Consider the following 57671-nt stretch of genomic DNA (forward strand, 5'->3'; position numbering starts at 1 on the left):
GTACGAGGCCAGCTGCTCCGCCTGCGCACCCAGCGCATCGGCAGACTTCGCCGACACCACCAACGGCACCGCACCATCGGACACCACGCGCTCAGGAGCGTCGTCCTCGACGGACTCGAGAATCACATGCGCGTTCGTGCCGCCGATGCCGAAGGCCGACACACCTGCGCGCCTCGGCCGATCCGCCTCCGGCCACTCGCGCGCCTCCGTCAGCAACTCCACCGCACCCGCCGACCAATCCACCGCCGACGTCGGCTCATCTACGTGCAGCGTCTTCGGCAGCACACCCCGCCGCATCGCCTCCACCATCTTGATCACACCAGCCACGCCCGCCGTGGCCCCGGTGTGGCCGATGTTGGACTTCAGGGCTCCCAGCCACAGCGGACGGTCTTCGGCCCGCTCCTGCCCGTACGTGGCGATCAGCGCCTGCGCCTCGATCGGGTCGCCCAGCGACGTACCGGTCCCGTGCGCCTCCACCGCATCCACATCGGCGGCCGACACACCCGCGTTCGCCAGGGCCTGCCGGATCACGCGCTGCTGCGACGGGCCGTTCGGCGCGGTCAGGCCGTTCGAGGCACCGTCCTGGTTGACCGCGCTGCCCCGTACCACCGCCAGCACCTGGTGCCCGTTCGCCCGGGCGTCCGACAACCGCTCCAGCAGCAACAGTCCGACGCCCTCGGCCCAGCCCGTACCGTCCGCGCCGTCGGCGAACGCCTTGCAGCGGCCGTCCGGGGCGAGGCCGCGCTGGCGCGAGAACTCCACGAACACGCCCGGGGAAGACATCACGGCGACGCCTCCGGCCAAGGCCATCGAGCACTCGCCGGTCCGCAGGGCCTGGGCCGCGGAATGCAACGCCACCAACGACGACGAGCACGCCGTGTCGATGGTGAGCGCGGGCCCTTCGAGCCCCAGCGCGTAGGAGATACGCCCGGAGGCGACGCTGCCCGCGCTGCCGGTCAGCGCGTATCCCTCCGTACCCTCGGCGCCGCCGCCGAGGCGTGGGGTGTAGTCCTGCGATCCCATGCCGGTGAACACGCCGACGTCCTTGCCCCGCATGGACGTGGGGTCGATTCCGGCCCGTTCGAAGACCTCCCACGAGGTTTCCAGCAGCAGCCGCTGCTGCGGGTCCATGGCGAGTGCCTCGCGGGGGTTGATGCCGAAGAATCCGGCGTCGAAGGCCGCGACGTCGTGCAGGAAGCCGCCACGCCGCACATAGGACGTGCCTGCGGCGTCCGGGTCGTCGGAGAAGAGGTGCTCCAGGTCCCAGCCTCGGTCGGTCGGGAAGTCGCGGCCCCCTTCGCGCCCCTCGGCCAGCAGTGTCCACAGCTCCTCGGGGGTTCGTACGCCACCGGGCAGTCGGCAGCTCATCGCCACGATCGCGATGGGCTCGTCGGCAGCTGAGCGCATCTCACCCGGAGATACCACAGCAGTGGCCGAAGCGGCCGAGGCTGCCTCGCCGAGGAGTTCCGTACGCAGATACTCGGCCAGCGCCACCGGGTTCGGGTAGTCGAAGACCAAGGTGGCGGGCAGCCGCAGCCGGGTGGCGGCGGCCAGGCGGTTGCGCAGCTCCACCGCCGTGACCGAGTCGAACCCGATCTCCTTGAACGCCCGCTCGGCCGCCACGGTGTCGCGGTCCACGTGTCCCAGTACCGAACCCGCCTCCCCGCGCACCAGGTCGGTCAGCGTCCGCCGCTGCTCGGCCTCGGACACTTCCAGCAGCTGGGCGCGGAGTGCGGAGGCGACGGCGTCCGGCTCGTCCTCGCCGGTGGCCGCCAGCAGTTCGGTGACCTCCGGAAGGCCGCGCAGCAGCGGTCGCGGCCGCGCCAGGCTGAACGTCGGGGCGAAGCGGCTCCAGTCGATTCCGGCGACGACCAGATGTGTCCGGTCGTGCTCGACCCCCTGCACCAGGGCGGAGACGGCGAGCTGGGGGTCCATGAGGATGACGCCGAGCCGGGTCATCTCGGCGGCCATCGCCTCGTCCACCATGCCACCGCCCGCCCAGGCGCCCCAGGCGATCGACGTGGCGGTGAGGCCTCGGGCGCGACGGCGGTGGGACAGGGCGTCGAGGTAGGCGTTGGCACCGGCGTACGAGGTGAGGCCGGAGCTGCCCCAGGCGGTGGCGCCGGAGGAGAACAGCACGAACGCGTCCAGCTCGCGATCGGCCAGCAGCTCATCGAGGTGCCGGGCCCCGGCGATCTTGGCGCGGCCCATCTCGACGAACCGCTCCACGTCGAGTTCGGACAATGGCGCTTCGGTCTGGTTCGCCCCGGCGAGGTGCAGTACGGCGGTCAGGGGGTGCTGGTCGGGGACGAGGTCGAGCATCGCGGCCACAGCCTCGCGGTCGGCGACGTCGCAGGCGGCGATGGTCACCTGTGCGCCCCGTTCCTCCAGCTCGGCGCGGAGGTCGGCGGCGCCCGGCGCCTCGGCGCCACGGCGGCTGGTCAGGATCAGATGTCCGGCGCCCTGCTCGGCCACCCACCGGGCCACATGCGCTCCGGTGCCACCCGTGCCACCCGTGATCAGTACGGTCCCGCGTGGTGTCCAGGGGGTGGCGGGCGTGCCGTCCAGGGGCGCGCGCAGCATGCGACGGGCGTACAGACCGCCGGTACGAACGGCGAGCTGGTCTTCGCCGTCGGCCCCCGCCAGCGCCGCGCAGAGCAGGTCGATCGCCCGGCGATCGGCGTCGGCGGGCAGGTCGACCAGCCCGCCCCAGGTGTCCGGGTGGTCCAGTGCCAGTACCGTGCCGACACCCCACATCATGTGCTGGAGTTCGCTGGTCAGCTCGGCGGAGTCGGCCACCGCGACACCACCGGAGGTCACCGCCCACAGGGGTGCGGCGATCCCCGCGTCGCCGAGTGCCTGCACCAGGGTGACCGTGTTGATCGTGCCCTGTGACCAGGTGGAATGGACGGAGTGGGGGCGGTCGTCAAGCGCGAGGAGCGAGAGGACACCGGCCACCGGCTCGTCCGGCAGCAGCGCGGCGAGTTGCTCGCGGTCGTGGCCGTCGACCTCGATGCGGAGGATGTGCAGGCCGCGTTCGGCGAGGCCGTCGAGGATGGTGTCGGCGAGGGTGCTTCGATCGGCGCCGAGCGCCACCAGCCAGGTGCCGGAAGCCGTGTGGGAGCCGGGGTTCACCCGCTCCCAGTCGAGACGGTAGCGCCATCCGTCGACAACGGACTGGTCCTGGCGTCGCCGCCGCCAAGACGACAGCGCGGGCACCACCTGATCCAGCACGGAGGCGTCCAGGTGCAGGTCATCGGCGAGCGAGCCGGTGTTTCCGGCGTCGATGGCGGCCCAGAAGGCGGCGTCGACCGGGTCGGCCTGCGTGGGCCTTTCCCCCGCGTCGAGCCAGTAGCGCTGGTGCTGGAAGGGGTACGTGGGCAGGGTGACGTGGCGGGTGTCGGCCTGGTCGAACGCGGCCGTCCAGTCCACGTCCACGCCCGCTACGTACGCCTCGCCGACCGACCGCAGGAAGCGGTCCAGGCCGCCTTCGTCACGCCGCAGCGACCCGATCGCGGCACCGTCCACACCGGCCGCCTCCATCGACTCACCCAGCACGAATCCGAGCACGGGGTGCGGGCTCATCTCCACGAACACCCGCTGACCACCAGCCAGCAGCTGATCGGTGACCTCACCGAGCAGGACCGTCTGGCGCAGGTTGCGGTACCAGTACGCCGCGTCCAGGCCAGCGGTGTCGATCACCTCGCCGGTCACCGTCGAGTGGAACGGAATCGGCGAGGACACCGGACGCACCGAGCCCAGCACCTCCAGCAACTCCGCCTCGATCTCCTCCACCTGGACCGAATGCGAGGCGTAATCCACCGGCACCCGCCGAACCCGCACCCCCTCCGACTCCAGCACCTCCGTCAGCGCGTCCAACGCACCGACCTCACCAGCCACCACCGTGGACGACGGACCATTGACCGCCGCCACCGACAGCCCCTCACCCAGTCGACCCGCCACCGCGTCCGCCGACAGCGCCACCGACGCCATCCCGCCACCACCGGCCAGCCGCGACGCGATCACCTGACTGCGCCGCGCCACCACCAACGCGCCATCCCCCAACGACAACCCACCCGCCACACACGCCGCCGCGATCTCCCCCTGCGAATGCCCCACCACCCCGACGGGCTCCACACCGAACGAACGCCACAACCCCGCCAACGACACCATCACCGCCCACAACACCGGCTGCACCACATCCACCCGCGCCAACATGGCCTCATCGCCCAGCGCGTCGCGGAGCGACCAGTCCACGAAGGGCGCCAGCGCCTCTTCACACGCGGTCATGTGCTCCGCGAACACCGGGGACGACGCGATCAGTTCGCTGGCCATCCCCACCCACTGCGCCCCCTGACCCGGGAACACGAACACCACATCACCGGCGCCCACACCACCCGAGCCCGCACGCGACAACCCCGCCAGCCCAGACACGGCGTCACCACGCGAACCCGCCACCACCACACCCCGGTGGTCGAATTCCGATCGCGCGGCCAACGAAGCTGCTACATCGGCGAGTTCAGCGGTGGGCTGATCGTTCAGGAAGGTGGCCAGACGCCCGGCCTGGGCGGTCAGCGCCTCCGGCGACTTCGCGGACAGCACCAGCGGCACCACACCTCCCGATGCCGGAACGCGCTCGACGACCTCGTTCTCCAGCGCTTCGAGAATCACATGGGCGTTGGTGCCGCTGAGTCCGAAGGAGGAGACACCGGCGCGGCGCGGCTCATCGCGCCGGGGCCACTCGCGGGCCTCGGTCAGCAGTTCCACGGCGCCAGCCGACCAGTCCACTTCCGGAGTCGGGGCGTCGACATGGAGGGTCTTCGGCAGCACACCGTGCCGCATCGCCTCCACCATCTTGATGACCCCGGCCACACCGGCCGCCGACTGGGCGTGGCCGATGTTGGACTTCAGCGAACCCAGCCACAGCGGACGGTCCTCGGCACGCTCCTGCCCGTACGTGGCGATCAGCGCCTGCGCCTCGATCGGGTCACCCAGCGACGTACCCGTCCCATGCGCCTCGACCACATCAACATCCACCGCCGACAACCGCGCATTCGCCAACGCCGCACGAATCACCCGCTGCTGCGCAGGACCATTCGGCGCCGTCAAACCATTCGACGCACCATCCTGATTCACCGCCGAACCACGCACCACAGCCAACACCTCGTGGCCGTGCCGCCGAGCGTCCGACAACCGCTCCAACAACACCAGCCCCACACCCTCGGAGAAGCCGGTTCCGTTGGCGCCCGCCGCGAACGCCCTGCACCGGCCGTCCGGGGAGAGCCCGCGCTGGCGGGAGAACTCCACGAACATCTGGCTGTCGGACATGACGGCGGCGCCACCCGCCAGCGCCATCTCCGATTCGCCGGAGCGCAGCGACTGCACGGCGAGGTGAATGGCCACCAGCGACGACGAACACGCGGTGTCCACCGTCACCGACGGGCCCTCCAGGCCCAGGGTGTACGAGACGCGGCCCGAGGCGAAGCTGCCCGCGCTGCCGCGCCCCAGGTAGGCCTCCAGGTCCTCGGGGACCTCATGCACCCGGGGGGCGTAGTCGTGGTGCATCACCCCGGTGTAGAAGCCGATGTTCTGGCCGCGCAGGGCGGTCGGAGCGATTCCGGCCCGTTCGAAGACCTCCCACGAGGTCTCCAGCAGCAGCCGCTGCTGCGGGTCCATCGCCAGCGCCTCACGCGGGGAGAGCCCGAAGAACCCGGCGTCGAATCCCGTGGCGTCCTCGATGAACCCGCCCTCGCGGACATAGGACTTCCCGGGCACGTCGGGGTCGGGGTCGTACAGCCCCGCCACGTCCCAGCCACGGTCCGTGGGGAATTCGGTGATGCCGTCGACGCCCTCGGACACCAGTCGCCACAGGTCTTCCGGCGAGGCCACTCCGCCCGGCAGACGGCAGGCCATGCCGACGATGGCGATCGGCTCCCACGCCTTCTCCTCGACCTCGCGCAGTCGCCGCGTGGCCTGACGTGCGGTGGCGACAGCCTTGTTGAGGTAGTCGCGGTACTTCGTGTTGTCCACCATGGAAGGTCAAGCTCCTCGCGGGAATCCAGCGGGCCGGGGCGTCAGGAATCACTGAATTCGTCAGGAAATGCTGAATTCGTTGTCGATGATGTCGAAGACCTCGTCGTCGCTCACCGACGCGAGATCGTCGTCGCTCTCGCCCGTGGTGGTGAGGGAGTCCGGGCTCCACTTGGCCGCAAGGGCCTGCAGGATGGCCGTCACCCGGTTGCGCACGGCGGGGTCCTCGGCCACCGAGGCGAGCGCGGCGGCCAGCTTCTCGGCCTCGGTCACCGCGTGGTGGACGGCGGGGCCGCTGTCCGGGACCAGTCCCTCGCGCAGATGGCGCACCAGGACTTCCGGTGTCGGGTGGTCGAAGAGCAGGGTGGCGGGCAGGCGCATGCCGGTGGCGGCGGACAGCTTGTTCCGCAGTTCGACGGCCGTGAGCGAGTCGAGCCCCAGTTCCTGGAAGGCCCGGCCTGGTGCGATGGCCCGCACATCGGTGTGACCGAGCACCACCGCCGCCTCCGCGCGCACCAGCTCCAGGAGGATGTCCGTCTGCTCGTCCTCGGTGAGTCCGGCCAGCCGCCGGTGCAGTGAACCGGCCGTGGCGAGGTCGGTACGCCGCGCCCTGGCCTCGGCGGCGACGATGCGGCGGACCTCGGGCACACCCTGCAACAGGGCGCTCGGCCGGGCAGAGGTGAAGGCGGGGACGAACTTCTTCCAGTCGATGCTCGCGATGGTCATCGTGGTCTCGCCGCCGGTCAGCAGCTGTTCCAGCGCGGAGAGCATCAGCTCGGGCGGTACGGGGCCGATGCCCTGGCGGCGCAGCTGTGGCGCCGAGGTGGCGTCGACCATGCCACCGCCCGCCCAGGCTCCCCAGGCCACCGAGGTGGCGGGCTTGCCGAGGCTCCGCCGGTGCTGGGCGAGGGCGTCCAGGAAGGCGTTTCCGGAGGAGTAGGCGCTCTGGTTGCCACTCCCCCACACCCCGGCGATGGAGGAGAACAGCACGAACGCGTCGAGGGAGGTGCCGTCGAGCAGTTCGTCGAGGTGTGCGGCTCCGGCGGTCTTCGCGGACACGATGTCGGCGAATTCCGCCACGGTGGTGTCGGCGAGGGCACCGAAGCCGTTGACTCCGGCGGCGTGCACCACGGCCCGCACCTGGTCACCGTCGGTCTCCAGCTGCCGCAGGAGGTCTGCGAGCCCCTGCCGGTCCGCCACATCACACGCGCTGAGGGTCACGCGGACGCCCGCCGCGGTGAGTTCCGCCTCCAGTGCGGTGGCGCCGGGGCTGTCCGCTCCACGGCGGCTGACGAGGACGAGGTGTTCCGCGCCCTTTCCGGCGAGCCACCTCGCGACATGGGCGCCGAGCGCGCCCGTACCGCCGGTGATGAGGACCGTGCCCGAGGGCTGCCACGAGGGCTCCCCCGTGGTGTGGTCCAGCTGCGCCCGCTCCAGACGGCGTACGAACACACCGTCCTCGCGCAGCGCGAACTGGTCCTCGCCCTCGCACCCCCCGCCCAGCACGGTGGCCCAGCGCGCGAGGGCTTCGGCGGGGAGCTTCTCGGGGAGATCGACCAGTCCGCCCCAGCGCGCGGGGTGTTCCAGCGCGGCCACCTGGCCGAGCCCCCAGAGCGCGGCTTGGGCCGGGCCCCGTACCGGGTCGGTGTCGCCCGTGGTCACCGCGGCCTGGGTGACCGGCCACAGCGGTGCGTCGACTCCGGCGTCGCCGAGCGCCTGGACCAGGCCGAGCGTGGCCGCGAGCCCCTGGGAGACGCCCGGCTGTCCGGGAAGCGCGGTCTCGTCCAGCGCGAGCAGCGACAGTACGCCGGTGATGTCGTGCTCGTCGGCGTGTTCACGGATCCGCTGGGTGAGCGCGGCCCGGTCGGTGTCGGTCACCGACAGCAGGAGGGGGTGTGCGCCGTGCTCGCTGAGCGCCGCGATACCCGCCTGGGTCACATCGCCGTCCGCGTGCGCAGCGGGGGCCACCACCAGCCACGTGCCGGTGGTCGAGGGCGCGTCGGGCAGTTCGACGGGCGCCCAGCCGGTCCGGTAGACCCAGCGGTCGAGGCGGGATGCCCGGTTGTGCCGTGCCAGCCGCGCTTCGGCGAGCTGTTCCGGTGTGACCTGGCGCCCGATGAGGGCGTCGATCCGTGCGACGGGCATGCCGCTGTGGTCGGTGACGGTCACCTGCCACACGTCGTCGCCCTGGGGTACGAAGTGTGCGCGCAGCCGTGAGGTGCCGTGCGCCCACAGGGCGACACCGTTCCAGGAGAAGGGCAGCCGGGGAAGCCCGGTGCCGTAGATCAGCGGGGCATGCAGCGACGCGTCCAGGAGCGCGGGGTGAAGGGCGAACCGGGCCGCGTCCTCCCGCTGCTGCTCCGGCAGCGCCACCTCGGCGAAGATCTCCTCGCCACGGGTCCACACCGCGCGCAGCCCCTGGAACGCGGGCCCGTACTCGTATCCCCGCTCCGCCAGGCGCTCGTACATCGTGTCGACGTCCAGCGGTACGGCGGTGGCCCCAGCCGGGGGCCAAGCCAGCAGGGGCTCGGCGGGTTCCGGGCTCTCGGCCACCAAGGTTCCTGCGGCGTGGCAGGTCCATTCTGCGGGAGCGCCCTCGGTGTCCCTCTCGGACTCAGGCTCGGGCCGGGAGTACACCGATACGGCCCGGCGGCCAGTCTCGTCCGGCCCGCCGACCTCGACGCGCACCTGGATGTCGCCGTCCTGGGGCAGGATCAGGGGCGCCTCGATCACCAGTTCCTCGATGACGCCGCAGTCGACCTCGTGGCCCGCGCGGAGGACCAGGTCCACGAAGCCGGTGCCGGGCAGGAGAGCCGTGCCCCACACCGCGTGGTCGGCCAGCCAGGAGTGTGTACGGGTGGACCAACGGCCGGTGAGAACAAGGCCGTTGGTACCGGGCAGCTCAACTTCCGCGCCCAGCAGCGGGTGGTCCGGGGTGGACAGCCCCGCCGTCGACACATCGCCCGCCGGGCGCTCGGCGCGCAGCCAGTAGCGCTGGTGCTGGAAGGGGTACGTGGGCAGGGTGACGTGGCGGGTGTCGGCCTGGTCGAACGCGGCCGTCCAGTCCACGTCCACGCCCGCTACGTACGCCTCACCCACCGACCGCAGGAAGCGGTCCAGACCGCCTTCGTCACGCCGCAGCGACCCGATCGCGGCACCGTCCACACCGGCCGCCTCCATCGACTCACCCAGCACGAACCCCAGCACGGGGTGCGGGCTCATCTCCACGAACACCCGCTGACCACCAGCAAGCAGCTGGTCGGTCACCCCGCCCAGCAGGACCGTCTGGCGCAGGTTGCGGTACCAGTACGTGGCGTCCAGGCCAGCGGTGTCGATCACCTCGCCGGTCACCGTCGAGTGGAACGGAATCGGCGAGGACACCGGACGCACCGAGCCCAGCACCTCCAGCAACTCCGCCTCGATCTCCTCCACCTGGACCGAATGCGAGGCGTAATCCACCGGCACCCGCCGAACCCGCACCCCCTCCGACTCCAGCACCTCCGTCAGGGCGTCCAGGGCGGCGACCTCACCGGCCACCACCGTGGAGGACGGGCCATTGACCGCCGCCACCGACAGCCCCTCACCCAACCGCGATGCCACCGCGTCCGCCGACAGCGCCACCGACGCCATCCCGCCACCACCGGCCAGCCGCGACGCGATCACCTGACTGCGCCGCGCCACCACCAACGCGCCATCCTCCAACGACAACCCACCCGCCACACACGCCGCCGCGATCTCGCCCTGCGAATGGCCCACCACCGCGACGGGCTCCACCCCGTACGAACGCCACAACCCCGCCAACGACACCATCACCGCCCACAACACCGGCTGCACCACATCCACCCGCTCCAGGGCGAACTCATCCCCCAACACATCGAACAGAGACCAGCCCACATGAGGCGCCAATGCCTCAGCGCACCGCTCCATCCACCCCGCGAAGACCTCGGACTCCGCCAACAGCTCCACCGCCATACCCACCCACTGCGCCCCCTGCCCCGGGAACACGAACACCACATCACCGGCGCCCACACCACCTGAACCCGAGCCCGCACTCGACAACCCCGCCAACCCGGACACGGCGTCGCCACGCGAACCCGCCACCACCACACCCCGGTGGTCGAATTCCGATCGGGCGACCAACGAAGCGGCCACATCGGCGAGTTCAGCGGTGGGCTGATAGTTCAGGAAGGACGCCAGACGCCCGGCCTGGGCGGTCAGCGCCTCCGGCGACTTCGCGGACAGCACCAGCGGCACCACACCGCCAACCACACCATTCGGCGCCGAAGCCCGCTCCACGGACTCGCTCTCGACCGCTTCGAGGATCACATGTGCGTTGGTGCCGCTGATTCCGAACGAGGACACCCCCGCCCGACGCGGACGGCCCGTCTCCGGCCACTCACGCGCCTCGGTCAGCAGCTCCACCGCACCCGCCGACCAGTCCACCGCCGACGTCGGCTCATCCACATGCAGGGTCTTCGGCAGCACACCGTGCCGCATCGCCTCCACCATCTTGATGACCCCGGCCACACCCGCCGCCGCCTGCGCATGCCCGATGTTCGACTTCAGCGAACCCAGCCACAGCGGACGATCCTCGGCCCGCTCCTGCCCGTACGTCGCCAGCAGCGCCTGCGCCTCGATCGGGTCGCCCAGCGACGTACCCGTCCCATGCGCCTCCACGGTGTCCACATCCACCGCCGACAGCCGCGCATTCGCCAACGCCGCACGAATCACCCGCTGCTGCGCAGGCCCATTCGGCGCCGTCAGACCATTCGACGCACCGTCTTGGTTGACCGCGCTGCCTCGTACCACCGCCAGTACCTGGTGCCCGTTCGCCCGAGCGTCCGACAACCGCTCCAACAACACCAGCCCCACGCCCTCGGCCCAGCCCGTGCCATCGGCGGTCTCCGCGAACGCCTTGCACCGGCCGTCCATCGACAGGCCCCGCTGCCGCGAGAACTCGATGAAGCTCCCCGGCGTCGACATCACACACACGCCGCCCGCCAGCGCCATTCCGCACTCGCCCGAACGCAGCGCCTGCGCCGCCAGGTGTATCGCGACCAGCGACGACGAACACGCGGTGTCCACCGTCACCGCAGGGCCCTCGAAGCCGAAGGTGTACGACACCCGGCCGGACACCACACTGCCCGCGCCACCGGTCAGCACATAGCCTTCGATCTCCTCGGAGCCCGTCCCCATGCGCGGCGCGTACTCCTGACCGGCGACACCGGCGAACACTCCGACGTGCCGGTCGGGCAGTTCCGCGGGGTTCATCCCGGCCCGCTCGAACACCTCCCACGAGGTCTCCAGCAGCAGCCGCTGCTGCGGATCCATCGCCAGCGCCTCACGCGGGCTGATCCCGAAGAAGTCCGCGTCGAACCCGGCGACATCGGACAGGAAGCCACCGTCCCGTACGTACGAGGTGCCCGGGGCGTCCGGGTCCGGGTCGTACAGCCCCGCCAGGTCCCAGCCACGGTCCGCCGGAAACCCCGAGATGCCGTCCACGCCCTCGGACGCCAGCCGCCACAGGTCCTCCGGCGAGGCCACCCCGCCGGGCAGGCGGCAGGCCATGCCGACGATGGCGATCGGTTCGGTCTGCGCACCCTCGGCCTCACGCAGCCGCTCACGGGTCTTCTGCAGCTCAGCCGAGACCCGCTTGAGGTAAGCGAGGGACTTGTCGTCGTTCGTCATGGTTCCTCGTCTCGTGTCCGGAGAGCGGCGGGTCACGCGAGCCCCAGCTCGTTGTCGATGAAGGCGTAGACGTCGTCCGCCGTGGCCGACGCGAGCTGGTCCACGGCGGCGCCGTCCGTCTCGCCCGCGGCCTCGCTGAGCCTCGCGCCCAGGACGCGCAGCCGGGTGCCGATCCTGGTGTCGGTGATGTCCTCGGTGAGCAGAGCGGACACCGCGGCCTCCAGCGAGTCCAGCGTGGACAGGGTGGAGAGGACCGGGTCGGTGTCCTGGGCCAGCTCCTGGTGGAGATAGCCCGCCAGCAGGGTGGGCGCCGGGTAGTCGAAAACGGCGGTCGCGGGCAGGCGCAGACCGGAGGCCCGGCCGAGGCGGTTGCGCAATTCGACCGCCGTCAGCGAGTCGAATCCGGCGTCCTTGAAGGCGCGGTCGGGCACGATCAGCTCCGGGTCCCGGTGGCCGAGTACGGTGGCGGCCTCCTTCCGCACCACGTCCAGCACCTGGTCCGCCCACTCGTCGGCGGGGAGCGTGGCCAGCCGTTCGGCCAGCGTCCGGCCGGTGGGTGTGTCCGTGCGCGCCGTGCGCCGTGGGGGCCGTACGAGGCCGCGCAGCAGCGGATGCAGTTCGCCGTGTTCCGCCTGGCCACGGAGTACGGTCAGGTCGAGCCTGGCGGGCACCACGGCCGCGTCGCCGCCTCGGAGCGCCGTGTCGAACAGGGCCGTTCCCTCGTCGGCGGCCAGGCCCACCATGCCGTCGCGCTTGGTGCGCTGGAGGTCGGCTTCGGCGAGCCCGCTGGTCATCTCGCTGGCCAGCGACCAGAAGCCCCAGGCGAGGGAGACGGCGGGCAGGCCCTGGGCGCGGCGCTGGTGTGCGAGGCCGTCGAGGAAGGCGTTGGCCGAGGCGTAGTTGGCCTGGCCGGGGTTGCCGAGGACGCCCGCCGCCGAGGAGAAGAGGACGAAGGCGGCGAGGTCCAGATCGCGGGTCAGCTCGTGCAGGTGGAGCGCGGCGTCGGCCTTCGGCCGGAACACTCCGGCGATGCGCTCGGGTGAGAGCGCGGGGACCACTCCGTCGTCGACCACGCCCGCGGTGTGCACCACGCAGGTGAGCGGGGAGTTCGCGGGGACGGACGCCAGCAGGTGTGCCAGGGCGTCGCGGTCGGCGGCGTCGCAGGCCTCGATCCGGACCGTGGCGCCGAGGCGGGTCAGTTCGGCTTCGAGTTCCGCCGCGCCGGGTGCGCCGGGGCCGCGCCTGCTGGTGAGCAGCAGGTTGCGGACGCCGTACGCGGTGACCAGGTGGCGGGCGAACAGGGTGCCGAGGGTGCCGGTGCCGCCGGTGATCAGCGCGGTGCCACGGGGGTCGGGTCGGCGGGGCACGGTGAGGACCGCCTTGCCGATGTGGCGGGCCTGGCTGAGGTGGCGGAAGGCGTCGGGGGCGTGCCGTACGTCCCACGCCGTGAGGGGCAGCGGGGTGAGCGAGCCGTTCTCGAAGAGTTCCACCAGGTCGGCGAGCAGCTGCCGGGTGCGCTCGGGTCCGGCTTCTACGAGGTCGAAGGCGCGGTAGGTGACGTCGGGGTGGCGCCGGGCGATGTCGGTGGCGTCGCGGATATCGGTCTTGCCCATTTCCAGGAACCGGCCGCCGCGCGGCAGCAGACGCAGCGAGGCGTCGACATATTCACCGGCCAGGGCGTCGAGTACCACGTCCACGCCACGGCCCTGGGTGGCGTCGAGGAATTCCTGCTCGAAGGCGAGAGTGCGGGAGTTGGCGATGTGATGGTCGTCCAGCCCGTTCGCCCGGAGGGTCGGCCACTTGCCGGGGCTCGCCGTGCCGTACACCTCGGCGCCGAGGTGGCGGGCCACCTGGACGGCGGCCATGCCGACGCCTCCGGCGGCGGCGTGGATGAGCACCGTCTCCCCGGGCTGGACGGCGGCCAGGTCGTGGAGGCCGTAGTACGCGGTGAGGAAGGCGATGGGGGTGGCCGCGGCCTGCGCGAAGGTCCAGCCCTCGGGGACGCGGACGAGGGTGCGGTGGTCGGTGACCGCCTCGGGTCCGAAGGCGCCGCCGGGGAAGAGGCCCATCACACGGTCGCCGGGGGCCAGTCCCGTGACACCGGGCCCGGTTTCCAGGACGACACCGGCGCCTTCGCCACCGATGGCGGCGTTGCCGGGATACATGTCGAGCGCGATGAGGACGTCGCGGAAGTTCATGCCCGCGGCGCGGATCGCCACCCGGACGTGGCCTTCCGGGAGCTTTTCCACCGGGTCGGAGGGCACCAGGGCCAAGTGGTCGAGGGTGCCCGCCTCGGTGGTGTCCAGGTGCCAGGTGCGGGTGTCCGTGGGGATGGTGAGGCCTTCGGCGGTGGCCCTGACCAGCCGGGGCGCGGAGGCCACGCCCTCGCGGACGGCGAGTTGTGGTTCCCCGGTGGCGAGCGCTGCCGAGAACGCGGGGCGTGAGGCCGGGTCGCCGTCGAGGTCGGCCAGGACGATCCGGCCCGGGTTCTCGGACTGGGCGGAGCGCACCAGGCCCCAGACGGCCGCCCCGGCCGGGTCCGCCGTCTCGCCGTCGCGTACCGCGACCGCGCCACGGGTGAGGACGACCAGCCGGGCCGTGTCGTCCTCCGGCTTGGCGAGGAACGCCTGGAGTTCGGCGAGTACGCGCGAGGTCAGCGCGTGGGCGTGGGCGGCGCCCGGCCCTTCGGCGGCGGCCTCGGTGACGGCCTCGGTGACGGCCTCGATGACCTGGGCCGCTTCGAGTCCGCCCGTCCGTGCTTCGGTGTGCTCGGTGTGCGGCGCTTCGACGGGCAGTGCCGTCCACGCGGTACGGAACAGCGCGTCGTGGAGGGGTTCCGCCGCCGGACGCAGCTGTGCGGCGGCCACGGGGCGGAGCACCAGCGACGCGACAGTGGCGACGGGGGCACCGGTCCGGTCGGCGATGCGCAGCGACATCGCGTCGTCGCCGAAAGGTTCCAGGTGGACGCGGAGGGCGGACGCGCCCGAGGCGTGCAGCCGTACCCCGGTCCAGGCGAAGGGCAGGAGGCGTTCGCCGCCGTCCGGTTCGGCGATGGCGCCGAAGGCGCTGAGGTGCAGTGCGGCGTCGAAGAGTGCGGGGTGGAGGCCGAACTGCCGAGCCTCGTCGTGGTGTTCGTCGTCGAGGGAGACCTCGGCGAACACCTCCTTGCCACGGGTCCATACGGCTCGTACGCCCTGGAACACCGGGCCGTACTCGTAGCCCGCCGCGAAGCGTTCGCGGTAGAAGTCGGTCACCTCGACCGGCTGGGCGCCCGTCGGGGGCCACTGGGCGAGGGCGGGCTCCGGGTCCGGTGCCGCCGCCATCAGCGCGCCGGTGGCGTGCCGGGTCCACACGGCGTCCGATGGATCCGCGTCGGTGGGACGGGAGTACACGCCCACCGGGCGGTCGCCGGTCTCGTCCGGGCCGCCGACGCAGACCCGTACGTCCACGGCTCCGGTGTCGGGCAGCAGCAGGGGCGCTTCCATGACCAGTTCGCGCAAGGTCTCCGTGCCGACCTCGTCACCGGCGCGGACGGCGAGTTCCACCAGTCCGGTCCCGGGGAGCAGGACGGCTCCGGAGACAGCGTGGTCGGCGAGCCAGGGGTGGGTGGCGAGGGACAGCCGCCCGGTGCACACCACACCGCTGGTGTCGGGGAGCTGGACGGTGGCGGTGAGCAGCGGGTGCTCGGTGGGGCTGATGCCCGCCGCGCCCATGTCGCCCGCGAAACCGCCGGTGTCCAGCCAGTAGCGCTGGTGGCGGAAGGCGTAGGTGGGCAGGTCGACGCGGTGTGCTCCGGTGTCCGCGAACATCGTCCGCCAGTCCACCCGCGCGCCGCCTACGTGGGCGCGGGCGACCGCCGTGAGCAGGGCGTGGGGCTCCGGCCGGTCCTCGCGCAGGCCCGCCACGCACTCGGTCCCTTCGGGCAGACACTCCTGGGCCATGGCGGTCAGCACCCCGCCGGGGCCGAGTTCCAGCACGGTGGCCACGCCCTGCTCGCTCAGGGAGGCCATGCCCTCGGCGAAGCGTACGGTGGCGCGTACGTGGTCCACCCAGTACGCGGCGGTGCACAGCCGCTCGGGGTCGATGACCGTACCGGTCAGGTTGGACACCACCGGGAGGGTGGGCGCGGTGTAGCGCAGGCCACGGGCGACCTCGGCGAACGCGTCCAGCATGGGGTCCATCAGCGGTGAGTGGAAGGCGTGGGACACCCGGAGCCGGGTGGTCTTGCGGCCACGGCCCTTGAACGCGGCGGCGAGGCCGGTCACCGCCTGCTCATCGCCGGATATCACCACGGAGCCGGGCCCGTTGACGGCCGCGATGGCCACCTGGCCGGTCAGCTCCGGTGTGATCTCGTCCTCGGTGGCCTGAATGGCCACCATGGCCCCGCCCGGGGGCAGCTCCTGCATCAGCGTGCCACGGGCCGCCACCAGCGCGGCGGCGTCCTCCAGGGACCACAGCCCCGCCACATGGGCGGCGGCCAGTTCGCCGATGGAGTGTCCGGCGACGAAGTCCGGTCGTACGCCCCAGGATTCGACCAGGCGGTAGAGGGCCACCTCGACGGCGAAGAGGGCCGCCTGGGTGAACTTCGTCTGGTCCAGCAGCGCGGCTTCGGGTGAGTCCGGCTCCGCGAACACCACGTCGCGCAGGGGCTGTCCGAGCCGGGGGTCCAGGGCGGCGCACGCCTGGTCGAAGGCGTCGGCGAAGACGGGGTACGCGGCGTGGAGCCGCCGCCCCATGCCCACGCGCTGGGCCCCCTGGCCGGGGAAGACGAAGGCGAGTCCGCCACCGGAAGTGGCGGCGGGGTGCTCGTCCTGGAGGTCGGCGAGCGCGGTCAGGGCTTCGTCCCGGGACGCGGCCACCACCACACCGCGATGGTCGAACTCCACGCGTGCGGCCAACGAGGCGCCGATGTCGGCGAGTTCGGTGGTGGGGTGATCGTTGAGGAAGGATGCGAGGCGCCCGGCCTGGGCGGTCAGCGCCTCCGGCGACTTCGCGGAGAGCACCAACGGCACCACACCGCCAACCACACCCTGCGGCGCCTGGGCCCGCTCGGCTACCTCGCTGTCGACCGCTTCGAGGATCACGTGCGCGTTGGTGCCGCTGATACCGAACGAGGACACCCCCGCCCGGCGCGGACGGCCCGTCTCCGGCCACTCCCGCGCCTCGGTCAGCAGCTCCACCGCGCCCGCCGACCAGTCCACCGCCGACGTCGGGGCGTCCACATGCAGGGTCTTCGGCAGCACACCGTGCCGCATCGCCTCCACCATCTTGATGACCCCGGCCACACCCGCCGCCGCCTGCGCATGCCCGATGTTCGACTTCAGCGAACCCAGCCACAGCGGACGATCCTCGGCCCGCTCCTGCCCGTACGTCGCCAGCAGCGCCTGCGCCTCAATCGGGTCACCCAGCGACGTACCCGTCCCATGCGCCTCGACGGCGTCGACGTCGGCGGCCGACACACCCGCGTTCGCCAGGGCCTGGCGGATCACCCGCTGCTGCGAGGGGCCGTTCGGAGCGGTCAGCCCGTTGGACGCGCCGTCCTGGTTGAGCGCGGATCCCCGTACGACGGCCAGCACCTCGTGGCCGTGGCGCCGGGCGTCCGACAGCCGCTCCAGCAGCAGCAGTCCGACGCCCTCGGACCAGCCCGTGCCGTCGGCGGCCTCCGCGAACGCCTTGCACCGGCCGTCCACCGCAAGGCCCCGCTGTCGCGAGAACTCGATGAAACTCCCCGGCGTCGCCATCACGGCCACGCCACCGGCCAGCGCCATCCCGCACTCGCCCGAACGCAGCGCCTGCGCCGCCAGATGAATCGCCACCAGCGACGACGAACACGCGGTGTCCACCGTCACCGCAGGACCCTCGAAACCGAAGGTGTACGACACCCGGCCGGACACCACACTGCCCGCACCGCCGACACCGAGGTAGCCCTCGATCTCCTTGGACGGCCGCCGCACACCGGAGGTGTAGTCGTGGTACATCACCCCGGCGAACACGCCGGTACGGCTGCCGCGCAGCGTCGCGGGGTCGATTCCGGCGCGTTCGAAGACCTCCCACGAGGTTTCCAGCAGCAGCCGCTGCTGCGGATCCATCGCCAGCGCCTCACGCGGGCTGATCCCGAAGAAGTCCGCGTCGAAGCCCGCCGCGTCGTCGAGGAATCCGCCCTCGCGCACATACGACGTCCCCGGCGCGTCCGGATCCGGGTCGTACAGCCCCGCCAGGTCCCAGCCACGGTCCGCCGGGAATCCCGAGATGCCGTCCGCGCCCTCGGACACCAGCCGCCACAGCTCCTCCGGCGAGCCGACCCCGCCCGGCAGACGGCAGCCCATCCCCACGATCGCGATGGGTTCGTCCGACGGATACGTGGCGGGCAGAGCGGCGGCCGGTGCCACGGTGTGTTCGCCGAGCAGTTCCGCGCGCAGCCATCGCGCGAGGGCGAGGGGCGTCGGGTGGTCGAAGGCGAGGGTGGCGGGCAGGCCGAGCCCGGTGGCCGTCTTCAGCCGGTCGCGCAGCCCGACCGCCGTGGCCGAGGTGAAGCCCAGGTCGCTGAAGGCCCGTTCGGCGTCGATCCGGTCCGTCGCCGGGAGACCGAGCACCTCGGCGGCTTCCGCGCACACGGTCGCGAGCAGCGCGGTGGTCCGTTCGGCCTCGGGGAGCGCGGCGATCCGCGCACGCAGTACGGACGCGGCGGGGTCGCCGGGCGTGCCGGGCCGGGCGGGGGCGTCGATCAGGCCGCGCAGTACGGCGGGGACCGGGCCGTCGCGCAGCGCGGCGTGGTCGAGCTTCAGCGCGACGAACGCCGCATCGTCCCGCGCGCAGGCGGCGTCGAACGCCACCAGCGCCTGCTGCTCCGGAAGCGCTCCCGCTCCTGCCAGTGCGGCAGCGCCCGGGGCCTCTCCCTGCCACGGTCCCCAGCACAGGGACAGGGCGGGCAGGCCGTGTGCGCGGCGGTGGTGGGCCAGCGCGTCGAGCGTGGCGCTCGTGGCGGCGTCCTGGTGGATTCCGGTGGCGCCGAGGGTGCCGGTGGCGGAGGAGAGCGTCACGAACAGGGACAGTTCGCGGTCGCGGGTGAGGTCGTGCAGGGCGAGGGCACCGTCCGCGGTGGCCCCGGTGCCTGTCGTGTGCACCACGGCGGCGAGGGGCGGTTGCGCGGCGTCCAGGATGGCGCGCAGCGCGGTGCGGTTCGTCGGGTCGCAGATGGCGACGGCCACCTCGGCGCCGTCGCCGGTCAGCTCGGTGCGCAGCTGGTCGGCCGCCTCCTCCCCGCGTCCGGGTGCGGTGATGAGCAGCAGGTGGCGCACTCCGTGCGCGGCCACCAGGTGGCGGGCGACGGCGGCGCCGGGTGCGGTGTCCGGGCCGCTGATCACCACGGTGCTCTCGGGATCGAGGGGCGGGGCGGACACATCGTCGGGGTCCAGGGACACCCGGGCGAGCCGGGGCAGCAGGGTGACCCCGGTGCGCACCGCGAGCTGCGGTTCGCCGCAGGACACGGCGGCGGTCAGCGATGCGGCAGACGTCGAGCCGTCCGTGTCGGTGTCAGTGCCCGTGTCGATGTCAGTGTCGGTGTCGATCAGGGCGATGCGGTCGGGGTGCTGGGTCTGCAGCGATCGGACCAGACCCCACACGGGTGCGGAGGCGATGTCGGTGACGTCCTCGTGGCCGCCGGTGGCCACCGCTCGGCGGGTGACGACGACCAGCCGCCCGGAGCCGAGGCGGTCGTCGGCGAGCCAGGACTCCAGATCGGCGGCCACGTCTCCGGCCCCCTGCGGACCCGGGCCGCGGGTCAGGTCCAGCAGCAGCACATCGGGCACCGTGCCGTCCGCCGCCACCGCCACCGCCGTGCGCGCGGCCGCGAGGTCGGGGTGGGCGTCGTACGACACACCCTCGGCGTCCAGCCGCGCGGACAGGCCGAGCGGGTCCGGTCCCCCGACCAGGGCCCAGCGGCGCGGCGGTTCCGCCGTGGGCGCCAGGGGTGTGCGCGGGATCCAGTCGACGCGGAACAGGTTGTCGTGGTGGCCGCTGCTGGACGCGCGCAGCCGGGCGCGAACCTCCAGCAGCTTATGGCGGGTGATCTTGCCCGAGGCGGTGCGCGGGATCGCGTCGATCTCGTACAGCTCTTCGGGCACCTTGAAGTACGACAGCCGGTCGCGCCACGCGGTGAACAGCCGCTGGGTATCGATGCCCTCAGGACCGGGCACGACGAACGCCACCGGGACCTCGCCGAGCAGGTCGTGCGGCTTCCCGACCACCGCGACGTCGGCCACGCCCGGGATCGCCCGCACCACCTCTTCCACCTCACCGGGGTGGATGTTCTCCCCGGCGCGGATGATGAGTTCCTTGATGCGGCCGGTGATGGTGAAGTATCCGGCCTCGTCGCGGCGGGCCAGGTCGCCGGTGTGGTACCAGCCGTCCTTGAGGGCGGCGGCGGTGGCCTCGGGCTGGTTGTGGTACCCGGCCATGACGCTCGGGCCGCGCACCCACACCTCGCCCTCCTCCCCGTCGGCGACGTCCTCGCCGCGCTCGGGGTCGACCAGCCGTACGCCGAGTCCGGGCACCGGAAGCCCGCACGAGCCCTCCACCCGGGCGCCGACGGGCCAGTTGACGGTGATGGAGCCGCAGGTCTCGGTGGATCCGTAGGCGTCGATCAGCGGGACGCCGAAGACCTCCTCGAACGAGCGGCGGAGCGCGGCGGTGGTCACCGCGCCACCGACCAGCGCCACCCGCAGGTCGGGCGCGGTGAAGCCGTGGTCGCGCGCGGCGTCGAGGAGATAGTGCAGCAGGGTGGGGACCCCGGCGAGAAGGGTGGCCCGCTCCTCGTTCAGGGCGCTCAGGACGTCCTCGGCGGAGAGCCCGTCGACAATGCGGGCGGTGGCGCCGACGGAGGCCACCGAGAGCACACACGCGATGTGGGACAGGCTGTGGAACAGGGGCAGCGGCCACACCACGCGGTCCTCGGGGCCGAGCCCCGGCACGGGCACGTAGCAGGCGGCCACCGACCACAGGCAGTTGCGCTGGCTGGACAGCACGCCCTTGGGCTTACCGGTGGTCCCGGAGGTGTAGAGCATCCACGCGAGGTCGTCCAGGCCCAGGTCGTCCCTGGCGGGCGTGGCGGGGTCGGTGGACACCAGGGTGCCGTAGGGCAGGAAGCCGGAGGGCAGGCCGGGGGTGGTCTCGTCGTGGACCATCACCACCGTCAGATGCGAGCGTGCGGGCAGCAACCGGCCGAGCTGGGCGGCGTGGGCGTGATCGGTGATGATCACGCGGGCGCCGCTGTCGTCGAGGAGGTGCGCCAGCTCGGCGTCGGTGCTGCGGGGGTTGATCGGTACGCCGACCGCGCTCGCCCTGGCGATGGCGTAGTAGCACTCCACCGTCTCGACGCGGTTGCCGAGGCAGATCGCGGCCCGGTCGCCGGGCTGGAGGCGCAGTTCGGCGAGGTGGCCGGCCAGCCTGCGGGTACGCAGCTCCAGTTCGGCGTAGCTCACGCTGCGGCGGCCATCGCGGTAGGCGGGTTTGTCGCCGAACCGCCGGGCCTGCGTAACGAGCAGCTCGTGCAGCGGGCGGATCAGCTCCGTGCGCAACATGTCGTTATCCCTCCGGACGGACAAGAGACGTGCATGCCGCGGTGGCAGAAGGTCGCCTCAACCCGTCCCAGTCTCGTCATGGAGGGCCCGGAATTACCCCCTGAACACCCCCCTATGTCATCCCTAACTTGCTGGGTGAGGCAGTTAATGTCGCGCTCATTGGATGGGGACGGGGCATCGGCACTACATTCGACGCGGGGAATTCCCGGTCACCGCTCATGGAGGGACTGACAGCGCATGACGACGTCCGCTGGTCCGCATACCCGCGTCATGGTGGAACTCGGTGACCGTTCCTATCCCGTCGATATCGGGTCCGGGGTGCGGAATTCGCTGAACGAGGTGATCGCGGGACTCGGTGCGCAGCGCGTGGCCATGGTCTCCGCGCGGCCGGATGACTGGCTGCCCGACCCCGGGGTTCCCTCGGTGGTTCTGCGGGCCCGCGACGGCGAGACGGACAAGACGCTGTCGACGGTGGAAGAACTGTGCCGCGAGTTCGTCCGTTTCGGCCTGACCCGGTCGGACGCGGTCGTATCCTGCGGTGGCGGGACCACGACCGATGTCGTGGGGCTGGCCGCGTCCCTGTATCACCGGGGCGTCCCGGTGGTGCATCTGCCGACCTCGCTGCTGGCCCAGGTGGACGCCAGCGTCGGCGGGAAGACGGCGGTGAACCTCCCCGAGGGGAAGAATCTGGTGGGCGCCTACTGGCAGCCCGCCGCCGTGCTGTGCGACACGGACTATCTGACGACGCTACCGGCGGGCGAAATGCTCAATGGTTACGGAGAGATCGCCCGCTGTCACTTCATCGGCGCCGGTGACCTGAGCGGGCTCACGCTGTCGGAACAAATAGCGGCGAGCGTCGCGCTGAAGGCGTCGGTGGTTTCCGCGGACGAGCGGGACTCCGGGCTTCGTCATGTGCTGAATTACGGCCACACCCTGGGCCACGCTCTGGAAATCGCCACGCAATTCGCGCTGCGGCACGGTGAGGGGGTGGCGATCGGGACGGTTTTCGCCGGGCGTCTCGCCCTGGCCCTGGGCCGGATCGACGAGGCGCGGGCGGCGGAGCACCTGGAGGTCGTACGGAGCTACGGACTGCCGTACGCGCTGCCCGCCGACGTCGATCCGGGGCGGCTGATCGATGTGATGCGGCTGGACAAGAAGGCGACGGACGGGCTCACCTTCGTCCTGGACGGGCCCGGCGGCCCGGAGCTGGTGTCCGGGCTCGCCGAGGAGACGGTCGCGGCGGCGCTCGCCACCATGGACCGGGAGGACCCGGTCACCACCGCATGAGACCGGCGGTGTTACGTGGCGACCACCGGTCGCCACGTAACACCGCCGGTCGCCACATAAGCTTCGTAAGACCGCCGCGCCCCCGGGTCAGCCGGGCAGTCCCCTGGCCAGCAGGACGGCACCGTGCAGCGAGGACAGCCCGCCGAGCGCCGCCGCGCGGACCGGTGGCAGCGGATGCCCCGGGCGTTCGAGCGCCGCCGTCCGCTCGGCCACCACCGTCACCAGCTCCGGCAGGCCCGCCGCGAAGCCCCCGCCGATCAACACCAGCGAGGGGCTGAGCAGTTCGGATACGCCGGTCACGGCCGCGGCCAGGGCCGCGCCGCTCTCCCGTAGCACGGTCACGGCCCACGGATCCCCGCGCCGCACGGCATCGCGCAGCCCGTCGAACGTCACCTCCCCGCCCCGGCGGCGGGCCGCCCGGCGCAGGGTGGCCGGGCCGGAGGCCGCAGCCTGGACGCAGCCCGCCCGACCGCAGTCGCACGGCGGCCCATCCCGGTCCACGACCATATGGCCGACCTCGCAGGAGCCGCGGCCCATGCCGGGGAGCGGGGCACCGTTCAGCACGATGCCACCGCCGACACCCGTGCCGACACCGAGGTAGAGCAGGTCCGGGCAGCCCGCCTCGTGTGCTTCGGCGAGCGCGGCCAGATCGCCGTCGTCGGCACAGCCCACCTCGGTGTCGTCGCCGAACAGCGCGGACAGCGCGCCCCGCAGGTCCAGTCCGGCCCATGCGGGGCGGCCGGGCCAGGCGGTGACCGTGCCGGTGGCGTCGAGGGTGGCGGGCATGGCCACCCCGACGCCGGTCAGCCGCTCGGGGTGGCCCGCCGCCAGCTCCGTGACGTGGTGTGCCAGCAGCTCCAGGTCATGGCGCGCGTCGCCGGTGGCGGGCCAGCGGAAGGCGGACTCGGCGATGCTCGCGTCGTCGTGTTCGAGGCGCAGCGCCACCTTGGTGCCGCCCACGTCGATTCCCAGGTAACTGATGGCTGTCTCCCGGCTCGTCAGGCGGTGAGGTGTTCGGTGACGATCGAGGCCACGTCCTTCAGCACCCGGGGGTTGCTGAGCATCTCCTCATGGCCGCAGTGGAGTTCATGGCGGACGATGTCGCCGGTCACGTACGGCGTCCAGGCCTCGCTGGAGGCGGCCTCGGCCACCGGGCTGGGGTCGGCCGCGAACAGGTGGAGCGTGCCACGGAAGGGGTCGGGCGTGTGGTTCTTCCAGGCGCGCAGGTCGGTGAGCATGGTGCCGACGAAGGTCTCGGCGGCGCTCCGCTCGCCGCGCCAGGCGTAGTTGGTCGCCATGTCGGCGAACTCCGCGATGTCCTCGTACGTCAGCGGGCTGCCGTACGTGGCGGGATCCTTGCCGTTGATCATGAGGATGAGCGCGATGAGCCCCTGCTCGTCACGGTCTTCCATCTCGGTGATGTGCGGGTTGGTGTTGACCACTCCGAGGTACTCGATGTCCTCGCCCTGCCGCTGGAGTTCGGCCGCGACCGCCTGGGCGAGTACGCCGCCGAAGGACCAGCCGAGGACCCGGTACGGGCCGTGCGGCTGGACGCCACGGATGCGCTCCGCGTAGTCGGCGGCCATCGCGGCGATGCTGGTGGGCGCGTCGGTGTGTTCCTGGAACGTGTGCGACTGGAGGCCGTAGATCGGGTACTCCGGTCCGAAGTGCTGGGCGAGTACGCCGTAACACCACGCGGTGCCGCCGAGGTGGCGCATGCAGAACAGGGGCCGTTCGCTGCCCCGGACGATGAGCGGCAGCAGGACGTCGAAGGAGTCCTGCGGCTCCTCGCCGGTCAGGCGGCGGGAGAGTTCGGCGGCGGTGGGTGACTCGACGAGCATCCGGATCGACAGGTCGCGGCCCAGGTCGGACTTGACGCGGCTGATCAGCCGGGCGGCCAGCACCGAGCTGCCGCCGAGGTCGAAGAAGCTGTCGTGGGGGCCGACCTGGTCGACCCCGAGCACCTGGCCGAACAGATAGCTCAGCATCAGCTCGGATTCGGTGAGGTGGGTCTCCACCATGTGCGTCTGCTCGACCACCGGGGCGGGCAGTGCCTTGCGGTCGAGCTTGCCGTTGGGGGTGAGCGGGAATTCGTCCAGCACCACCACGGCGGACGGCAGCATGTACAGCGGCAGCCGGTCCGCCACGAAGAGCCGCAGTTCTTTGGAGGACGGTTCGCGTCCCGGCTCGGCCGTCACATAGGCCACCAGGCGGCGGTCCCCCGGCCGGTCCTCGCGTACGGTCGCGGCGGCCTGGGCCACGTCCTCGGACAGCTCGATCGCGGCCTCCACCTCGCCCAGCTCGACCCGGAAGCCGTGCAGTTTGACCTGGTGGTCGGAGCGGCCGACGTACTCCAGCGTCTCGTCGGGGCGGCGGCGTACGACATCGCCGGTCCGGTACATGCGGGAGCCCTCGGGGCCGAAGGGGTTCGCCACGTACCGCTCGGCGGTGAGCGCGGAGCGGTTCAGATAGCCCCGGGTCACCCCGTCCCCCGCGATGTACAGCTCGCCTTCCGCGCCGGGCGGTACCGGCGCGAGGTCGTCGCCGAGCACATGCAGACCGGTGTTGCGCAGCGCGGTGCCGACGACGGCGGCGTCATCGGGGCCGATCACCGGGTGCACGGTCGACCAGACGGTGGTCTCGGTCGGGCCGTACCACTGGATCACATCGGCGCCGAGTTCGAGGAGGGTGGCGGTCAGCTTCTCCGACAGCGCCTCACCGCCGATGAGGATGCGCAGCCCGTGCAGCACGTCCGGGGTGACGGTGGCCAGCATGTGCCAGTGGGTGGGGGTGGCCTGGGCGAGGGACACGCCACGGCTCCGGATCAGATCGCCCAGCTCCTGCGGGTCCTGTCCGGTGGCCTTGGGCGCGACCACGGCGCAGGCGCCGGTGTAGAACGGCAGGAACAGCTCGGGCAGTGACATGTCGAAGGTGGGCGTGGTGACCGACAGCATGCGGTCCCCCGGGCCCAGCGACAGCCGACCGGCCATGGCTTCGAGGAGGTTGTGCAGGGCGCGCCTCGGCACCTGGACGCCCTTGGGTCTTCCGGTGGATCCGGAAGTGTAGATGATGTACGCCAGGTTCTCGGGCCGTACCGTGCCGAGGCGTTCGCCGTCCCGCAGATGTCCGGCCGGGTGGCGCTCCAGCTCGGTGGCCGTCCCGGGGTCGTCCAGGACGATGTGCGGGATGTCCAGACCGTCGGCGTGCGCGGCGCTCTCCCGGGAGGTCACCAGCACCGCCGGACGGGCCTCCGCCAGCATGAACGCGGTGCGCTCCAGCGGGTGTTCGGGGTCGAGGGGGAGATACGCCCCGCCCGCCTTCAGCACCGCCAGCAGTGTCACCCGCAGATCAGCCGAGCGCGGCAGCATCACCGCGACGACCCGGTCGGGGCCGACGCCCCGGGCCACGAGATGGCGGGCCAGCCGGTTGGCGCGTTCGTGCACCGACCGGTAGGACAGCTCCTCGCCGTTGAACTCCAGGGCCGTCGCCTCCGGGACGGCGTCCGCCCGCGCCTCGAGCGCCTGCACCAGCATGTTGTGAGCCTCTATCCCCTGGGATGTGATGGTGGCGGACGCTCAGTCCGGCACCTTCTCCAGCAATGCGCGGGCGGCGAGCCGGTATCCCAGTGCGCCGAGCCCGAAGATGACGCCCGCGGCCAGCGGGCCCGTCACCGACTCGTGCCGGAACTGCTCGCGCGCCCAGACGTTCGACAAATGCACTTCTATCCATGGCCGGGGATAGTTCGCAAGTGCGTCCCTGAGTCCCCATCCGGCCATCATCAGGGCGGCCGGATTGATGATGGCGCCGACCGTGTCGTAGTTCTCCTGAATGGTTCGGATGATCTCCGCTTCGCCATCGAACTGGAAGGAATCCACTTTCCAGCCGCGGTCCGCGACCTCGTCGGCGACCCAGCGCTCGATGTCCTGCAGCGTATCGGTTCCGTAGATCTCCGGCTGACGCGTTCCGAGTATGCCGAGATTCGGCCCGTTCACCAACAACAGCCTGCTCAATGCGCACCTCACCATGCGGGCTTGGCTGAATTACAGCGGCTAACCATAGAAGTGCCTTTTATAGCACGGCAGTCGTGCGCGCGACGTGAGAAATGGGCCACGCACGTTCCTAAGGGGGGCTATAGGGGGGTCGTCAGGGGAATGACGATTGCCCATGCGCCGGTTAGCGTGCTATTGCGATCGACCGCCGCAAGCTGTCTCCATAACGCATAAAGGAGCAAGGAATCATGGGTAATGGTGTGCGACTGGGATCAGAGCTCCCGGCGTGGCCGCAGTACGGCGACGAGGAGCGCGACGGTCTGATCCGGGCCCTGGAGCAGGGCCAGTGGTGGCGCATCGGGGGCGGTGAGGTGGACGCCTTCGAGGCCGAGTTCGCCGCCGCCCACGGCAACGAGCACGCGCTCGCGGTCACCAACGGGACGCATGCGCTGGAACTCGCCCTGGAGGTCATGGGTGTCGGCGCCGACACCGAGGTCATCGTTCCGGCGTTCACCTTCATCTCGTCCTCGCAGGCCGCGCAGCGGCTGGGCGCGGTGGCCGTCCCCGTGGACGTCGACCCGGACACGTACTGCATCGACCCCTCCGCCGTCGAGGCGGCCATCGGCCCCAAGACCCGCGCCATCATGCCGGTGCACATGGCGGGTCAGATGTGCGACATGGACGCGCTGGACAAGCTGTCCGCCGACTCGGGCGTGCCGCTGGTCCAGGACGCGGCACACGCCCACGGTGCCCAGTGGCGCGGAAAGAAGGTCGGTGAGCTGGGCTCGGTGGCGGCGTTCAGTTTCCAGAACGGGAAACTGATGACCGCCGGAGAGGGCGGCGCCGTGCTGTTCCCCACCGCCGAGCTGTACGAGCGGGGCTTCGTACGGCACAGCTGCGGGCGGCCGCGTACGGACCGCGGCTACTTCCACCGCACCTCGGGCTCCAACTTCCGGATGAACGAGTTCTCCGCGTCGGTGCTGCGCGCCCAGCTCGCCCGGCTGGAGGACCAGATCACCACGCGCGAGCAGCGCTGGCCGGTGCTGAGCCGACTGCTCGCCGAGATCCCCGGTGTCGTACCGCAGTCGGTCGACGAGCGTGGCGACCGCAATCCGCACTACATGGCGATGTTCCGCATCCCGGGTATCACCGAGGAGCGGCGCGCCAAGGTGGTGGACACGCTGATCGAGCGCGGGCTGCCCGCGTTCGTCGCCTTCCGCGCGGTCTACCGCACGGACGCCTTCTGGGAGGTCGCGGCCCCGGAGCTGTCGGTGGACGAACTCGCCCGCCGCTGCCCGCACTCCGAGGCGCTGACCCGGGACTGTGTGTGGCTGCACCACCGGGTGCTGCTGGGCAGCGAGGAGCAGATGCACGAAGTGGCCGCCGTCGTCGCCGATGTGGTCGCGGGCGCATGAGCGTCCCAGCAGTCGGCCACTCTTCGGCCGGTGAGAAGCCGATCAGAACCGCCGTGGTGGGGCTGGGCTGGGCGGCCCGCTCGATCTGGCTGCCGCGGCTCGCCCGCCACCCCGCCTTCACCGTGACCGCGGCGGTGGATCCCGACGAGAACAGCCGCGCGGCCGCCGCCGCGGTGGAGGGCGCGGAGGGGCTGCCGGTACTGGCCGCGGTCCACGACATCGACCCCGCCACGGTGGACCTGGCCGTGGTGGCGGTGCCCAACCATCTGCACTGCACGGTGGCCCGCGAGCTGCTGGCCAAGGGCATTCCGGTGTTCCTGGAGAAGCCGGTGTGCCTGACGTCCGAGGAGGCCGAGCAGCTGGCCGACGCGGAGCGCTCCGGTGGCGCGGTGCTGCTGGCGGGCAGCGCGGCACGCTACCGCGCCGATGTGCGCGCGCTGTACCAGATCGGCGCCCGGCTGGGCCGCATCCGCCACGTCGAGCTGGCCTGGGTGCGCTCGCGCGGCGTACCCGACCGGGGCGGCTGGTTCACCCAGCGGGCGCTCTCGGGCGGCGGGGCGCTGGTCGATCTGGGCTGGCACCTGATCGACACCGCGGTTCCGCTGCTCGGTACCGCCGAATTCCGGCACGCCGTCGGCACGTTGTCGTCCGACTTCATCACCGAGCACTCCTCGGGGGCCGCGTGGCGGGGCGACGACGATAGTGGCGAAACCCTCGCGGGCGGCACCGACGTCGAGGACACCGCGCGCGGATTCCTCATCACCGAGGACGGCCGCTCGGTCGTCCTGCACGCGAGCTGGGCGTCGCACGAGGCGCTCGACACCACCCGGATCACCATCGACGGCAGCGGCGGCAGCGCCACGCTGTGCTGCACCTTCGGGTTCAGCCCGAACCGTCTGGAGCGGTCCACCCTGACCCGCACCGTCGACGGCAGGACCCTGCCGGTGGCCGTGCACACCGAACCGGTCGGCGCGGAGTACGACCGGCAGCTCGACAGCCTTCCCGCGCTGCTGGCCGACCCGGCGGAGCGGGGCCGGGCGATCGCGGAGGCCCGACGGGCCATCGGCGCCATCGAGCGCGTCTACACCTCGGCCCGGACCGCCCGGAAGCCCCGGCAGCGGGAGTACTCATGAACAGCCAGCCCATCGGCCACCGCGCCACCCCGGTCACCTCGGTGGTCTTCGACCTCGACGGTGTGCTCGTCAACAGCTTCGCGGTGATGCGCGAGGCGTTCACCCTCGCCTACGCCGAGGTCGTCGGCGAGGGCGAGCCGCCCTTCGAGGAGTACAACCGGCATCTGGGCCGCTACTTCCCGGACATCATGCGGATCATGGACCTGCCGCTGGAGATGGAGGCTCCGTTCGTCCGCGAAAGCTACCGGCTCGCCCACCGCGTGGAGATGTTCGACGGGGTGCCCGAGCTGCTGTCGGAGCTGCGGAACCGCGGGCTGGGGCTCGCGGTGGCCACCGGGAAGAGCGGGCCCCGGGCGCGTTCGCTGCTCGAAGGGCTCGGCATCCTTCCGCTGTTCGACATCGTCCTCGGCTCGGACGAGGTGGCGCACCCCAAGCCCGCGCCGGACATCGTGCTGAAGGCGATGGCGGCGCTGGACGCCCGGCCCGAGCGGACCGTGATGGTCGGGGACGCGGTCACCGACCTGGCCAGCGCGCGGGGCGCCGGGGTCACCGCGGTGGCCGCGCTGTGGGGTGAGACGGAGGAGGAGACGCTGCTCGCGGCGGAGCCCGATGTGGTGCTGCGCAAGCCGGCCGAACTGCTGGCGCTGTGCCCGGCGGTGGCGGTTCCGTAAGGCCCCGCCAGTTCCACCCAGCACCACAGCCGGAGCCGGGACGGCGCACACCGTCCCGGCACTGCGTTATCTCGCGCGTCAGGCCCGATGGGCGACGTCGGCCCGCAGGCAGTCCGGCAGCCCCTGGCGGCTCTTGATGGCGAGCTTGCGGTAGACCCGGGTGAGGTGCTGCTCCACCGTGCTGGGGGTGATGAAGAACTTCTCCGCGATCTCGCGGTTGGTGTATCCCATCACCGCCAGGGAGGCGATGCGGCGTTCCGAGTTGGTGAGCGAGGCGATGGACGCCGAGAGCCCCGGCTCGGCGCTCTCGTCGTAACCGCGCATGTCGGGAAGGAGTTCCTGGCACAGCGGCGCCGCCTTGCACATGTTCGCCACGTGCCAGGCCCGGCGCATGACCATGCGCGAACGGCGGTGCTTGCCCAGGGTGTGGTGGGCACGGCCCAGATCGGCGAGGGTCCTCGCCAGCTCGAAGTTGTCACCGGCCGCCTCGACGATGTCGGCGGCCTCGCTGAGCAGCTTCGTACGCTGGCCGGGCGAGCTGAGGATGGCCAGCAGCCGCAGCGAAAGCCCCCGGGTGACGGTGTCGTTGACACCGGGCAGCGCGAGCTGGTCCTTGACCAGCCGCTTGGCCTGGTCGCGGTTGTTCTGCCGCAGCCACGCCTCCGCCGCGCTGGTGCGCCAGGGCACGATGCCGGGCAGGTCGAGGCCCCAGCCGCGCATGAGGTCACCGCAGGTGAGGAAGTCGGCGAGGGCGGCGTGGGTGCGGTCGGTGGCGAGATAGTAGTGGCCCCGCGCCTGGAGGTAGTGCAGTCCGTAGCGGCTCTGGAAGAGAGCGGCCGGAAAGGACTGGCCGACCAGTTCGGCGGCCGTCTCCAGATTGCCCATCCTGGTGTGCGCCAGGATCAGCGCGCCGAGCGGCAGCCCGACGGCGGTGCCCCACCCCCGGGCCGACACCAGGTCCAGCGCCGCCTGGGCCTGGTCCACCGCGGTCGGCAGATCCCCCTTGCGGAGCGCGATCTCCGCCTCCACGGCGGCGTAGATCGCCTGCCGGGTCGGAGCGGACGCGGGGTCGCGCCGGTCGTCGGCGCTGCGGCAGCGTGCCGTGGCGGCGCTCAGCTCGCCGCTGTAGACCAGGCTGAGCAGCGCGAGCAGCGTGGACTCCTCCGCCCACGGGGAGTCGGGGTGCAAACCGGACTGGCCCAGTGCGCGGGTGGTCCTCTCCCGGGTCTCGTGGCTGTGCCGGTGGATGAGACCGCTGGACAGGACGGCGACCGTACGCAGCCCCGGATCCGCCCCCTTGGTGGCCGGGGTGCTCTGCGCCCCGGCCGCCGTCGCGGCGGTGCCGTGGAGTCTGCCCGCGAGCGGCGGATACGCGCAGGCCAGCCAGGTCTCCAGATCCCGCGCCTCGTCCCCGGGGTCGCCGGAGGGCTCGCGCGCGATGTCCCGTACGAGGGCCAGGAGGTCGGCGGCCTCCTGGGCCCGGTCCAGCCACAGGAGCTGGCGGATGAGCGGGATCATGTCGCTCAGGCCGAGCCCGCCGCCCCTCGCCGCGGCCGTCAGCGCCGTGAGATGGCGGGCCGAGGCGGACGGGTTGAGCTGCCATTCGGCCTGGGCCAGCTTGGCGCGGATCGCCGTACGGGCCTTCTCGTCCGTACTCGACCGCCGGGCCAGCTCCAGACAGTCCACCGCCAGGCGCACCTCGCCGTGGAGCGACGCGTGTCCCGCCGCCTCCAGCAGCAGGGCCGTCGCCCACGGGTCCTGGACCTCGCCCGCTCTGAGGAGATGGCGGGCGACCGCGACCGGTGGGGCGCCCTGGCCGTGCAGCAGCCGGGCGGACTGGTGGTGGAGGCTCGCCCGGTCCGGTGCGGGCAGGTCGTCCAGGATGGTGCGGGCGATGGTGGGGTGGCGGAAGCGGCCGTCCCGGAGCATTCCGGTGTCGGCCATGACCTGGAGGGCCCGGCCGACGATCGTCTCGTCCGTGTCCAGCAGGGTGGCGAGATCCTCCAGCCAGAGGTCGTCACCGTGGACCGCCATGGCCCGGGCCACCGACAGCATCACCGGATCGCTGCGGTACAGGCAGGACAGCAGGGCCCGGCCGTACGCGCTCTTGGCGCCGTCACCGCCTCCGGCCTCGTCGTCGATCAGCGCGTGCAGCAGGAGCGGATTGCCGCCGCTGAGGTCGTGGAAGCGCTGGACGGCGATGTCGTCGCTCTCCTTCGCGCCCCGGTTCCGCAGCACATCGCGCACGCCCGAACGGGTCAGTGGCGCCAGCGGGAGACGGACGGACTGGGGCTGCCGGACGACTTCCGCGTGGAACGGCGAGTGCGCCGGTCCCGGCTCCGGCTGTTCGCCGAGGAGAAGGAGGATCCGCGCCGAGCCCAGTCTTCGGACCAGGTGCAGCAGACATTGCCGCGACGCCTCGTCCGCGTGTCCGATGTCGTCGACTCCCGCCACGATCGGGACCTCGGCCGATAACTCGATGAGCGGGCCGAACAGGTCGTAGTGGATCTGCGCCCGGTGGCGGTCCACGGCCTCCCGCGTGGAATACGCGGCAGCGGAGACCATGAGTTCGCGCAGGACCGAGGCCGCCCGCCCACGGAGATCTGACGGCAGGCCGGGGCTGGCGAACAACTGGCTGATGACGCCGAAGGGCAGATCGCGCTCCCCGGGAGAACACGTCGCCGTCACGGAGATGGCATCAGCCCTCAGCGCACGATCGGCCACGCTGCGCAAGAATTCGGTCTTCCCGAACCCTATGGCACCCTCCAGCAGGACGACCCGGCCCGTCCCCATGGCGCAGTCCCTGAGCCAGCCATCGACCCGCATGAGCTGCTCATTTCGTTCCACCAGCACCCATAACCTCCTGATTCACTCACGACTCGATGATATGAATCCAGTAGGACTAATCTCCCTAGTTTCCATCGCCAGGTAGCGGGTAATCACCCGCGTTATCCTGACCTGCCGTTCCATAGCGTGAATGGCGGAAAATGCCTCTTGCGCAACGGTCCGGTATGCGCTGCACCAGTGACGCCCTGCCTCGGGCCGCGCTATCGGCGCGCTATGACTCCTGTGGATACTCGGCAGATCCACTGGGACGGCCTGGGGAACGGCCTGCGCGGCCTCCCCTCATGACCATGGCCGAGAGGAGTTGCGCATGTTCACCCAAGAGTTTCTCCGGACACAGCTCGCCTCCAGGATCCGCCTCGCGCACCCGGGACGGGGCGAAGGAGCCTCCGACCCCGGTCCGCTCACCGCGGAGCTGCTGACGGAGCTGGCCTCGGCGGCCGAAGCGGCGACGACGACCGTGACGGTCGTCCTGCGCCGCTTCGAGCCCCAGGTCTACGCGGAGTCGGTGCTGCGCTACGCCCTGAGCCTTCCGGACACCCTGCGCGCGTCATGGCTCCGGGCGTACACCCGGACCGTGTTCCTGACCGGAAACCCGGCGAACCTCGCTGGCAGATTCGGATTCCACTACGTCAGCCAGGACGGCTCCATGGCGTGGACGGCGCCCGACGACGCGGGCGAACGGTCGCCGCTGCGCCGTCTGCTCAGACTGTTCCCCACGGCGGAGCTGCCGCCCCTCCCCGCCCGGCTGCGGGTCCCCGCGACGGCGGGCTCGCCGGAACACGACGGCCCGGCGCCGGTTCGTGAGGCACGGCTGTACGCCGTCACGACCCGGGTGTCCCTGGCCGCCTACCTCGTCCACGTCCACCATGTTCTCGCCGAGGCCGTCATCGCCCAACTGATTGACGAGCACACCGATCTGACGATTCATCATGTGCCGCAACTGGACCCCGCGGACGGGCCCTTCGACCTGCTGCGCGTCGTCCCGGACCCGGATGCCACGTCCGATGACCAACCGGAGACCGCCGGTGCCGGGCGACTGCGCGCCTACGCGGCACTCACTCTCACCGCAGGAGCGTCATGACCCACGCCTACGACCCCGAGCTGGCCCCGTACACGGCGCTCCCCGGGCTCCGCCCGCTCGACTTCGCGCGTCCGGAGGCCGCCCGGGCCGCGATGCGCGAGGCGGCGGCCGCCACGGCGGCCCAGGAACCGGACCACCCGGTGGACGTGACCGACACCCTGGTCCCCGGACCGCCCGGGGGACCCAAGGTCCCGGTACGGATCTACCGGCCGCACGGCGGCCAGGACCCGAAGCCCGCGCTGCTCTACTTCCACTGGGGCGGCCTGGTCGGCGGCGATCTGGACACCAACCACGCGTCCGCGCTGCACCTCGCCGATCAGGTGGCGGCCGTCGTGGTTTCCGTGGACTACCGGCTCGCCCCCGAACACCCCTTCCCCTGCGGCCTGGAGGACGGCTACGCCGCCCTGTCCTGGGTGGCGGACAGCGCCGGTGAGCTGGGCGTCGACCCGTGCCGGGTGGGGGTCGCGGGCGACAGCGCCGGGGGCGGACTCGCCGCCGCGCTGACCCTGCTCACCCGCGACCGAGGCGGACCGCGGTTGCGTTTCCAGTGCCTGAACTTCCCGATGCTGGACGACCGGCTGGACAGCCCGTCCGCGCGGGAGTTCACCGACACACCCGTCCTGGACCGCGCCGCCGCCCTCCAGAGCTGGCGGCACTACCTGGGGGACAGCAGCGGGCAGACCCCCTCGTACGCCGCTCCCGCGCGCGCCCACGACCTCACCGGGCTGCCGCCCGCGTACCTCAGCGCCTGCGAGTTCGACCCGCTGCGCGACGAGGACATCGCGTACGGCCACCGGCTGATCCAGGCCGGGGTGCCCACCGAACTGCACCACTACGCGGGCACCTTCCACGCCAGCACCGCCATCACCGACGCCGCCGTCACCCAGCGGATGGTCAGCGACCAGCACACCGCCCTGCGGCGCGGGTTGTCGCGATGCCGGTGCCGCTGACGTGTCGCTTCCCGCCGCGCTATCGAGGCGATACACCTCCTATGGATACTCGGTGAATCCAGGTGGACGACCAAAGGAATTACACATGGCCGACCCGCGGTTCACGGTTCTGCTGGGGCCCGACTACTCCGGAAAGTCCTCGGTGCTGGAGCGCCTCGCCGAGCGGGGAACCTGGACGGTGGCCTCGTACGACAAGACATTGCTCGACCCGGCGTACTCGCTCGTCGGCAGGGTGCGCGACGAATTCCTCACCGAAGCGCTGCGGGCGCCCGCCGGACGCTACTCCCCGGATCTCTTTCTCACCCTGGTGCAGATCGCGGCGGTGCACCTGCGGGACCGGGTGGCGCAGGCCCCGCCGGACCGGCCGGTGATCGTGGACTCCTACTACTTCAAACTCCTGGCGAAATGCTCCCTGCTCGGCTACGGAAATCCGTCGCTCTTCTCCTGGTGGCGGACCTTCCCACAGCCCGATCAGGTCGTCTACCTCGATGTGGCGCCCGCCGTCGCCTGGGAACGCAGCGGCTGGGGCGCGGACGCGAACCTGATGGAGTGCTACGGCGAAAAGCCCACCGAGGAATCCTTCACCTCCTTTCAGGCCGATTTGGCCGACGCGATGCGAAAAGAGGTGGCCGGGCTGAACGTCACCACCCTCGGGCAGTCCGACTGCGTCGAGAAATCCGTGGATCTCGTGGAACAGGCGATAATGGACGGTGCACATGGCTGACCGGGCCGAGATGAACGACGCGGTGAATGGCGGCACGGACGGCGGGACATTCTCCGCCTACCGGAGCAGGGTCCTGGACGAGCGGGACCGGCTGCGGGCCGCGCTGGACAACGCGCGGCGATCGCAGGACGAGGCGCTGGGCGCCATGCTGCGCGAGAACGCCGACACCGAATTCGGAAAGGCGCACGGGTTCGCCCGCTGCCGCAGCGTGGACGAATACCGCGCGGCGGTGCCCATCGCCGACTACGCGGCGCTCGCCCCCTGGATCGAGTCGGCCGCCGCCGGGCGGCAGAACGTCCTCAGCGCGGATCCCGCCGTGGTCTTCTTCAAGAGCAGCGGCAGCACCGGGGAGAGCAAACAGATCCCGATCACCCGGCAGTTCATGCGCACGTCCTTCTTCCCCTTCTACTACGCGGCGTGGGCCAACTTCGTCGAGCACTTCCCGGAGGCGGTTCAGCGGCCCGACGCCACGCTCAACCTCAAACACGACCCTGCCCCCGCGATCGGTGCGACCCGTTCCGGCCAGCCCCATCTGGGAGCCAGCCAGGTCGATTTCGGCCAGGCCTTCGGCGAACCGCTCGCAGCGGAGCCCGGCAGCCGTGCGCCCTGGGGGACCCTGCCGGAATTCGTGGATCCCGCCGATCATCTGCAGCGCGGCTATGTGAGGCTGCGCGCCGCGATCGAGCATGACGTACGGTGCGTCATCGGCATCAACCCGGCGATGGTCGCCGCGCTGCCGCACCAACTCGTCCAGTGGTGGCCCCGGCTGGTCAAGGACCTGCACGACGGCACGGTCGACGGACACCCCGGCGGCACCCCCGACCCCGGCCGCGCCCGGCTGCTGGAGCGAGCGGCGGAGCGCGCGGGAGGGCTGCTGCCCACCCACGTGTGGCCCCGCATGCAGCTGCTGTTCTGCTGGACCACCGGCCTGGCCTCGCTCTATCTGCCCCGGCTGCGGGAGGCGTTCGGCCCCCGGGTCACCGCCCTGCCCGCCCCGGTGGCGGCGTCGGAGGGCTTCGTGGCCGTAGCGCTCGACCGCCATCTGACCGCCGGATCACCGGCGATCACCGGCGGGCTGCTGGAGTTCGTCGACGCCGACGAGGACCTGCGGCCCGATTCCGCCACCCAGCTGTTCCACGAGCTGGAGACCGGCCGTGAATACCACGCCGTCATCAGCCATGTCGGCGGCCTGTACCGGTACGCGCTCGGCGATGTGGTGCGGGTGGTCGACCGGGTCGGGGACGTCCCGAGGGTCGAGTACGCGGGGCGGCGCACCCTCTCCGACGCCGTCGGCGAGCGCCTGCGCGAGTCCCATGTGGTGACCGCCCTGCGCACGGCGCTCGCGGCCACCGGCCTTGAGGTACGCAACGCCACCTGCCGGGTGGTCGGCGCCACCGGGACCGGGAGCACCACACCGCGGTACGCCTTCGCCCTGGAGCCGTTCCTCCCCTGGGCGGACCAGGAGACCGCCGCCCTGGAACGCGCCCTCGACACGGCGCTCAGCGCCGCCGCCCCCGGCTACCGGTCGGCGCGTACGACGGCCCGGCTGGCCGCCCCCGAGATCCACCGCGTGGCCCCGGACGCGTTCGCCCGCGACTGGCAGCACCGGGTCGCCGCCGGAACCCGCCCGGCCCAGGTCAAGGACCGGGTCTTCCAGAACGACGACGCGGCCTGGCAGCGCCTGCTCGCCAACTGAATCGTTCCGAACCCGCTGGCTCTCTCCCTCACATTCCCTCCTGTAAGGAGCAACCCACCATGGAACCATTCGACGCGGTCGCCCGGACGTCCCTGCTGACGACGGCCCTGCGCGCCAAGGAGACCAAGCGGCCGGACCGGCTGTACGAGGACCCCTTCGCCGCCCGGCTCGCGGGCACCGTCGGGGCCGACCTGTTCGGCCAGGTCTCCGACGCGACCTGGCCCAACCGCACCGAGCCCGACCAGAAGGTGCCGAGCACCTTCGACTACAACGCGATCCGGACCCGGTACTTCGACGACTATCTGCTCGCCCAAGTGAAGGACGGCGACTACCCCCAGGTGGTGATGGCGGCCGCGGGCATGGACACCCGCGCCTACCGGCTGCCCTGGCCCCGGCCGATCGAGCTGTTCGAGCTGGACCGTGCGAACGTCCTGGCGGCCAAGGAGTCGGCCCTCGGCGACGTACCGGTGCACGAGCACGTCACCCGCCACCTGATCGGCGCCGACCTGCTCGGCGAGGACTGGTCCGAGGCCCTCATCGCGGCCGGCTACCGCCCGGACCAGCCCTCCCTGTGGCTGCTCGAAGGGCTGCTGTACTACATTCCCGAGGAGCACACCCGGCGGCTGCTCTCCCGGGTCGCGGACCTGACCGCGCCCGGCAGCCTGATGGCCGCGGACCTGGTCAGCGCCACCGCCCTCACCGCCCCGGCGGTCAAGCCGCTGCTGGAGGTCTTCGAACGCTGGGGCTGCCCCTGGCTGTACGGGCACGACGAGCCGGAAGCGCTCCTCGCCGAATACGGCTTCGAGGGCGAGGCGGTGCAGCCCGGCGAGGAATCCGCGCACTACGGACGGTGGCCCGACCCCGTCCACCCGCGCCATGTGCCCGACGTCGAGCGGGTGTTCCTCGTCAACGGACGGCGGAAGTGACCATGACCCACGCAGTCGTCATCGGCGGCAGCATCTCCGGGTGCGCCGCCGCGCTCGCGCTGAGCGATCTGGGATACGACGTCACGGTCCTGGAGAAGGACCCCGGCCCGCTCCCCGCCGACCCGGACGAGGCGCACCACGGCTGGGACCGTCCCGGCGTCCCGCAGGGCCTCCAGTCCCACGCCTTCACCTCCCGGGGCGTCAACCTGCTGGCGGACCGGGCGCCCGACATCTACGCCGCGCTCATCGACGCCGGTGCCAAGGCGCTGCGGCTCGGTGGCAGCATGCCTCGGCCGAGCGGCGCCGACACCGACGCCGGTACGGACGCGGTCACCGACGCCGGTGCGGAGAAGCTGCGGGACGATGAACTCACCGTCCTCGCCTGCCGACGCCGTACGTTCGAGCTGGTGCTCCGCCGGGAGACCGCCCGGCGCCCCGGGATCACGCTGCGCACCGGCGTGGCCGTCCAGGGCCTCGTGCTGACCGACGGCAGCGGCGACGCACCGCGCCGGGTGACCGGCGTACGGACGGGGACCGGCGCGCCCCTGCCCGCCGGCCTCGTCATCGACGCGACGGGACGGCGCTCCCTCTCCGGCACGTGGCTGGCCAAGGAGGGCGTGCCCCAGCCCGAGGATGTCGTACACCGCTCGCGCATGACCGCCTACGCCCGCTTCTACCGGCTGCGGACCGACGAGTTCCCCGGCCCTCTCAACCGCGACAACGCGGCCGGGGCGGTCTGGGACGGCTATGCGGCCTTCCTGCACCCGGGCGACAACAACACCTTCAGCATCACCTACGGTGTGCTCCCCGACGACGAGGCGCTGCGTGCCCTGCGCGAGGATTCCGTCTTCCACGCCGCGGCGGCCGCCAATCCGTTCTTCCAGCCCTGGCTGGAGCCGGGTGTCGCCGAGCCGATCTCCGGTGTCCGGGTCATGCCGTCGCCCGACAACGTCCTGCGCGGCGCGGCCGTGGACCCCGGCCAGCAGCCGGTGCACGGGCTGTTCCGGGTCGGCGACGCGGCCTGCGTGACCAACCCGCTGTACGGGCGCGGCGTCGCCCTGGGCCTGTCACACGCCTACGCGCTGGCAGACGTCCTCGGCCGGTATCCGGAGGTCGGCGAGGAGCAGAGCCGGGAGGCGGCCGTGGCGGCCGAAGCACACTTCCGGCCCTGGTTCGCGCAGTCGGTCCGTACCGACGCCGAGCGACTGGCCCTGTGGAACCGGGCCGTTCACGGCATCACCCCGCCGGAGACCGAGCCGGGCGGTCTGACCCTCGCGCAGGTCTCCGCCGCCGCCACCAGGGACCCGGTGGTCTGGCGTCATCTGGCACGGCTGCAGATGTCGTTGCCGCCCACCGAGTCCTCGCTCACCCCGGCCGACCTGCGTCTGAGGGTGCTCCGGGCCTGCGAGGAACTCGGCCCGCTGCGGCCGCTCGGCCCCTATCGCGCGCAGCTGCTCGCCACCATCGCCGAGACCATGGAAGACACTGTCCCGGACAGCCCTCTCCGGCTGGTGTATCCGGGGTCCCCCGACGCGGTGGAGAAGATCCTCGCCTCGGCGGAAGAGGCCGGGCACCGGCACCCGGTGACCGTCTCGGAAGCGCTCATCTCGGATCCGTACGGCAAGCTGCGCGCGGGCGAGGCAGACGTGATGATCACGCGCTTCCGTGTCGACGAGCCGGATCTGACCACCGGTCCCGTGCTCTACACCGAAGAGCGCATCGTCGCGGTGGCCGCCGATCACCCGCTCGCCTCCCGGGCCTCGGTGACCAGTGACGACCTCGCGGACTACGACATGTTCCAGCGTCCGGGGGCGTTTCCGCCCGACGTCTACGATCAGCTCGTCCCGCGCGTATCGGCCCAGGGACGACCGCTCCACCGGCGATGTACCGCCGACTCGATACCGGACATGTTCGCCGCGATCGCCGAGGGCCGGGCCGTCCATCCCACCATCGCCTCCATGCGCGCGGTCAGCCACCCCGGCGTCGTCTACGTACCGATCACCGACCTGGACCCCGCCCCCGTCTGCCTGGTGTGGGTCACCGAGCGGGCCTCGTCCACGGTGCTGGCGTTCGCCCGAGCGGCCGCCGAGGGCTTCGCCGCCTCCGCGACGGGCGCACAGCGATGACGGACGGTACCCCGCACCGGCCCAGGGTGCTGATCGCTCCGGTCACCGTGACCCCCACCAAGGCGCTGGGCCTCAGCCACCTCAAGGGCCTGCTGTGGGTGGACGCCATGTTCCGCGCCACGCGGTTGCTGACCGACGTCGACTATCTCTACAGCCACACCACCTTCAACATCACCCGCCAGACCGCGGGTTTCTGGGAGTACCTGGACCGCGCCTGCCCGGACATCGACCCGTCCCGGTGCACGGAGGACGACGTCGGCAGCCTCTACACCGCCTTCCAGACCCAGCCGTCGCCGCCACCGGACGCGGCGCTCCAGCCCTACGTCCGCGCGGTCGAGGACACCGGGTGGACCCATCCGGTGAGCCGCCGTGTCCTGGACATCTGGCGCGGCCACTACGACTGGCTGGGCCTGCACGACCCGGGCATCACCCGGAGAATGCCGCCCCGGATGGGCATGGAGGAGGTGGTCGACTACCTCTCCAAGCGCGGTCTGTGCCTGGACACCCGCTGCGACAAGGGCCCCGTCTATCTCGATGCCACCGCCCAGGGCCTGCCGCTGCGCCCCATCACCTCGGCCACCGGACACCCCAACTACCTGGGCTGCGCCCTGCGCGATCTGGTGCCGATGGCCGAGGAGTACGACGAGATCGTCCTCGTCCACGACCGCGAGCTGACCGAGGACTACATCCTGCTGCAGAAGGTCTTCGGCGCGCTCGGCGCCAAAACGCATCGACTCTGCCTCAGCAGAGTTCCGCTCGACGGCGTCGTGCGGTCCAGCCGCCATGGAGTGGACCGCATGCACACGGCCGCCGGACTCGCGGACGAACTGGGCGGCTACGGAACCACGGAGGCCGTCCGTCTCGGCATGCGCCTGTACTTCATCGCGTCGCTCGGCAAGGGCAGCGATCAGTCCTTCCGCATGGAACTGCTGCGGGAATTCATCGACCGCGCGGAGAAACTGCTCGCCCGGGACGATGCGCCGGAGGCGCCGGACACGGAGACGTTCCTGCGGGGGAACACCGGCGGCCGGGGCTTCGTGGACGCCTACCGCCTCACCACCGCACTCCTCGGCAGACATCGGCGAGTTCCCCTGCGGGCCCTCGCCTCGTCCACTTATTGCTGAGTAGGGGGTTGGTGAGGGGATTACTGAGACGTCCCGGGCGCCCACACTAGGTCTTCTGCCGGTGTTTCCTCGTGATCTTTGGCCTAAGGTTTTGACGCCAACATCGTTATGAGCGTCGTCAGGCGGCAGGTCCAGGACTCCGCACTACCCGACCTCGGAATGGATAGTTGTGGACTTCGCCCTTCTCGGTCCTCTCACCATCACCTGTGAGGCCCGGCAGTTGACCGTTCCCGCGTCCCGGCAACGTATCCTCCTTGCCGCGTTGCTCCTGAATGCCAACCATGTGGTGTCCATCGACCGGCTCTCACACTTTCTCTGGGACGGAGTTCCGCCCTCCAGCGCCTCGGCCACCCTGCGCACCTATGTGATGCGGCTGAGAAACGTACTCGGCGACGACGTGGGCCGCAGGATTGTCACGCGTTCTCCGGGATACCTCATCGAACTGGACGAGCACGAAAGCGACCTCGGCCGGTTCACCGCGCACCGCCGTGCGGGCGAGGCCGCCATCGCCTCCGGCGACCTGGCCACCGGGGCCGATGAGCTGAACCGGGCGCTGTCGCTGTGGCGGGACGAACCGCTGCTGGACATCCCCTCCGCCACCCTGTGCGACGTCGAGGCGCGGCATCTTCAGGAGCTGCGCAGGCAGACCGTCGCCCAGTGGATCGATGTCCAGCTGGAACTCGGACGGCACAACGGAATGCTTCCCGAGTTGTGGCGGCTGGTGATGCAGAACCCGCTGGACGAGCCGATGGCGGCCCGGCTGATGCTGGCGTTGTCCCGCTCGGGGCAGCAGGCCGAGGCGCTCCAGGTGTTCCAGCGCACCCGTGTGCTGCTGGTCGACCAGCTGGGTACCGAACCCGGGCCCGAGCTGCGGCTCATGCAGCAGCGGGTGTTGCGGGACGACGAGCCGCAGCCGTCCGCCGACCAGCGCGCCAGTGGGTTCCGGCCGTCCCGGGACCGGCCACGGCCCGCGCAGCTGCCCGTCGCGCCCACGGCCCTCGTCGGGCGGGCAGATGAGTCCGCGGCGCTCCGTTCCGTGCTGTGCTCCCCGCCACGGGACCCCGGGAGCGCCGTGATCGTGGCGCTCACCGGCGGGCCCGGTGTGGGCAAGAGCGCGCTGTCGTTGCATCTGGCCCATGGCCTGCGGGACACGTTCAAGGACGGTGAGCTGTACGCCTGTCTGCGGGACGCCGCGGGCCGTCCGGCCTCGCCCGCTGACGTACTCGCCCGGTTCCTCACGGATCTGGGGCTGCCCCAGTCGGCCGTGCCGTCCGGTCTGGACGAACGGGCCTGTCTGTACCGGTCGCTGATCGCCGATCGCGAGATGCTCGTCGTCCTCGACGACGCCCGGGACGCCGCCCAGGTCCGCCACCTCATTCCGGGACGGGGCGGCAGTCGGCTGATCATCACCAGCCGCAACCATCTCGCGGATCTGGAGGGGGCGTACACCGTGACGGTGAGCCCGCTCCCCGAGGACGCCTCGGTGGAACTGCTGGGCGGCATCGTCGGCCACCACCGGGTGCGGGAGGAACCGCTCGCCGCCCAGCGCATCGCCTCCGTCTGCGCCGGGCTGCCGCTGGCGATCCGTATCGCCGGGGCGCGCTGTCTGGCGCGGGAGCAGTGGTCCCTGGACGACCTGGCCGAACGGCTCACCTCGTCCGGCCGATTACTGGACGAGCTGCGGGTGGGCGATCTCTCGGTACGCGCCGGTCTGCGCACCGAGTACGCGGCCCTGCGCACCCGCGCCTCCCACGTCTGCCATCCGGCGGCCCCGGCCCCCGACGCGGCCTTCCGCGCCCTCGGTGTCCTGGGCGCGGCCGAGGTCACGCCCGAGTCGGTGGCGGCCATGCTGAACTGCCCGGTCCACCAGGCTCAGGACACCCTGGAACTGCTGGTCGACGCCCGGCTGCTGACCTCCCCGAACCCCGGCCGCTACTACCTCAACGACTTGGTGCGGGCGCTGGCCCGGGAGGTGGCCGAAGCGGAGGAGGCACCGGCCGACCGCACCGCCGCGCTCCGCGAACTGCTGCGCTGGTACGGCCGGGCGTGCGAGCAGATCACCCCTGGCCAGCGGCCCGGCACCACCCGCCCGTCGTCGTCGAGGTCCGGCTGCCCGTCCCCCGTCTTCGAGGACGAGGAGTCGGCCGCGCGCTGGCTGTCCCTGCAACGGGACTCCATCGTCGGCGCGGTGCTCGCGGGCCGGCGCTGCGGGGCGGGCCACACCGCCGATCTGCTGGTCGCGGCCCTCGCCGATCTGCGGTCCCTCGACGGTCTGCTCCCCGATCTGAAGGCCGCCCGCGACAGCATCCTGAAGCGCGTCGGCGCCCGGACCACCCCCACGACGCGCATCTCCCCCAGACGCCACTTCCGGCGCGTCTACGCCCCGGTCCCCTACCCCTGACTTTCCCGGGCGAGCGGCCCGGCCCCTAAGCGACCGTGAGCACGATCTTGCCCTGGATGTGCCCCCGGGCGGCCCGCTCGTGCGCCGCCCGGGCATCCGCGAGCGGGAACGTGCTGTCGATCGCGACGCGTAGCGTGCCCGCGTCGAGCAGGCGTCCCAGTTCAGCGAGTTGCGCGCCGTTCGAGCGGACCTGGGCGATCGAGACCGTGACGCCCCGCTTCGCGGTCTCCTCGGCGTCGAAGTCCCCGGGGAACACCTGGAACAGGGCGCCGCCACGCTTGAGCGTGCGCGGGAAGCGACCGCTGCGGGGGCCGCCGACGGTGTCGAGAACGAGGTCGGCACCGCGTACGAGTTCTTCGGGACGGCTCGTGGTGTAGTCGATGAACTGGTCGGCGCCGAGGGCACGCAGGAACGACTCGTGCGCGCCCGATGCCACCGCGATGACCCGCGCGCCCTTCCACTTCGCCAGCTGCAGCGCGAAGTGCCCCACGCCGCCCGCGGCTCCGTTGACGAGCACCGTGGTGTCGGCGTCGAGCGCCACCGGGCGATGCGGCGTCGGCTGGAAGGGCGAGGGGTGATCGTGTCCGGCCTCGATCAGGAACTGCCACGCCGTCAGCCCGGCCATGGGCGCACCGGCGGCGTGCACATGGTCGATGCCGACCGGCTTGTGCGCGAGGTCCGACGCGGGCGCGGCCACGTACTCGGCGTAGGCGCGGCCGTCGAAGCTGGGGAAACGCAGCAGGCCGAAGACTTCGTCGCCGACCGAGAAGCCGTCCACATCGGTGGCGACGGCCTCGACGACGCCCGAGATGTCCGTCCCCGGAATCACCGGCAGGCTGACCGTCGCGTCCGGCTCGCCGGGCATGGTGGTCAGCCCGCCGCGCAGGTACCAGTCCGGAGGGTTGACGCCGACCGCGTGGACGCGGACGAGCACCTCACCCGGCCCCGGCTCGGGCATCGGCGCCTCGTCGTCACGCAGCACCTCGGGGCCGCCGTGCTCATGCAGCCGGATCGCCCTCATCGTGTGGGTCGGCATCGTTCTTCTCCTGCTCGTGCTGCGGGATACGCTGATTCGGATCAGCGATCCACATAAACGGATCACTGATCCGAATATATGGACCACTGATCCGGATAGTCAAGAGGGACAGATGCGGGCCGACGCCAGGAAGAACCGCGACCACCTGCTCGCCGTAGCGGGCACCGCCATCACCGAGCAGGGCGCCGACGTGTCGCTGCGCGACATCGCGCGCAGGGCCGATGTCGGGCTCGCGACGCTGCTGCGGCACTTCCCGACGCGCGAGGCGTTGCTCGACGCCCTGCTCCGTACGAGCTTCGACGACCTGACGGCGAAGGCGGGCAGGCTGGAGACGTCCAGCTCACCCGAAGACGCTCTCGTGTCGTGGCTGCGCGACTGCGTCGCGTGGACAACCGAGTACCGGGGCGTGACCGTGCTGATGGCAGCCGCCATCGAGGACCCCGAATCCGCGCTCCACGCCTCGTGCGTCACCCTGCGCGCGGCCGGTGCCCGGCTCCTCACCCGCGCCCAGGCCGCGGGCGTGGCGCGGAGCGACATCGATGGCGACGATCTGTTCGCGCTGGTGGCCATGCTCGCCTGGCTCGGGGATCAACCCGCGCTCACGCCACGCGCCGATCGCCTCTTCGGCGTCGTCGTGAGCGCGGTCCTGGAGAACCCGGCGACCGCCGTCAGCTGACCCTCGCATCCGCCGGGTCGAGCAGGGCCCGGACGGCGCCCGGTTCGTGCAGGTTCAGGGGGCCGCCCCGGACGTATCCCACGTCCCCGGAGCCCAGCGGGAACCCGCCCGGGACGTACCGGCCCGGCCCCTCGGCGAAGACGATGCGCAGCGGGCCGCCGGTGCCGGCCGGTTGCGGGTACAGCGTGAGGATCTCGCGGCAGTCCGCGGCCCGGCCGCTGTCCAGCACGCGGTGGCTGTGGCGGAGCGTCCACAGGTCAGTGATCAGCCCTTGACGGCGGAGCTGGCGACGCCTTGGACGAACCAGCGCTGGAAGAAGGCGAAGACGATCAGGACGGGCAGGACGAGGAGGACACCGAAGGCGAGGATCTGGCCCCAGTCCGGGGGTTGCTGGCCTTGGAAGACGCTCATTTCCAGGGGGAGGGGGCGGACGGAGGGGTCGGAGACCATCAGGACCGGCCACAGGAAGGAGCCCCACTGGGTGAGGAAGGTGAGGATCGCGACCGAGGCGAACACCGGCTTCGACATCGGCACGATGACCGCGAAGAACGTGCGCCAGGGGCCCGCGCCGTCCAGCCGGGCCGCCTCCTCGATGCTCGGCGGGATCGAGCGGAAGAACGTGTGGAACTGGTAGATCGAGAAGGCGTTGGCGATGAACGGGACCGCCTGGATGGCGAGGGTGTCGCGCTGGTCGTTGAACATGTAGAAGAGCGGCACGGCCACCGACTCGAACGGGACGAGCATCAGCAGCAGCACGAGCGTGAAGACGGCCTCCCGGCCGCGCCACTTCAGCCGTGACATGCCGTACGCGGCCATCGAGTTGACGAAGAGGCCGCCGGTCACGACCACGAACGCGACGAGCAGCGAGATGCCCATGAAGCGCCAGAAGTAGCCGGTGCTGTCGGAGTTGAGGGCGTCCAGGACGGTCGCGTAGTTGTCGAAGGACAGGTGGGTGGGGAGGAAGCCGTTCAGGCCGTTCAGCACCTCGTCCGAGGGCTTGAGGCTGCCCAGGAGCAGGTACAGGACGGGCAGCACGAAGATGAACGCCAGGACACTGAGGACGGCGTAGTCGGCGAAACGGCGCAGGGGCGCGCGGGTCGTGGCCATCGTGGGTCAGTCCTCGGTGTCGGGCCGGACGACGCGGCGCTGGATGAGGGTCAGGGCGACGACGATCAGGAAGAAGACGACGGTGATCGCGGACGCCTGGCCGATGTTGTTCTGGTCGAAGGCGGTAGTGACGGCCTGGTACATGACCGTGCGGGTGGCGTCCTCGTCGAGGCCTCCGCCATGGATGAGGACGTAGACCTGGTCGAAGACCCGGAAGGACAGCACGGAGGTCAGCATGGCGACGAAGACGAGGGTGCCGCGGATGCCGGGCAGGGTGACATGGCGGAACTGCTGCCACCGGGTGGCCCGGTCGAGTTCGGCGGCCTCGTACAGCTCGCCGGGGATCTGCTGGAGCCCGGCGAGCAGGATGACCATCTGGAAGCCGACGCCCTGCCACACCGACAGCACGATGATCGAGGCCATCGCGGTGGCGGTGTCGCCGAGCCAGTCGAAGGCGCCCCAGTTGCCGAAACTCACCGTGTGCAGCGCGGAGTTGAGCAGGCCCTGGTCGCTGCGGGCGAGGATGAGCCGCCAGATCACGGCGACCAGGGTCATGGGGAAGACGACCGGCATGAAGAACAGCGATCGGAACAGACCGATCGCCTTCAGCTTGCGGTTGAGCAGGATGGCCAGGGCCAGCGCCAGACCCGTCTGGAGCGGTACGACGACCCCGGCGAAGGTGAGGTTGTTGAGCAGGGCCCGCAGGAACGGGCCGGACAGGTCCGGGTCGGTGAACAGACGCCGGTACTGCTCGATCCCGAAGAAGGTGGGCTCCATCGGGGAGCCGAGGCGCACGTTGTAGAAGGAGAGGACGACGGCGTAGCCGAACGGGACGCCGACGAAGGCGATGAGTCCGGCGACGGCGGGCGTGGACATGAGCAGTCCGTGCGCCCAGTCCCGGTTCTCGCGCACCGGCCGCGAGCGCTTCACGGAGTTCACGGGCGGGCTTTGCTCCCTCCTCGATGGCGCGGCGGGCGCGTCGGGCGCGGGTTCCACGGTCTTCACAGGGGTGTCCTGTTCCCGGCCGGGACGGGCCTGCCGCCGTACGCGTCCTGCGCGTCGTGAGCGGTCCCGTCCCGGCCGAAGCGTCCTACGGGATGACGGGACTACGGGATCTTGTAACCGGCGTTGTCGGAGAAGTCCCGGTCGATGGCGCGGGCGGCCTTCTCCAGGGCGCTCTTCGGGTCGGCGCCGCCGTAGATCGAGTTCAGGGCGTCGCTGAACTTGGCGGTGACCGTGGGGTATCCGGCGGTGACCGGGCGGGTCACGGCGACGCAGGACGTGGTGGCGTCGCTGTCGCCGCAGGGCTTGGCGAGCTGGTCGGCGAAGAGCTGGAGCGGGCCGCCCCGCTGGTACAGCTCACTCTTGGCCAGCGCGGACTTGGTGGCGGGCGGGGCGCCGTTGGCCTTCGTCATCGCGGTGACGTTGGTGTCGTTCAGCAGGGTGTCGAGGAAGGTCCCGGCCGCCTTGGCGTTCTTGGAGTTCGCGCCGATGCCCCAGGCCCACGAGCCCTGGCCGGTCTTGGGGCCGTTGCCGAAGTCGGGCAGCGGCAGCACGACGAGGTCGCTGCCGAGGGCCTTGCTGTAGGCGGGGTACATCCAGTGGCCGACCCAGCTCAGCGCGACGCGGCCCTTGGCGAAGGCGTTGCCGTCGGTGTTGGGGTCGGTGTACGGCTTCCAGGACTGGAGGGTCTTCATCGCCGACACCGCGGCGGGGGTGTCCAGGGCGCCCTCCGCCTTGCCGTCCTTCAGCAGGGAGCCGCCCGCCGACCAGACGATCGGCGCGAAACCGAAGGTGCCCCACTCGTTGGCGTAGCCGCTGTTCTCCTGGAGGTCGACGACCTTGCCGTCGGAGTCCTTGCCCTTGAGCGCCTTGAGCGCGGCCGTGAACTCGGCGGCGGTCCAGTTGTCGGACAGGCTCTTCGGGTACTTCACCCCGGCCGCGTCCAGCAGCTTCTTGTTGCCGTAGACGCCGAGCCCGGCGTCGTACATGCCCAGCCCGTAGTGGGTGCCGCCGATCTCGCCCTGTGCCTTGCCCGCGTCGGTGGCGTTGGACATCGTCTTCGCGGAAACGTAGGAGTCGATGGGGGCGAGCTTCTTGTTGTAGACGAAGTTCGCCATGGTCGGGCCGTCGAACTCCATCACGTCCGGAAGCTTGGAGGCGTCCGTGGCGGTGATGGTCTTGGTGTAGTCGTTGCCGGGTATGAGCTTCAGCTCGACCTTGATCTTGCGCTGGGAGGAGTTGAAGGACGTCACCGCGGCCCGCAGGGCGGTGTCCTCGTTCTTCTGCCCCTGGTGGGCCCAGACGCTGATGGTGCCCTTGCCGCTGCCCGCCTCCGCGGATACGTCGGCGCCGCTGCCGCCGCCGCAGGCGGCCAGCGCCGCGAGGGGCAGGACGAGGGCCACGCCCGTACAGGCGGTGCGGCGGTACCTTCTGTTGGTCGCGCTCATGGTTCGTGCCTCCGGTGCGGTGCGAGGGTCCGTGGTGCTCGGGTGCGTTCCGGCGTGGGGTTGTGGGACTTCGGGCCCGGCGGCGGAGCCGGGGTCACTGGGGTCCGCGCGGGCGCGGCGGGGCGGTGGTCTCGCGCAGGACGAGACGGATGGGCATCCGCACATGTCCGGGCTGCCCGGCGTCCGGCTCGTCGAGCTGCCGCAGCAGCAGCCGGGCGGCCTCGGCGCCCTGCCCGGCGACCGGCTGGGCCACGGTCGTCAGCCCGACCACGTCGGCGAGTTCGTGATCGTCGAAGCCGACGACGGACACGTCGTCCGGCACCGTCAGCCGGTGCCGCCGCAGGGCGCGCAGGGCGCCCATCGCCATCTCGTCGGACTGCGCGAACACGGCGGTCGGCGGCCGGGAGGCGGCGAGCAGTTCGGTCATGGCCCGCTCGCCGCCCTCGACGGTGTAGTCGCCGTCCGCCTCCAGCGCCGGGTCGTGCGCTATCCCGGCGTCGGCAAGCACGTCCAGGTACGCCTGACGGCGCGTGATGGGCGTGGTCCAGTGCTGCGGGCCGCTCGACCCGCTGATCATGCCGATCCGGCGGTGGCCGAGGTTCACCAGATGCCGGACGGCGCTCTCCGTCCCGGCCCGGTCGTCGATGCCGACCACGGTGAAGCCGGGCCGGGCGCCGCCGACCGTAGTGGCCAGCGGCACCCCGAGGAGACGCAGCGCGGCCGACTCCTCCTCGTCGGGGATGAGCAGCGACAACACGGCGTCAACCCGCTTGCGGACCGGCATCTTGGTGAAGAAGCGCTTGCGTGTCTCCGGCGAGCCCAGGTTGTACAGCAGGACGTCGTACCCGGCGGCGCTGAACACGTGCTCGGCCGCGTCCAGCACGGTGCCGAAGAACCAGCGGCCCACGTACGGCACCACCACCCCGATGGTGAAGGTGCGCCCGCTGGCCAGGCTGGACGCCGAACGGGACGCCGTATAGCCGAGCCGTGCGGCGACTGCCGTGATCTGCGCCGCGACCTCGCCGGAGACACCCGGCTGGCCGCGCAGCGCGCGGGACACGGTGGACGCCGAGACTCCGGCGGCGCGGGCGACATCGGTGATGCTGACGCTCACAGCGCTATTTCTCCCGTCTGTTTCACATCGGTGTGATCTGGGGGTGACGAGACCGTAAGCCCGGCCTCACTGTTGCGCAAGCGTTTGCGTTGAGTTTTACTTGGGCCGATTCTTAAGCGAGACCTTTGAACTCCATGGTCAGCGCACGCGTTTGAGCGCTGCGAGCCGACAGGAACTGCGCATGCGATACGCCCCGCCCGGCCTCTGCGTGAACGACTTCGCCCTGCTCCGCGACGACGACGGCACCTACGCGGTGCTGCACCTTCAGGGCCCGTGGACAAGCGAGTTCGACCACCTGAGGATGGAGACCTCGTACGGCCGGGCCACCTCCAGCGACCTGGTCGGCTGGCGGCCCGAGAGCACCGCCTTCGGCAATGGGCTGCCCGGACGCTTCGACCAGCAGGCGGTGTGGACCATGCATCCCGTCCGGCACGGCTCCGGCGGCGGAATGGCGATGTTCTACACGGGCGTGAGCGGACTGACGGAAGGCGGCTGGCCGCTCCAGTCCATCGGTCTCGCGTACTCCGACCGCACCGACGGCACCGGCTGGCGCCGCCACGGCACCGGGCCGGTCGTCGAGGCGGACTCCCGCTGGTACCGCACCGGTGAACGCATGGGATGGCGCGACCCGTTCGTCGTACGTGACGACGCGTCGGACGGCTGGGTCATGGTCGTCTGCGCCGCCGACGCGTCGCTGCCCGTCGAGGTCAGCGGCTGTGTCGCGTGGGCGACGTCGGACGACCTGGAGCACTGGACAGTCCACCCGCCGCTCATCTCACCCGGCGACGTGGACGAGTTGGAGTGCCCGGTCCTCGAACGCCTCGACGACGGAAGCTGGCTGCTGATCGGCTCGATCGGCGCGACCCGCGGGTTCGAGGCGTGGACCGCGCCCCGGCTGCGGGGACCGTGGACCCGCCGTGGTCCGCTCGGCCCGACCGGCTCCTACGCCCCGCGTGTCATCGCCGCCCCCGACGGCTCCCGCGTCGTCCTGCACACCACCCCCCGCCGGGTCGGCCTCACCGACTTCGGCGAACCCTGCCGCGGCATGCTGGCCCAGCCCAAGTCCCTTGTCACACAGGAAGGTTCGGCACCCCGCCTGGAGTGGTGGCCCGGCCTGGACGCCTGGCTGCTGGAGGAGACGACGGACCCGGCGCCGCACGCCGTCGGTGACATCGATGTCTCCGGGCGCGTGGAGATCACCCTGCGCACCGGCGAGGACGGCCCCGCCCTGGTCGTCGGCTGCGACGGCGAGAACCTCTGGATCACCGGCCCCGCAGGCGTACCGCTGGGCGAGACCGTCCTGACCGAACCCGCCACAACCCTGCGGATTCTCACCGTCGGCGAGTACGTCGAGGTCTACGCCGACGGCGTCTTCGTCCTGACCACCCTGTGCTACTCGGGCCACCCCGCCCCCTGGACGGCGGTCGCGGAAGGACGCACCCGCACCATCCCCGTCCGCCCCGTCCACCTCCCGGATCCCGGCCGCGACGACGCCTCCGCGGTGTGGCCCGGACCGGCGATGCACTGATCTAAGAAAACGCATCGGCATCGGCCTGGCCCTGCAGGACGCGCCGACGGCGTCGCCTCAGCCCACGTCGATACCGATGAGGCAGGTGTCGTCGTCGGTGTCGGAGCGCGCGTGCGTCAGCAGGACATCGAGGTGCTCGCCCAGTCCCCGGGTGGCGGCGCCGACGGTGGCCAGGAGCTGTTCGAGAGACTTCTCCACGGACCGGTCCCGGCGTTCGATCAGCCCGTCGGTGTACATCAGCAGCCGGTCGCCGGGCACCAGGCTGAGCCGTCTCTCCTCGTACTCCGCCTCGGCGACCGCGCCCAGCAGGATGCCGCCGGGCAGCGGCAGGGCGGCGGCGGTGCTCTCGTGGATCAGGACCGGTGGCGGATGGCCTGCCCGCGCCCACTCCAACACGCGGTTCTGCGGATCGTAGACGCCGCAGACCACGGTGGCCGTGACCTGTTCGGTGAGATGGTGGGTCACCGTGTTCAGCCAGCCCAGCAGTCGCGCCGGTCCCGCTCCCGTCACGGCGAGACCGCGCAGCGCGTTGCGCAGGACCACCATGCCCGTCGCCGCCTCGATGCCGTGTCCTGCCACATCGCCGACCGCCAGCAGCACCTTCTTGTGGGGCAGGACGACGGCGTCGTACCAGTCGCCACCCACCAGATGTCCCTCCTCGGCCGGGCGGTAGCGCACCGCCACATGCAGTCCCGCGATATCGACCGGGGCGTGGGACGAGGGCATGATGGCCCGCTGCAACTGGAGGGCGAGCCGGTTGCGTTCCTCGGCGTGCTGCTCGGTGTCGGCGAGCCGGTCCCGCGTGGCCGCGAGCGCCACCTCCGTCCAGTGCTGGCTGGAGAAGTCCTGGTAGGCCCCGCGCACCGCGAGCAGGTTCCCGGCCGGATCGGTCACCGGCTCCGCGACGACCCGGATATGGCGGACGACTCCGTCGGCCGGCTGGAGCCGGAACGCGGTCGAGGCGGAGTGCCGGTGGTGCAACAACGTGCGCAGGAAGCGGCCGATGGCCACGGAGTCATCGGGGTGGGCGTGGTTGTGCAGCCGCTCCACCGGCACGGGGGACGCGGTGGGCGGGAGGCCGAAGAGCGAGAACAGATGTGTGTTCCACAGGATCTCGCCGCTGACCGCGTCCTCCTGGAAGCCACCGATCCGGCCGAGCCGCTGGACGTGTTCGAGCAGCGCGGACATCCGTGCCGCCTCGTCCTCCAGCCGCCAGCTCAGCAGCACCGCGTCCCCGTGGCGGCCGATGCCCACGGTGATGAGCCCGGTCAGGGACACATCGTCGACCAGGACCCGCAGGGCGAGCCGTTCCGCGCGGAACGGCTCGCCCGTGGTGTGGACGCGCAGCACGTGTTCGTACAGACCGCCGTCGCAGGCCATCAGGGGGTACGCCGTCAGCAGCCGCATGCCCGTGATCATGGCGCGTGGCCGCCCGGCGGGGTCGGCGAAGCGCTCGTTGACGTAGGCGATGGCGAAGTCCGTCACCTGGTCCTGGTCGTCGAGCACCGGGCGCAGGATCAGCACCGGGTCGAGCAGCCCATCGGCGAGATCCCGCGCGGGACCGGCCGGGAGCGCCGGGTCCTCGGTGGTCCCGGTCGCCCTCTCCTCCGTACCGGGCAGGGCGTGGGCGCACAGCTCGGCCAGTGCGTTCAACTGACGGCTGACCGGGGCGGACAGCGGGGGCCGCGGATGGGGCCAGCACACCTCGAGCGCGCCGAGGACCCGGCCGCCCAGCTCGGCCGGGAGTACGGCACGGGCGCCGTCGGCGCCGTGGCGCCGCCCGATGGCGGCCGCGTCGGCGGGCATCGCCGCGCACCACTGCGTCCGCCGTTCGGTCACGGCGCGCTGGGCGGGCACCCCCAGGCCCGGCGGGACGAACCGCCACCGCTCGGCCTCGCCGGGCGGAAAGCCCGCGTGTCCGGCGAGGGCCAGCGCGCCGCCGGACACCACGGCCCACAGCGCCACCGCGCTCACACCGAGTGGGGCGAGCACCTGCTCGATCAGCGTGTCCACCACCGTCTGGGGGTCGCCGGTGAGCGAACTGGCCTCGGCCGCCCGCACCCGGAGGACGTCCGGCGGGCTGCGGTGTCCGCCGCCGGGTCCCCGCACCGCACCGGACAGGGCCCGGGCGACCGTGTCCCCGGCGGCTCCGTCGACCACGTCGGCGGCCAGCTCCAGAAGGGGCAGCCCGGCGGCCTCGGCCAGCTCCTCCAGATGGCGGGCGGCCCGCGTCGGACCGCCGTGGCCGCGTTCGACCAGGATGCCGGTGGCGATGCCGATCAGGGCTCGCGCGTCCGCGGCCTGCTGTGCCGTGGTGAGTTCGCCGCGCAGCCGCTCGACCGTGGCCGCCAGGGCGGCCAGACGCCGTTCGTGCCCGCTCACCGGTTCAGCCAGCGGCGCACGCAGGCCACCAGCTCATCGGCGTCCAGGGGCTTGGTGATGTAGTCGTTGGCCCCGGCGGCCAGCGTCTGTTCCCGGTCGCCCGCCATGGCCTTGGCGGTCACCGCGATGATCGGCAGGTCGGCGTACTCGGGCATGGCTCTGATGGCCGCGGTGGCGGCGTAGCCGTCCATCTCGGGCATCATGATGTCCATCAGCAGCAGCTCGACCATCGAGTGGCGGGACAGCATCTCCAGCCCCATGCGCCCGTTCTCGGCGTGCAGGACGCGCATGCCGTACAGCTCCAGGATGCCGGTGAGCGCGTAGACGTTACGGGCGTCGTCGTCCACGATCAGCACCCCCCGCCCGGCGAGGTCGCCGTCCGCGCCGCCGGTCGCGGGCACGGGCACGGGGACGTCCAGCACGGAGCGGGTGGACGGCGTCAACGGCGGGACATCGATGGGCCGGTCGGCCGTCAGATACAGGACGACGCGCTCGCGCAGCTCGTCCAGGGTCGGCAGCAGCTCCCACCGCTCGCCCTGGAAGCGGTCGGTGAGCCGTCGGTTCGACCGGGGGTCCGGCCGCCGGGTGTGGTGGGCCAGGACCGGCACCTGCCGGGCGGCCGGTACGCGGTCCAGCTCGTCGAGGAAGCGCAGGGCGGCCTCGTCGGGCATGTCGAGGCCGAGGACGACGCAGTGGCACGGCTCGTCGGCGAGCGCCGCCGCGGCCTCCCGTGGATCGGCCACGGTCCGCACCCGCACCGTGTCGGCGGCCGCTCCACCGGCCCCGATCTCGACCACGGCGCTCTCGACCAGGAGCGACAGCAGCCCGTGCGGCCGCTCCTCGACCACCAGCACCCGTCGCTGCTCCCGCACACCGGTGGCCTGCGACGCCGGGGAGCGCTCCGGCCCGTCCGCGCCCCGCGACACCAGGCCGGGGAGGGAGAACCTGCCGACGGGCAGGTAGAAGGTGAAGGTGCTGCCCTCGCCGAGCGTGCTGGCGGCGTGCACCGCCCCGCCCAGCAGCTGGGCGATCTCCCGGCTGATGGACAGGCCGAGCCCGGTGCCGCCGTACTTGCGGCTCGTGGTGCCGTCCGCCTGCTGGAACGCGGCGAAGATGGCTTCGAGCTGCTGCTCGGCGATGCCTATCCCGGTGTCCACCACCCGGAACGCGAGGGCGGGCCCCTGGCCGCGCACCTCCCGGGGCAGATCGGATTCCGCGGCGGGCGCGATGCGCAGCTCCACGGAGCCGGTTTCGGTGAACTTGACCGCGTTGGAGAGCAGATTGCGCAGCACCTGGCGCATCCGCGAGTCGTCCGTGACGAGTTCGGCGGGGACGGCGGGCGAGACGCTGATGCGGAAGTCGAGGCCCTTCTGGGCTGTCATCGGCCGGAACGTGGCCTCCACGTAGTCGAGCAGCCGCCGCAGCGGCACCCGCTCGGGCTCGACGTCCATCTTCCCGGCCTCGACCTTGGACAGATCCAGGATGTCGTCGATCAGCTGCAGCAGATCGGAGCCCGCCGAGTGGATGACGCCCGCGTACTCCACCTGTTTGGCGGTGAGGTTCCGGGCCGGGTTCTGCGCCAGGAGCTGGGCGAGGATCAGCAGGCTGTTGAGCGGAGTGCGCAGCTCATGGCTCATATTGGCCAGGAACTCCGACTTGTACTTGGAGGCCAGGGTGAGCTGCCGGGCCCGTTCCTCCAGCTCCTGGCGCGCCTGCTCGATCTCCCGGGTCTTGGTCTCGATGTCGCGGTTCTGCGCGGCCAGCAGGGCGGCCTTGTCCTCCAGTTCGGCGTTGGAGTTCTGCAGTTCGTCCTGGCGTACCTGCAACTCCTGGGTGCGCGCCCGGAGTTCGGCGGTCAGCCGCTGGGACTCCTCCAGCAGCTCATCGGTCCTGGCGTTGGCCACGATGGTGTTGACGTTGACGCCGACGGTCTCCATGAGCTGGTCCAGGAAGTCCCGGTGGACCTGGGTGAACCGGCTGACCGAGGCCACCTCGATGACGCCGAGGATCTGCTCCTCGACCACGATGGGCAGGACGAGGAGGCTGGACGCCTCGGCCGCGCCGAGCCCCGAGGAGACGGTGACGTAGCCGGGCGGAAGCTGCTCGATGGCGATGGTGCGGCGGCTGCGGGCCGCCTGCCCGACCAGCGACTCACCGAGCCGGAACCGCACCGGCCGGTCCCCGGCGTCCGCGACGGGCAGTCCGTACGAGCCGAGCAGCCGCAGTTCCACCCCGCCCGGGGCGTCGTGGGCGAGGTAGAAGCCACCGTACTGGGCGCCGACCAGCGGGGTCAGCCGGTCCATGACCAGGTCGGCGACGACCGTCAGATCGCGCTGGCCCTGCATCAGCCCGGAGATGAGGGCGAGGTTGGTCTTGAGCCAGTCCTGCTCCTGGTTGGTCCGGGTGGTCTCGCGCAGGGACTCCACCATGGCGTTGATGTTGTCCTTGAGTTCGGCGACCTCGCCGGAGGCGTCCACCGTGATGGAGCGCGTCATATCGCCCTCGGCCACGGCGCTGGTGACCCCGGCGATGGCCCGGACCTGACGGGTCAGGTTTCCGGCCAGCTCGTTGACGTTCTCGGTCAGCCGCTTCCAGGTCCCGGAGACGCCCTCGACCTCGGCCTGGCCACCGAGCCGCCCTTCGCTGCCCACCTCGCGGGCCACGCGGGTGACTTCGGCGGCGAACGAGGACAGCTGGTCCACCATCGTGTTGATCGTGGTCTTCAGCTCCAGGATCTCGCCCCGCGCGTCCACATCGATCTTGCGCGTGAGATCGCCCTGCGCCACCGCGGTGGTGACCTGGGCGATGTTGCGGACCTGGTTGGTCAGGTTGTTCGCCATGGAGTTGACGTTGTCGGTGAGGTCCTTCCAGGTGCCCGCCACATGGGGCACCTGCGCCTGACCGCCGAGGATCCCCTCGGTGCCGACCTCGCGAGCCACCCGCGTCACCTCGTCCGCGAACGCCGACAGGGTGGTCACCATGGTGTTGATGACCCCGGCGAGCGCGGCCACCTCCCCCTTGGCCTCGACGGTGATCTTCTGCGAGAGGTCGCCGCGGGCCACCGCCGTCGCCACCTGGGCGATGGACCGCACCTGACTGGTGAGGTTGGACGCCATGACGTTGACGTTGTCGGTCAGGTCCTTCCAGGTGCCCGAGACGCCCCGGACGGTGGCCTGGCCGCCGAGGTTGCCCTCGGTGCCGACCTCGCGGGCCACCCGCGTCACCTCGTCGGCGAAGGCGGACAGCTGATCGACCATCGTGTTGATGGTCTCCTTCAGCTCCAGGATCTCGCCCCGCGCGTCCACCCGGATCTTCTGCGACAGATCGCCCTGCGCCACGGCGGTGGTGACCTCGGCGATGGACCGCACCTGGGCGGTGAGGTTGTCGCCCATCACATTGACCGACTCGGTGAGGTCCTTCCAGGTGCCCGAGACGCCCTGGACATCGGCCTGGCCGCCGAGGCGGCCCTCGGTGCCGACGTCCCGGGCCACGCGGGTGACTTCGGCGGCGAACGAGGACAGCTGGTCCACCATCGTGTTGATCGTGGTCTTCAGCTCCAGGATCTCGCCCCGCGCATCGACGTCGATCTTGCGCGTGAGATCGCCCTGTGCCACCGCGGTGGCCACGCGCGCGATCGACCGCACCTGGGCGGTGAGGTTGCCCGCCATGGAGTTGACCGAGTCGGTCAGGTCGCGCCAGGTGCCGCCGACGC

Annotated in this window: 29 protein-coding genes (1 of these 29 running past the window's edge); 14 read left to right on the forward strand and 15 right to left on the reverse strand. The window is 71.5% G+C overall.

Annotated features, from left to right (window positions below):
• The 3 genes from ACWC5C_RS35685 to ACWC5C_RS35695 all read right to left on the reverse strand — a co-directional run.
• A partial coding sequence (locus ACWC5C_RS35685; protein WP_450882417.1) for a type I polyketide synthase occupies window positions 1-6033 on the reverse strand: 6033 nt, incomplete at its 3' end.
• Between the two features lie 60 nt (window positions 6034-6093).
• On the reverse strand, window positions 6094-11718 hold the full coding sequence (locus ACWC5C_RS35690; RefSeq protein WP_450882419.1) for a type I polyketide synthase: 5625 nt from the start codon (window positions 11716-11718) through the stop codon (window positions 6094-6096).
• A gap of 32 nt (window positions 11719-11750) precedes the next feature.
• A complete protein-coding gene (locus ACWC5C_RS35695) occupies window positions 11751-21296 on the reverse strand; it encodes an SDR family NAD(P)-dependent oxidoreductase (protein ID WP_450882421.1) in 9546 nt (3181 codons plus the stop codon).
• Window positions 21297-21533: 237 nt separating this feature from the next.
• Here ACWC5C_RS35695 and ACWC5C_RS35700 point away from each other — a divergent pair, with 237 nt between their 5' ends.
• Window positions 21534-22583: a 3-dehydroquinate synthase family protein gene (locus tag ACWC5C_RS35700; RefSeq protein ID WP_450882423.1), complete on the forward strand. Its 1050-nt coding sequence runs from the start codon at window positions 21534-21536 to the stop codon at window positions 22581-22583.
• A gap of 87 nt (window positions 22584-22670) precedes the next feature.
• Here the strand turns inward: ACWC5C_RS35700 and ACWC5C_RS35705 are convergent, their stop codons facing one another.
• Genes ACWC5C_RS35705 through ACWC5C_RS35715 form a run of 3 tightly spaced genes read right to left on the reverse strand, consistent with a single transcriptional unit; the run spans window position 22671 to window position 26593 of the window.
• Window positions 22671-23585 (reverse strand): ROK family protein, encoded by a 915-nt coding sequence (locus tag ACWC5C_RS35705; RefSeq protein ID WP_450882553.1) that lies wholly within the window; start codon window positions 23583-23585, stop codon window positions 22671-22673.
• Entirely contained in the window at window positions 23582-26116 is a 2535-nt protein-coding gene (locus tag ACWC5C_RS35710; protein WP_450882425.1) for an amino acid adenylation domain-containing protein, read from the reverse strand. The genes ACWC5C_RS35705 and ACWC5C_RS35710 overlap by 4 nt, the downstream gene beginning before the upstream one ends.
• 42 nt (window positions 26117-26158) lie before the next feature.
• A complete protein-coding gene (locus tag ACWC5C_RS35715) occupies window positions 26159-26593 on the reverse strand; it encodes a type II 3-dehydroquinate dehydratase (RefSeq protein ID WP_450882427.1) in 435 nt (144 codons plus the stop codon).
• 227 nt (window positions 26594-26820) lie between these two features.
• On the opposite strand from ACWC5C_RS35715, the gene ACWC5C_RS35720 reads away from it, so the two are divergent.
• From ACWC5C_RS35720 to ACWC5C_RS35730, 3 genes are read left to right on the forward strand one after another with little or no spacing between them, the layout of a single operon-like run.
• The gene (locus tag ACWC5C_RS35720; RefSeq protein WP_450882429.1) at window positions 26821-27987 is read left to right on the forward strand and encodes a DegT/DnrJ/EryC1/StrS family aminotransferase; all 1167 of its coding nucleotides are present in this window, start codon (window positions 26821-26823) and stop codon (window positions 27985-27987) included.
• Entirely contained in the window at window positions 27984-29120 is a 1137-nt protein-coding gene (locus ACWC5C_RS35725; RefSeq protein ID WP_450882431.1) for a Gfo/Idh/MocA family protein, read from the forward strand. Before ACWC5C_RS35720 ends, ACWC5C_RS35725 begins: the two co-directional genes overlap by 4 nt.
• Window positions 29117-29791, forward strand: a complete 675-nt coding sequence (locus ACWC5C_RS35730) for an HAD-IA family hydrolase (RefSeq protein WP_450882433.1) — start codon at window positions 29117-29119, stop codon at window positions 29789-29791. The genes ACWC5C_RS35725 and ACWC5C_RS35730 overlap by 4 nt, the downstream gene beginning before the upstream one ends.
• Before the next feature lie 78 nt (window positions 29792-29869).
• Here the strand turns inward: ACWC5C_RS35730 and ACWC5C_RS35735 are convergent, their stop codons facing one another.
• Entirely contained in the window at window positions 29870-32644 is a 2775-nt protein-coding gene (locus tag ACWC5C_RS35735; protein WP_450882435.1) for a LuxR C-terminal-related transcriptional regulator, read from the reverse strand.
• A gap of 301 nt (window positions 32645-32945) precedes the next feature.
• On the opposite strand from ACWC5C_RS35735, the gene ACWC5C_RS35740 reads away from it, so the two are divergent.
• From ACWC5C_RS35740 to ACWC5C_RS35775, 8 genes are all read left to right on the forward strand, one after another.
• Window positions 32946-33719 carry a DUF6182 family protein gene (locus tag ACWC5C_RS35740; RefSeq protein ID WP_450882437.1) on the forward strand — a complete coding sequence of 258 codons (774 nt, stop codon included), beginning with the start codon at window positions 32946-32948 and terminating at the stop codon, window positions 33717-33719.
• Window positions 33716-34669 carry an alpha/beta hydrolase gene (locus tag ACWC5C_RS35745; RefSeq protein WP_450882439.1) on the forward strand — a complete coding sequence of 318 codons (954 nt, stop codon included), beginning with the start codon at window positions 33716-33718 and terminating at the stop codon, window positions 34667-34669. The genes ACWC5C_RS35740 and ACWC5C_RS35745 overlap by 4 nt, the downstream gene beginning before the upstream one ends.
• Before the next feature lie 85 nt (window positions 34670-34754).
• The gene (locus ACWC5C_RS35750; RefSeq protein ID WP_450882441.1) at window positions 34755-35393 is read left to right on the forward strand and encodes a hypothetical protein; all 639 of its coding nucleotides are present in this window, start codon (window positions 34755-34757) and stop codon (window positions 35391-35393) included.
• Window positions 35386-37089 carry a GH3 family domain-containing protein gene (locus ACWC5C_RS35755; protein WP_450882443.1) on the forward strand — a complete coding sequence of 568 codons (1704 nt, stop codon included), beginning with the start codon at window positions 35386-35388 and terminating at the stop codon, window positions 37087-37089. Before ACWC5C_RS35750 ends, ACWC5C_RS35755 begins: the two co-directional genes overlap by 8 nt.
• Window positions 37090-37148: 59 nt before the next feature.
• On the forward strand, window positions 37149-38015 hold the full coding sequence (locus ACWC5C_RS35760) for an SAM-dependent methyltransferase (RefSeq protein WP_450882445.1): 867 nt from the start codon (window positions 37149-37151) through the stop codon (window positions 38013-38015).
• Window positions 38016-38017: 2 nt separating this feature from the next.
• A complete protein-coding gene (locus ACWC5C_RS35765) occupies window positions 38018-40141 on the forward strand; it encodes a LysR substrate-binding domain-containing protein (protein WP_450882447.1) in 2124 nt (707 codons plus the stop codon).
• Window positions 40138-41265 carry a hypothetical protein gene (locus ACWC5C_RS35770; protein WP_450882449.1) on the forward strand — a complete coding sequence of 376 codons (1128 nt, stop codon included), beginning with the start codon at window positions 40138-40140 and terminating at the stop codon, window positions 41263-41265. Before ACWC5C_RS35765 ends, ACWC5C_RS35770 begins: the two co-directional genes overlap by 4 nt.
• Before the next feature lie 169 nt (window positions 41266-41434).
• Window positions 41435-43666: a BTAD domain-containing putative transcriptional regulator gene (locus tag ACWC5C_RS35775; protein ID WP_450882451.1), complete on the forward strand. Its 2232-nt coding sequence runs from the start codon at window positions 41435-41437 to the stop codon at window positions 43664-43666.
• A gap of 25 nt (window positions 43667-43691) precedes the next feature.
• Here ACWC5C_RS35775 and ACWC5C_RS35780 read toward each other — a convergent pair whose 3' ends face one another.
• Entirely contained in the window at window positions 43692-44702 is a 1011-nt protein-coding gene (locus ACWC5C_RS35780; protein ID WP_450882453.1) for an NADP-dependent oxidoreductase, read from the reverse strand.
• Window positions 44703-44814: 112 nt separating this feature from the next.
• On the opposite strand from ACWC5C_RS35780, the gene ACWC5C_RS35785 reads away from it, so the two are divergent.
• Complete coding sequence (locus ACWC5C_RS35785; protein ID WP_450882455.1) at window positions 44815-45378, forward strand: TetR/AcrR family transcriptional regulator; 564 nt, start codon at window positions 44815-44817, stop codon at window positions 45376-45378.
• On the opposite strand, the gene ACWC5C_RS35790 is transcribed toward ACWC5C_RS35785, so the two are convergent.
• The 5 genes from ACWC5C_RS35790 to ACWC5C_RS35810 form a co-directional block, all read right to left on the reverse strand.
• Window positions 45371-45607 (reverse strand): hypothetical protein, encoded by a 237-nt coding sequence (locus tag ACWC5C_RS35790; RefSeq protein ID WP_450882457.1) that lies wholly within the window; start codon window positions 45605-45607, stop codon window positions 45371-45373. The genes ACWC5C_RS35785 and ACWC5C_RS35790 overlap by 8 nt on opposite strands.
• A 35-nt stretch (window positions 45608-45642) precedes the next feature.
• Window positions 45643-46485, reverse strand: a complete 843-nt coding sequence (locus ACWC5C_RS35795; RefSeq protein ID WP_450882459.1) for a carbohydrate ABC transporter permease — start codon at window positions 46483-46485, stop codon at window positions 45643-45645.
• Window positions 46486-46491: 6 nt separating this feature from the next.
• Entirely contained in the window at window positions 46492-47490 is a 999-nt protein-coding gene (locus tag ACWC5C_RS35800) for a carbohydrate ABC transporter permease (RefSeq protein WP_450882461.1), read from the reverse strand.
• A gap of 101 nt (window positions 47491-47591) precedes the next feature.
• Window positions 47592-48935 carry an ABC transporter substrate-binding protein gene (locus ACWC5C_RS35805; protein ID WP_450882463.1) on the reverse strand — a complete coding sequence of 448 codons (1344 nt, stop codon included), beginning with the start codon at window positions 48933-48935 and terminating at the stop codon, window positions 47592-47594.
• Between the two features lie 94 nt (window positions 48936-49029).
• A complete protein-coding gene (locus ACWC5C_RS35810) occupies window positions 49030-50049 on the reverse strand; it encodes a LacI family DNA-binding transcriptional regulator (RefSeq protein ID WP_450882465.1) in 1020 nt (339 codons plus the stop codon).
• Window positions 50050-50230: 181 nt separating this feature from the next.
• On the opposite strand from ACWC5C_RS35810, the gene ACWC5C_RS35815 reads away from it, so the two are divergent.
• Entirely contained in the window at window positions 50231-51577 is a 1347-nt protein-coding gene (locus tag ACWC5C_RS35815; RefSeq protein ID WP_450882466.1) for a mucin-1, read from the forward strand.
• Window positions 51578-51634: 57 nt separating this feature from the next.
• On the opposite strand, the gene ACWC5C_RS35820 is transcribed toward ACWC5C_RS35815, so the two are convergent.
• Both ACWC5C_RS35820 and ACWC5C_RS35825 read right to left on the reverse strand, forming a co-directional pair.
• The gene (locus ACWC5C_RS35820) at window positions 51635-53959 is read right to left on the reverse strand and encodes a SpoIIE family protein phosphatase (RefSeq protein ID WP_450882467.1); all 2325 of its coding nucleotides are present in this window, start codon (window positions 53957-53959) and stop codon (window positions 51635-51637) included.
• Window positions 53956-57671 carry the 3' portion of a HAMP domain-containing protein gene (locus ACWC5C_RS35825; RefSeq protein ID WP_450882469.1) on the reverse strand. It continues 568 nt past the right edge of the window, so only the last 3716 of its 4284 coding nucleotides appear in the window; its start codon lies off the right edge, out of view; it ends in the stop codon at window positions 53956-53958. The genes ACWC5C_RS35820 and ACWC5C_RS35825 overlap by 4 nt, the downstream gene beginning before the upstream one ends.

Source organism: Streptomyces sp. NPDC001700 (assembly GCF_053596435.1).

Bases quoted from the DNA above. Each gene is read 5' to 3' on its own strand.
- ACWC5C_RS35690 (WP_450882419.1), bottom strand. From the start codon at position 11,718: ATGACGAACGACGACAAGTCCCTCGCTTACCTCAAGCGGGTCTCGGCT.
- ACWC5C_RS35695 (WP_450882421.1), bottom strand. From the start codon at position 21,296: ATGTTGCGCACGGAGCTGATCCGCCCGCTGCACGAGCTGCTCGTTACG.
- ACWC5C_RS35700 (WP_450882423.1), top strand. From the start codon at position 21,534: ATGACGACGTCCGCTGGTCCGCATACCCGCGTCATGGTGGAACTCGGT.
- ACWC5C_RS35710 (WP_450882425.1), bottom strand. From the start codon at position 26,116: ATGCTGGTGCAGGCGCTCGAGGCGCGGGCGGACGCCGTCCCGGAGGCG.
- ACWC5C_RS35720 (WP_450882429.1), top strand. From the start codon at position 26,821: ATGGGTAATGGTGTGCGACTGGGATCAGAGCTCCCGGCGTGGCCGCAG.
- ACWC5C_RS35725 (WP_450882431.1), top strand. From the start codon at position 27,984: ATGAGCGTCCCAGCAGTCGGCCACTCTTCGGCCGGTGAGAAGCCGATC.
- ACWC5C_RS35730 (WP_450882433.1), top strand. From the start codon at position 29,117: ATGAACAGCCAGCCCATCGGCCACCGCGCCACCCCGGTCACCTCGGTG.
- ACWC5C_RS35740 (WP_450882437.1), top strand. From the start codon at position 32,946: ATGTTCACCCAAGAGTTTCTCCGGACACAGCTCGCCTCCAGGATCCGC.
- ACWC5C_RS35745 (WP_450882439.1), top strand. From the start codon at position 33,716: ATGACCCACGCCTACGACCCCGAGCTGGCCCCGTACACGGCGCTCCCC.
- ACWC5C_RS35750 (WP_450882441.1), top strand. From the start codon at position 34,755: ATGGCCGACCCGCGGTTCACGGTTCTGCTGGGGCCCGACTACTCCGGA.
- ACWC5C_RS35755 (WP_450882443.1), top strand. From the start codon at position 35,386: ATGGCTGACCGGGCCGAGATGAACGACGCGGTGAATGGCGGCACGGAC.
- ACWC5C_RS35760 (WP_450882445.1), top strand. From the start codon at position 37,149: ATGGAACCATTCGACGCGGTCGCCCGGACGTCCCTGCTGACGACGGCC.
- ACWC5C_RS35765 (WP_450882447.1), top strand. From the start codon at position 38,018: ATGACCCACGCAGTCGTCATCGGCGGCAGCATCTCCGGGTGCGCCGCC.
- ACWC5C_RS35770 (WP_450882449.1), top strand. From the start codon at position 40,138: ATGACGGACGGTACCCCGCACCGGCCCAGGGTGCTGATCGCTCCGGTC.
- ACWC5C_RS35780 (WP_450882453.1), bottom strand. From the start codon at position 44,702: ATGCCGACCCACACGATGAGGGCGATCCGGCTGCATGAGCACGGCGGC.
- ACWC5C_RS35785 (WP_450882455.1), top strand. From the start codon at position 44,815: ATGCGGGCCGACGCCAGGAAGAACCGCGACCACCTGCTCGCCGTAGCG.
- ACWC5C_RS35795 (WP_450882459.1), bottom strand. From the start codon at position 46,485: ATGGCCACGACCCGCGCGCCCCTGCGCCGTTTCGCCGACTACGCCGTC.
- ACWC5C_RS35805 (WP_450882463.1), bottom strand. From the start codon at position 48,935: ATGAGCGCGACCAACAGAAGGTACCGCCGCACCGCCTGTACGGGCGTG.
- ACWC5C_RS35815 (WP_450882466.1), top strand. From the start codon at position 50,231: ATGCGATACGCCCCGCCCGGCCTCTGCGTGAACGACTTCGCCCTGCTC.